Annotated in this window: 51 protein-coding genes; 26 read left to right on the top strand and 25 right to left on the bottom strand. The window is 60.9% G+C overall.

What is annotated here, in order from left to right; translation table 11 throughout:
- The first annotated feature begins 206 nt into the window (after positions 1–206).
- A complete protein-coding gene (malP, locus tag D781_RS20965; protein WP_015962224.1) occupies positions 207–2,612 on the top strand; it encodes a maltodextrin phosphorylase in 2,406 nt (801 codons plus the stop codon).
- Positions 2,613–2,622: 10 nt separating this feature from the next.
- Positions 2,623–4,710: a 4-alpha-glucanotransferase gene (malQ, locus tag D781_RS20960; protein ID WP_015962223.1), complete on the top strand. Its 2,088-nt coding sequence runs from the start codon at positions 2,623–2,625 to the stop codon at positions 4,708–4,710.
- 43 nt (positions 4,711–4,753) lie between these two features.
- Here the strand turns inward: malQ and nfuA are convergent, their stop codons facing one another.
- Both nfuA and gntX read right to left on the bottom strand, forming a co-directional pair.
- A complete protein-coding gene (gene nfuA / locus D781_RS20955) occupies positions 4,754–5,329 on the bottom strand; it encodes a Fe-S biogenesis protein NfuA (protein ID WP_015962222.1) in 576 nt (191 codons plus the stop codon).
- 58 nt (positions 5,330–5,387) lie between these two features.
- Positions 5,388–6,071 (bottom strand): DNA utilization protein GntX, encoded by a 684-nt coding sequence (gene gntX, locus D781_RS20950; protein ID WP_015962221.1) that lies wholly within the window; start codon positions 6,069–6,071, stop codon positions 5,388–5,390.
- A gap of 38 nt (positions 6,072–6,109) precedes the next feature.
- On the opposite strand from gntX, the gene bioH reads away from it, so the two are divergent.
- The gene (gene bioH / locus D781_RS20945) at positions 6,110–6,886 is read left to right on the top strand and encodes a pimeloyl-ACP methyl ester esterase BioH (protein ID WP_015962220.1); all 777 of its coding nucleotides are present in this window, start codon (positions 6,110–6,112) and stop codon (positions 6,884–6,886) included.
- Between the two features lie 256 nt (positions 6,887–7,142).
- A complete protein-coding gene (locus D781_RS20940) occupies positions 7,143–7,427 on the top strand; it encodes a YdgH/BhsA/McbA-like domain containing protein (RefSeq protein WP_015962219.1) in 285 nt (94 codons plus the stop codon).
- 38 nt (positions 7,428–7,465) lie between these two features.
- Here D781_RS20940 and D781_RS20935 read toward each other — a convergent pair whose 3' ends face one another.
- From D781_RS20935 to greB, 5 genes are all read right to left on the bottom strand, one after another.
- Positions 7,466–7,705 carry a FeoC-like transcriptional regulator gene (locus D781_RS20935; protein WP_015962218.1) on the bottom strand — a complete coding sequence of 80 codons (240 nt, stop codon included), beginning with the start codon at positions 7,703–7,705 and terminating at the stop codon, positions 7,466–7,468.
- On the bottom strand, positions 7,705–10,023 hold the full coding sequence (feoB, locus tag D781_RS20930) for a Fe(2+) transporter permease subunit FeoB (RefSeq protein WP_015962217.1): 2,319 nt from the start codon (positions 10,021–10,023) through the stop codon (positions 7,705–7,707). Before feoB ends, D781_RS20935 begins: the two co-directional genes overlap by 1 nt.
- Positions 10,024–10,068: 45 nt before the next feature.
- Positions 10,069–10,293 (bottom strand): ferrous iron transporter A, encoded by a 225-nt coding sequence (feoA, locus tag D781_RS20925; protein ID WP_015962216.1) that lies wholly within the window; start codon positions 10,291–10,293, stop codon positions 10,069–10,071.
- Positions 10,294–10,879: 586 nt separating this feature from the next.
- A complete protein-coding gene (locus D781_RS20920; protein WP_015962215.1) occupies positions 10,880–13,204 on the bottom strand; it encodes a Tex family protein in 2,325 nt (774 codons plus the stop codon).
- 155 nt (positions 13,205–13,359) lie between these two features.
- Entirely contained in the window at positions 13,360–13,833 is a 474-nt protein-coding gene (greB, locus tag D781_RS20915) for a transcription elongation factor GreB (protein WP_015962214.1), read from the bottom strand.
- A 290-nt stretch (positions 13,834–14,123) separates the two neighbouring features.
- Here greB and ompR point away from each other — a divergent pair, with 290 nt between their 5' ends.
- On the top strand, positions 14,124–14,843 hold the full coding sequence (gene ompR, locus D781_RS20910) for a two-component system response regulator OmpR (protein ID WP_004709363.1): 720 nt from the start codon (positions 14,124–14,126) through the stop codon (positions 14,841–14,843).
- On the top strand, positions 14,840–16,213 hold the full coding sequence (envZ, locus tag D781_RS20905) for a two-component system sensor histidine kinase EnvZ (protein ID WP_015962213.1): 1,374 nt from the start codon (positions 14,840–14,842) through the stop codon (positions 16,211–16,213). The genes ompR and envZ overlap by 4 nt, the downstream gene beginning before the upstream one ends.
- Before the next feature lie 33 nt (positions 16,214–16,246).
- On the opposite strand, the gene D781_RS20900 is transcribed toward envZ, so the two are convergent.
- The 7 genes from D781_RS20900 to D781_RS20870 all read right to left on the bottom strand — a co-directional run bounded on the left by D781_RS20900 (position 16,247) and on the right by D781_RS20870 (position 23,349).
- Complete coding sequence (locus tag D781_RS20900; protein WP_015962212.1) at positions 16,247–16,726, bottom strand: type II toxin-antitoxin system VapC family toxin; 480 nt, start codon at positions 16,724–16,726, stop codon at positions 16,247–16,249.
- Entirely contained in the window at positions 16,723–16,986 is a 264-nt protein-coding gene (locus D781_RS20895; protein ID WP_015962211.1) for a plasmid stability protein, read from the bottom strand. Before D781_RS20895 ends, D781_RS20900 begins: the two co-directional genes overlap by 4 nt.
- Positions 16,987–17,259: 273 nt before the next feature.
- Positions 17,260–18,879, bottom strand: a complete 1,620-nt coding sequence (gene pckA / locus D781_RS20890; protein ID WP_015962210.1) for a phosphoenolpyruvate carboxykinase (ATP) — start codon at positions 18,877–18,879, stop codon at positions 17,260–17,262.
- A gap of 196 nt (positions 18,880–19,075) precedes the next feature.
- Positions 19,076–19,957: an Hsp33 family molecular chaperone HslO gene (gene hslO / locus D781_RS20885; RefSeq protein WP_015962209.1), complete on the bottom strand. Its 882-nt coding sequence runs from the start codon at positions 19,955–19,957 to the stop codon at positions 19,076–19,078.
- A 25-nt stretch (positions 19,958–19,982) separates the two neighbouring features.
- Positions 19,983–20,390, bottom strand: coding sequence for a ribosome-associated heat shock protein Hsp15 (hslR, locus tag D781_RS20880; protein WP_015962208.1), 408 nt, complete (start codon positions 20,388–20,390; stop codon positions 19,983–19,985).
- Positions 20,387–21,067, bottom strand: coding sequence for a GMP/IMP nucleotidase (gene yrfG, locus D781_RS20875; RefSeq protein ID WP_015962207.1), 681 nt, complete (start codon positions 21,065–21,067; stop codon positions 20,387–20,389). The genes hslR and yrfG overlap by 4 nt, the downstream gene beginning before the upstream one ends.
- A gap of 146 nt (positions 21,068–21,213) precedes the next feature.
- A complete protein-coding gene (locus D781_RS20870) occupies positions 21,214–23,349 on the bottom strand; it encodes an intracellular growth attenuator family protein (protein WP_015962206.1) in 2,136 nt (711 codons plus the stop codon).
- Positions 23,350–23,776: 427 nt separating this feature from the next.
- On the opposite strand from D781_RS20870, the gene nudE reads away from it, so the two are divergent.
- Positions 23,777–24,331: an ADP compounds hydrolase NudE gene (gene nudE / locus D781_RS20865; protein ID WP_015962205.1), complete on the top strand. Its 555-nt coding sequence runs from the start codon at positions 23,777–23,779 to the stop codon at positions 24,329–24,331.
- Between the two features lie 68 nt (positions 24,332–24,399).
- Here nudE and mrcA read toward each other — a convergent pair whose 3' ends face one another.
- Positions 24,400–26,961: a peptidoglycan glycosyltransferase/peptidoglycan DD-transpeptidase MrcA gene (gene mrcA / locus D781_RS20860; RefSeq protein ID WP_015962204.1), complete on the bottom strand. Its 2,562-nt coding sequence runs from the start codon at positions 26,959–26,961 to the stop codon at positions 24,400–24,402.
- A 122-nt stretch (positions 26,962–27,083) separates the two neighbouring features.
- Between mrcA and pilM the strand changes: the two genes are divergently transcribed.
- From pilM to trpS, 12 genes are all read left to right on the top strand, one after another.
- Positions 27,084–27,920: a pilus assembly protein PilM gene (gene pilM, locus D781_RS20855; protein WP_015962203.1), complete on the top strand. Its 837-nt coding sequence runs from the start codon at positions 27,084–27,086 to the stop codon at positions 27,918–27,920.
- Positions 27,920–28,456 carry a PilN domain-containing protein gene (locus tag D781_RS20850; protein WP_015962202.1) on the top strand — a complete coding sequence of 179 codons (537 nt, stop codon included), beginning with the start codon at positions 27,920–27,922 and terminating at the stop codon, positions 28,454–28,456. Before pilM ends, D781_RS20850 begins: the two co-directional genes overlap by 1 nt.
- A gap of 4 nt (positions 28,457–28,460) precedes the next feature.
- Positions 28,461–28,931 carry a hypothetical protein gene (locus tag D781_RS23925; protein WP_051032612.1) on the top strand — a complete coding sequence of 157 codons (471 nt, stop codon included), beginning with the start codon at positions 28,461–28,463 and terminating at the stop codon, positions 28,929–28,931.
- Positions 28,916–29,281 (top strand): HofP DNA utilization family protein, encoded by a 366-nt coding sequence (locus D781_RS20840; protein ID WP_015962200.1) that lies wholly within the window; start codon positions 28,916–28,918, stop codon positions 29,279–29,281. Before D781_RS23925 ends, D781_RS20840 begins: the two co-directional genes overlap by 16 nt.
- Positions 29,282–29,290: 9 nt before the next feature.
- Positions 29,291–30,502 carry a DNA uptake porin HofQ gene (gene hofQ / locus D781_RS20835; RefSeq protein ID WP_015962199.1) on the top strand — a complete coding sequence of 404 codons (1,212 nt, stop codon included), beginning with the start codon at positions 29,291–29,293 and terminating at the stop codon, positions 30,500–30,502.
- Between the two features lie 349 nt (positions 30,503–30,851).
- Positions 30,852–31,373 carry a shikimate kinase AroK gene (gene aroK / locus D781_RS20830; protein WP_015962198.1) on the top strand — a complete coding sequence of 174 codons (522 nt, stop codon included), beginning with the start codon at positions 30,852–30,854 and terminating at the stop codon, positions 31,371–31,373.
- A gap of 56 nt (positions 31,374–31,429) precedes the next feature.
- Positions 31,430–32,518, top strand: a complete 1,089-nt coding sequence (gene aroB, locus D781_RS20825) for a 3-dehydroquinate synthase (protein WP_015962197.1) — start codon at positions 31,430–31,432, stop codon at positions 32,516–32,518.
- Positions 32,519–32,764: 246 nt separating this feature from the next.
- Positions 32,765–33,760: an SPOR domain-containing protein gene (locus D781_RS20820; RefSeq protein WP_015962196.1), complete on the top strand. Its 996-nt coding sequence runs from the start codon at positions 32,765–32,767 to the stop codon at positions 33,758–33,760.
- A 175-nt stretch (positions 33,761–33,935) separates the two neighbouring features.
- Positions 33,936–34,748: an adenine-specific DNA-methyltransferase gene (gene dam, locus D781_RS20815; RefSeq protein WP_015962195.1), complete on the top strand. Its 813-nt coding sequence runs from the start codon at positions 33,936–33,938 to the stop codon at positions 34,746–34,748.
- A 57-nt stretch (positions 34,749–34,805) separates the two neighbouring features.
- Positions 34,806–35,483 (top strand): ribulose-phosphate 3-epimerase, encoded by a 678-nt coding sequence (gene rpe / locus D781_RS20810; protein ID WP_015962194.1) that lies wholly within the window; start codon positions 34,806–34,808, stop codon positions 35,481–35,483.
- Positions 35,476–36,174 carry a phosphoglycolate phosphatase gene (locus D781_RS20805; protein ID WP_015962193.1) on the top strand — a complete coding sequence of 233 codons (699 nt, stop codon included), beginning with the start codon at positions 35,476–35,478 and terminating at the stop codon, positions 36,172–36,174. Before rpe ends, D781_RS20805 begins: the two co-directional genes overlap by 8 nt.
- A gap of 2 nt (positions 36,175–36,176) precedes the next feature.
- Positions 36,177–37,181, top strand: a complete 1,005-nt coding sequence (gene trpS / locus D781_RS20800) for a tryptophan--tRNA ligase (protein WP_015962192.1) — start codon at positions 36,177–36,179, stop codon at positions 37,179–37,181.
- Positions 37,182–37,247: 66 nt separating this feature from the next.
- On the opposite strand, the gene cysG is transcribed toward trpS, so the two are convergent.
- From cysG to nirB, 4 genes are read right to left on the bottom strand one after another with little or no spacing between them, the layout of a single operon-like run.
- Positions 37,248–38,651 (bottom strand): siroheme synthase CysG, encoded by a 1,404-nt coding sequence (cysG, locus tag D781_RS20795; protein WP_015962191.1) that lies wholly within the window; start codon positions 38,649–38,651, stop codon positions 37,248–37,250.
- Between the two features lie 60 nt (positions 38,652–38,711).
- Positions 38,712–39,512, bottom strand: a complete 801-nt coding sequence (nirC, locus tag D781_RS20790) for a nitrite transporter NirC (RefSeq protein ID WP_015962190.1) — start codon at positions 39,510–39,512, stop codon at positions 38,712–38,714.
- A 27-nt stretch (positions 39,513–39,539) separates the two neighbouring features.
- On the bottom strand, positions 39,540–39,869 hold the full coding sequence (nirD, locus tag D781_RS20785) for a nitrite reductase small subunit NirD (RefSeq protein WP_015962189.1): 330 nt from the start codon (positions 39,867–39,869) through the stop codon (positions 39,540–39,542).
- Positions 39,866–42,415, bottom strand: a complete 2,550-nt coding sequence (gene nirB, locus D781_RS20780) for a nitrite reductase large subunit NirB (protein ID WP_015962188.1) — start codon at positions 42,413–42,415, stop codon at positions 39,866–39,868. The genes nirD and nirB overlap by 4 nt, the downstream gene beginning before the upstream one ends.
- A gap of 303 nt (positions 42,416–42,718) precedes the next feature.
- Between nirB and D781_RS20775 the strand changes: the two genes are divergently transcribed.
- A complete protein-coding gene (locus tag D781_RS20775) occupies positions 42,719–43,987 on the top strand; it encodes a cytosine deaminase (protein ID WP_275450142.1) in 1,269 nt (422 codons plus the stop codon).
- Between the two features lie 66 nt (positions 43,988–44,053).
- Here the strand turns inward: D781_RS20775 and tsgA are convergent, their stop codons facing one another.
- From tsgA to D781_RS20745, 6 genes are all read right to left on the bottom strand, one after another.
- Positions 44,054–45,238 (bottom strand): MFS transporter TsgA, encoded by a 1,185-nt coding sequence (tsgA, locus tag D781_RS20770; RefSeq protein ID WP_015962186.1) that lies wholly within the window; start codon positions 45,236–45,238, stop codon positions 44,054–44,056.
- 175 nt (positions 45,239–45,413) lie between these two features.
- On the bottom strand, positions 45,414–46,400 hold the full coding sequence (locus tag D781_RS20765; RefSeq protein ID WP_015962185.1) for a LacI family DNA-binding transcriptional regulator: 987 nt from the start codon (positions 46,398–46,400) through the stop codon (positions 45,414–45,416).
- A 40-nt stretch (positions 46,401–46,440) separates the two neighbouring features.
- Positions 46,441–47,754, bottom strand: a complete 1,314-nt coding sequence (locus D781_RS20760; protein ID WP_015962184.1) for a 6-phospho-beta-glucosidase — start codon at positions 47,752–47,754, stop codon at positions 46,441–46,443.
- Positions 47,751–48,053 (bottom strand): PTS lactose/cellobiose transporter subunit IIA, encoded by a 303-nt coding sequence (locus D781_RS20755; RefSeq protein ID WP_041412258.1) that lies wholly within the window; start codon positions 48,051–48,053, stop codon positions 47,751–47,753. The genes D781_RS20760 and D781_RS20755 overlap by 4 nt, the downstream gene beginning before the upstream one ends.
- A 50-nt stretch (positions 48,054–48,103) precedes the next feature.
- Positions 48,104–49,426: a PTS sugar transporter subunit IIC gene (locus tag D781_RS20750; protein ID WP_015962182.1), complete on the bottom strand. Its 1,323-nt coding sequence runs from the start codon at positions 49,424–49,426 to the stop codon at positions 48,104–48,106.
- 16 nt (positions 49,427–49,442) lie between these two features.
- A complete protein-coding gene (locus tag D781_RS20745; protein ID WP_015962181.1) occupies positions 49,443–49,748 on the bottom strand; it encodes a PTS sugar transporter subunit IIB in 306 nt (101 codons plus the stop codon).
- Between the two features lie 392 nt (positions 49,749–50,140).
- Between D781_RS20745 and ppiA the strand changes: the two genes are divergently transcribed.
- The 6 genes from ppiA to D781_RS20715 all read left to right on the top strand — a co-directional run bounded on the left by ppiA (position 50,141) and on the right by D781_RS20715 (position 56,955).
- The gene (gene ppiA, locus D781_RS20740) at positions 50,141–50,710 is read left to right on the top strand and encodes a peptidylprolyl isomerase A (protein ID WP_015962180.1); all 570 of its coding nucleotides are present in this window, start codon (positions 50,141–50,143) and stop codon (positions 50,708–50,710) included.
- Positions 50,711–50,872: 162 nt separating this feature from the next.
- Positions 50,873–52,558, top strand: a complete 1,686-nt coding sequence (locus D781_RS20735) for a sensor histidine kinase (protein WP_015962178.1) — start codon at positions 50,873–50,875, stop codon at positions 52,556–52,558.
- Positions 52,558–53,283: a two-component system response regulator BtsR gene (btsR, locus tag D781_RS20730; protein WP_015962177.1), complete on the top strand. Its 726-nt coding sequence runs from the start codon at positions 52,558–52,560 to the stop codon at positions 53,281–53,283. The genes D781_RS20735 and btsR overlap by 1 nt, the downstream gene beginning before the upstream one ends.
- Positions 53,284–53,368: 85 nt before the next feature.
- Positions 53,369–54,895, top strand: coding sequence for a helicase HerA-like domain-containing protein (locus tag D781_RS20725; RefSeq protein WP_015962176.1), 1,527 nt, complete (start codon positions 53,369–53,371; stop codon positions 54,893–54,895).
- 131 nt (positions 54,896–55,026) lie between these two features.
- Complete coding sequence (locus D781_RS20720; RefSeq protein WP_015962175.1) at positions 55,027–55,602, top strand: aminodeoxychorismate synthase component II; 576 nt, start codon at positions 55,027–55,029, stop codon at positions 55,600–55,602.
- Between the two features lie 132 nt (positions 55,603–55,734).
- Positions 55,735–56,955, top strand: a complete 1,221-nt coding sequence (locus D781_RS20715) for an aspartate aminotransferase family protein (RefSeq protein ID WP_015962174.1) — start codon at positions 55,735–55,737, stop codon at positions 56,953–56,955.
- Positions 56,956–56,975 lie beyond the last annotated feature (20 nt).

The raw sequence follows: 56,975 nt of genomic DNA, 5'->3' as shown, positions 1-56,975 counted from the left end.
TAAGTTGCAGTCGATCACACTTTTTTACATCTCGGCGTCAGCGTTTTTCATCCTCTTTGACGTCAGGCAGAGTGCCGCAGATCACATTTTCAGCTACGCCCCAATCCTCCTCCCCAGCTAATCCCCGGGCGGGAGGATGTTCCGATTTTCTCCGCCCGGCAGGATAGCCGACATTGACTTACTTATCGGATAGAGAAGAGCCTCCTATGTCACAGCCTACGCTTAAAAAGGACGTTTTTCTGGCGGCACTGACCCGCCAGTGGCAGCACTTCGGACTGAGTTCCGCCCAGCAGATGACGCCGCACCAGTGGTGGCAGGCGGTCAGCGGCGCGCTGGCGGAACAGCTGGCGGCGCAGCCCGCCCCCGTGCGGCAGGACAGCGCACAGCGTCATGTGAACTACATTTCGATGGAATTTCTGATTGGCCGGCTGACGGCCAATAACCTGATCAACCTGGGCTGGTATGACGAAGTAGCGGCGGCGCTGGCGGAGCAGGGCGTCCAGCTGGCGGACGTGCTGGAGCAGGAAACCGATCCGGCGCTGGGCAACGGCGGGCTGGGGCGGCTGGCCGCCTGCTTCCTCGATTCGATGGCGACGGTGGGCCAGCCGGCGACCGGGTACGGGCTGAACTATCAGTACGGGCTGTTCCGCCAGTCGTTCCGCGACGGGCAGCAGCAGGAAGCGCCGGACGACTGGCAGCGCGAGAGCTATCCGTGGTTCCGTCACAATGCCGCGCTGGCGGTGGAGGTCGGCATCGGCGGTGAGCTGGAAACCCTGGCGGACGGCCGCGAACTGTGGCGACCGGCGCAGGTGCTGCGCGGCGAAGCTTGGGATCTGCCGGTGGTGGGCTACCGCAACGGCGTCAGCCAGCCGCTGCGCCTGTGGCAGGCCACGCATGCGCAGCCGTTCGATCTGGACGCCTTTAACGACGGCGACTTCCTGCTGGCGGAGCAGCAGGGGGTAGATGCCGCCAGCCTGACCAAGGTGCTGTACCCGAATGATAACCATCAGGCGGGCAAACGCCTGCGCCTGATGCAGCAGTACTTCCAGTGCGCCTGCTCGGTGGCGGATATTCTGCGGAAACACCATCTGGCCGGCCGCCGTATTGAGGAGCTGGCGGACTATGAGGTGATTCAGCTCAATGATACTCACCCGACCATCGCCATCCCGGAAATGCTGCGCATTCTGCTGGACGAACACCAGCTGGAGTGGGATGACGCCTGGCGCATCACCAGCAATACCTTCGCCTATACCAACCATACGCTGATGCCGGAGGCGCTGGAGTGCTGGGATGAAGAGCTGGTGCGCAGCCTGCTGCCGCGCCACTTCTCGATCATCACGCGGATCAACGCCAACTTCCGCCAGTTGGTGGAGCTGCACTGGCCGCAGAACGAGGCGGTGTGGGCCAAGCTGGCGGTGCACTACGACCGGCAGGTGCGTATGGCCAACCTGTGCGTGGTCAGCGGCTTTGCGGTCAACGGCGTGGCGCAGCTGCACTCGGATTTGGTGGTTAAGGATCTGTTCCCGGAATATCACCGCCTGTGGCCGCAAAAATTCCATAACGTCACCAACGGCATTACGCCGCGCCGCTGGCTGAAGCAGTGTAATCCGGCGCTGTCGGCGCTGATTGACAGCCGGCTGCAGGTGGAGTGGGCAAATGACCTCGACGCGCTGCAGGGGCTGGAGCAATACGCCGACGATGCGTCGTTCCGCCAGCAGTACCGGCAGATCAAACGCGATAACAAAGTCGCGCTGGCCAACTATGTGCACGGCGTGATGGGGCTGAAACTGGACCCGGACGCGATTTTCGACGTGCAGATCAAACGGCTGCACGAATATAAACGTCAGCATCTGAACCTGCTGCATATTCTGTCGCTGTATCGTCAGCTGCGCGATAACCCGAATCTGGATATCGCGCCGCGCGTGTTCCTGTTCGGCGCCAAGGCCGCGCCGGGCTACTACCTGGCGAAAAACATCATCTATGCGATCAATCAGGCGGCGGAGAAGATCAACAACGATCCGCGGGTGAAAGATCGTCTGAAGGTGGTATTTATCCCGGACTATCGCGTCTCCGTGGCGGAGCGGATGATCCCGGCGGCGGATCTTTCCGAGCAGATCTCCACCGCGGGCAAAGAGGCCTCCGGCACCGGCAATATGAAGCTGGCGCTGAACGGCGCGCTGACCATTGGCACGCTGGACGGCGCCAACGTGGAGATTGCCGAACAGGTCGGCGCGGACAACATCTTTATCTTCGGCAACACGGTCGAACAGGTGAAGGGGCTGCAGGCCGGCGGTTACGATCCGCTGCGTTACCGGCAGCAGGATGCGCAGCTGGATGCGGTGCTCGCCGAGCTGGAAAGCGGCGCGCTGAGCCACGGCGATCCGCAGGCGTTTGACATGATGCTGCACAGCCTGCAGGCCGGCGGCGACCCTTATCTGGTGCTGGCGGACTTCGCCGACTATTGCCAGGCGCAGCAGCGCGCCGACCGGCTGTATCGCGATGCGGAAGCGTGGACGCGCAGCGCCATTCTCAATACGGCGCGCGTCGGCATGTTCAGCTCGGATCGTTCGATCCGCGATTATCAGCAGCGTATTTGGCAAACCCGGCGTTAAAGGAGAGCGAATGGATCGTAACAGCATCGACCAGGCGGCGGCTCAGGCGGGCATTATGGCCGACTATGTCAATGCCCATGGCCAGCAGCAGGCCATCACGCCGGAGATCAAGCGCGCCTTGCTGGCGGCGATGAACAGCAAGGCGGCGTCGGCCGACGCCGCGCCGCTGCCGCCGGTAAAAGTGTTTTTCCAGCGTCAGCCGATTGTCCTGCCGCTGGCGGGCAGCGGCGAGTATGGCTGGGAATTGATCCGCGAAGACGGCGGCCGGCTGCAGGGGCGCGCCGGCGCCGGCAAGACGTTCACCTTACCCGCCGGCGAACTGCCGCTCGGCTATCACCAGCTGCGCCTGACGCAGCAGCAGCAGAGTTGGCAGTGCCGGCTGATTATTGCCCCCCGACGCTGTTATGAGCCGGACGCGCTGCTGACCGGCAAAAAGCTGTGGGGCGCCTGCGTGCAGCTGTATACGCTGCGCTCCGACAGCAACTGGGGCATCGGCGATTTCGGCGACCTGCGGCGGATGGTGGCGGAGGTGGGCGAACGCGGCGGCGCGTTCGTCGGGCTTAACCCGATTCATGCGCTCTATCCGGCGGACCCGGACAGCGCCAGCCCGTACAGCCCGTCGTCGCGACGCTGGCTGAACGTGCTGTATATCGACGTCAACGCCGTGGAGGATTTCCAGCGTAGCGCCGCGGCGCAGCGCTGGTGGCGTCAGGCGACGACCCGCAAGCGGCTGGCGGCGGCGCGCGACAGCGAATGGGTCGACTATGCGGCGGTGACCGGGCTAAAGCTGCAGGGGCTGCGGCTGGCCTTCAGCCAGTTCCAGACGCGGGCGGCCGATGATCCGCAGCGTCAGGCGCTGCGCCTGTTTGTCGCCGAGAGCGGCGACAGCCTTTATCAGCAGGCGGTGTTTGACGCGCTGCACGCCCACCTGTGCGAACAGGATCCGGCGCTGTGGGGCTGGCCGGTCTGGCCGTCGGCGTACCGCCAGAGCGACGGCGAGGCGACGGCGGCGTTCTGCCGCGATCATCAGGAGGAGGTGGAATTCTATCTGTGGCTGCAGTGGCTGGCCGCGGTGCAGTTTGCCGACTGTTTTGCCTGCTGCCGTCAGCAGCAGATGCCGATCGGCCTGTATCGCGATCTGGCGGTCGGCGTGGCGCAGGGCGGGGCGGAAACCTGGTGCGACCGCGAGCTGTATTGTCTGCAGGCGTCGGTTGGCGCGCCGCCGGATATCCTCGGCCCGCTGGGGCAGAACTGGGGGCTGCCGCCGATGGATCCGCACGTGATGGCGGCGCGCGGCTATCAGCCGTTTATCGACCTGCTGCGCGCCAATATGGCCGACTGCGGCGCGCTGCGCATCGACCACGTGATGGCGTTGCTGCGTCTGTGGTGGATACCCGCCGGCGCGACTGCCGACCGCGGCGCCTATGTCAAATACCCGGTGGACGATCTGCTGGCGGTGCTGGCGCTGGAGAGCCAGCGTCAGCGCTGCATGGTGATCGGCGAAGATTTGGGGACGGTGCCGCTGGAGATCGTCAGCAAGCTGCGCGACAGCGGCGTGTACTCTTACAAGGTGCTGTATTTCGAACGGGATGATGAGAACCGTTTCCGCGCGCCGCAGGCCTACCCGGTGCAGGCGATGGCGACCATCACCACCCATGATTTGCCGACGCTGCGCGGCTACTGGCAGGGGGATGATTTACGGCTGGGCGCCTCGCTCGGCCTGTATCCGGACGCCGAGGTGCTGGCGGAGCTGTACGCCGATCGCGAGCGGGCCAAGCAGGGGCTGCTGGACGGGTTGCACCACTACGGCTGCGTGCCGCAGAAGGTGGGCGGCAAGGCGGCGCGTCTGGCGATGAGCCCGCTGCTGAACCGGGGATTGCAGCGCTATGTGGCGGACAGTGCCAGCGCGTTGCTCGGCCTGCAGCCGGAAGACTGGCTGGATATGGCGACGCCGGTGAATGTGCCGGGCACCAGCACGGAATACCCGAACTGGCGACGTAAGCTGCCGCAGACGCTGGAGGAGATGTTTGCCGATCGGCGGGTGACGCTGTTGCTAAAAGATCTGGACCGTCGGCGGCGCAACGGTTCGGTGGGGTAGGCGCTTATCACCATGCCGCGGCGGCGGCATGGTGTCGGCAGGCTTAGTAGTAAGAGTGCTCGCCGCGCTGGTGTTCGGTCAGATCGCGCACGCCCTTCAGTTCCGGGAACTTCTGCAGCAGCTCTTTTTCGATCCCTTCCTTCAGCGTTACGTCGACCATGGAGCAGCCGTTGCAACCGCCGCCGAACTGCAGGATGGCGAAGCCTTCGTCGGTGATCTCCATCAGCGTCACGCGGCCGCCGTGGCCGGCCAGCTGCGGGTTGATTTGCGATTGCAGGACGTACTCGACGCGCTCCAGCAGCGGCGCATCGTCGTCCACTTTACGCATTTTGGCGTTCGGCGCCTTCAGCGTTAGCTGCGAGCCCAGCTGGTCGGTGACGAAGTCGATTTCAGCGTCTTCCAGAAACGGCGCGCTGATCTCATCAACGTAGGCCGACAGTTTGTCGAACTTCAGTTCGGTGTCCGTCGCTTCTACCGCGTCAGGCGGGCAATAAGAAACGCCGCATTCGGCCGTCGGCGTACCCGGGTTGATCACGAATACGCGGATCTGGGTGCCTTCTTCTTGATTTGCCAGCAGTTTGGTAAAATGTTCCTGTGCTGCATCTGTTATACGAATCATAGCATTAGCTCAATAGTTGACTTCTATAGTAGGTTATAATACGCCCATTATTCCGGCACTACAATGTGCGGCAAATACACCATATCTGCAATGAAGCGACGCCCTGCGCCTGCAGCAGCGCGGCGATTTCCGCCGCCGTGCTGCCGGTGGTCACCACATCGTCCAACAGGGCGACGTGTCGCCCGGCCAGATCCTCATCACAGCGAAAGGCGCCGCGCAGGTTGCGCCTGCGCTGCCGTGCCGTCAGGCGCTGCTGTGCGGCGGTAGCGCGTATGCGCCGCAGCGCCCGCGGACGATACTCGCAGCCCAGCCAGCGGGCCAGCGGCGCCGCCAGCAGTTCGCTTTGATTATAGCCGCGTCGCCAGCGACGCATTTTCTGTAAGGGTACCGTTAAAATCAGCTCGGGTCTGTTCAGATATTGCTCTCGGCGCAGCTGTAGCCAGCGCAGCAGAAGCAGCCTGGCCAGCAGCAGCGCCAGCTCCGGACGTCGCTGAAACTTGAGGCGTTTGACCAGCTGGCTCAGCGGGCTGACATAGTCGGTGACGAACACCAGCCGTCGCCAGGGCGGCATTTTTTGCAGGCAGCGACCGCAGGGATAACGGCTGTCGCCGGCGGGCAGGCCGCAGCACGGGCAGCAGATCGGCGGCGCGGGCAGCCGGCGCAGGCAGTAGCTGCAGATGCCGTGCTGGGCCAGGCATAAAGGCTGCCGGCATAGCCAACAGCGGCTGCGGATTGTTAGCATAGCGTCCTCCGTGACGAGTCAAACAAGGACAATAACTGATGACAGCGTTGTACTGGCAAACAATGGGTGAAGGCGATCGCGATCTTGTGCTGCTGCACGGCTGGGGGCTGAACGCCGAGGTGTGGGGTTGCGCGCTGACGCGACTGGCGCCGCATTTCCGGCTGCATCTGGTGGATCTGCCCGGCTATGGCCGCAGCCAGGGCTTTGGCGCGCTGACGCTGGCGCAGATGGCGGAGATCCTGCTGGCGCAGGCGCCGCAGCAGGCCTGGTGGCTTGGCTGGTCGCTCGGCGGACTGGTTGCCAGCCAGATCGCCCTGACGCAGCCGCAGCGGGTCGACGGCCTGATTACCGTCGCGTCGTCGCCGTGTTTCTCCGCCCGTGACGATTGGCCGGGGATTCGTCCCGAAATATTAAGCGGCTTCCAGCATCAGCTGAGCGAGGATTTTCAGCGTACCGTGGAGCGTTTTCTGGCGCTGCAGACGCTGGGCACCGAAAGCGCCCGTCAGGACGCCCGCACCCTGAAGTCGGTGGTGCTGAATCAGCCGATGCCGAGCGTGGAGGTGTTGAACGGCGGGCTGGATATTCTGCGCACCGCCGATTTGCGCCGCCGGCTGGCCGAGGTGCGCTGCCCGATGCTGCGCATCTACGGCTATCTGGACGGGCTGGTGCCGCGCAAGGTGGCGACGCTGGTGGATGAACTGGCGCCGGCCTCCCGCTCGGTGGTGGTCGCCAAGGCGGCGCATGCGCCGTTTATTTCGCATCCCGATGAGTTTGCCGAGCTGATCCTGCGCTTTGTCGGCGACGGCGCACTTTGATCCACCGCAATCGCCCGGTTAAAAAATTTGGCGATTACTGGCTAAAAAACCAAGCTGTCCGATACTGAATAAGTCAATGTGTTGGCTGCAAATGGAAGCGCTCTGTACCCGTTCTTTTACTGCGGCGCTCAGTCTCTGGGTGAGGGGGAACGTCAGGGAAATGGCGAACCCCGGGCGTCGCGGCAGCCTGTTGTCACAACGTATGTACTTTTGACGACCTGAATAACGTATAAATTATCCATTGAGAGGTAGAGTTATGAAATCATTGAAGATGATCGTTGCTGCTCTGGTTGTGGGTTCCGTGTCTTTCAGCACCATGGCGGCCACGCTGCTGACGCAAGAAGATCTGGATAAAAATCCGGGAAAATACGAGAAGATCGGTACGGTGAGCACCACGGCGGAAACCACCTCGCCGATGGACGCGAAAGAGAAGCTGTCCAAACTGGCTGATGAGAAGGGCGGACAGTATTACGTGGTGATCGCGGGCCGCGAGCACGGTAAATTCAGCGCCATCGCCGATGTGTATAAAGACAAACAGTAATCTCTGATTAACCAGGGGCGCAGGCTGCGCCCCTGACGTTACGCCTTCAGTTGATAGACCACCGTGGTACAGGCTTTCCCTTCCGGGCAGCTTTTACAGGCGCCGCTCAGGCAGCCGCTGCCATCCACAATGCGGCGTTCCGCTTTCCCCAATGCAATCAGACGATCCAGCATGGCCTGCACCAGCGGCAGCGGTGCGTTCAACTGTTGGCTGAGCTGCTGCGCCTGGGCGCTGCCGCAGAGCGCCAGCGCGTCGCGCACCTGCAGCAGGTTGGCCATCAGTGGCATGCCTTCTGTGAAGACTGGCAGCAGTCGCCTGCCGCAGCGCCGCTGCGCAGCCGTACGGTCACGCGGCTGCGGGCCTTGCGCAGGCCGATCAACACCAGCAGGTTGGCTACCACCACCGCCGCGATGCACAGCAGACTGTACTGCGGGTGCTGGCTGAAGGTGGCAAGCTGGTAAAACAGCGTCGCCAGCGAATAGGCGATGTTCAGCCCCCACAGAATGGAGAAGGTCATCCAGCCGCGGCTGGATTCACGGGCGATGGCCCCCATCACCGAGACGCACGGCACGTACAACAGCACAAAAATCAGATAGCTGTAGGCGGAAACCGGCGTGCCGAACTTGCTGCTCATGGTGCCCATTGAACTGACGCCCATTTCACCGTCGCCTTTGCTGGCCTCGATCGGGTTGGACAGCACGCTGAGGCTGAAGGTGTCTTTCAGCCCCTGCCAGGTTTCCTGCAGCGCCGCTTGCAGCTCATCCAGCAGGTTGAAGCTTTCGGCGTCAAATTCCTGGCTGGTAATGTGTTCGGCGGTGTACAGCGTGTTCAGCGTCCCTACCACCACCTCTTTGGCCATCGCGCCGGTCACCAGCCCGACGGTGGCCTGCCAGTTGTCGCTGTGTACGCCCATCGGCTGCAGCAGCGGCGTCAGCACTTTGGAGACCGAGGCCAGCGCGGAATCATTGATGCTGTCCACCGGCTTGCCGCTGAAGGAGAAGCTGTTCAGGCCGCCGATAAAAATGCTGGCGATGACGATCACCTTCCCGGCGCGCAGCACGAAGCCTTTCAGCCGCTGCCAGGTTTGCAGCAGCAGGCTTTTCAGGTGCGGCACGTGATACACCGGCAGCTCCATCACGAACGGCGAGGCTTCGCCGCGCATGATGGTGTATTTCAGCACCAGACCGGTGAGGATCGCCACCAGGATACCCAGCAGATACAGGGAGAACACCACGCCGGCGCCGTGCTGGCCGAAGAACGCCGCGGCGAACACGGCAAAGATCGCCAGCCGGGCGCCGCAGGACATAAACGGCGCCATCATGATGGTAATCAGCCTCTCGCGCTGCGCGTCCAGGGTGCGGGTGCCCATAATCGACGGTACGTTGCAGCCAAACCCGACGATCAGCGGCACAAAGGATTTGCCCGGCAGCCCCAACGCCTGCATCAGCCGGTCCATCACGAACGCGGCGCGCGCCATATAGCCTGAATCCTCAAGGAATGACAGGAACAGGTACATCATGCCGATCTGCGGCACCAGCGGCAGCACGGTGTTGATACCGCCGCCGACGCCCTGCGCCAGAAAGACCGTCAGCCACTCCGGGGCGTGCAGGGTATAGCCGAGCCATTGAATGCCCTGAATAAACAGGGCGGCCGAGCCGAGATCGAAAATCGGCTGCAGCGCGCCGCCGATATTGATGGCCAGCAGAAACATCAGGTACATCACCAGCAGAAAAATCGGTACGCCCAGCCAGCGGTTGAGGATCACCTTATCCAGCAGGTCGGTCAGCCGGTTTGGCCGCGCCTGCTGCGAATTGCTGACGCTGTCGCAGATGGCGGCGATGGACTGGTAGCGCGCATCGGCAATCACCAGCGCCGGGTCTTCCTGCTGTTGCCGCTCCAGCGACTGCCGGGCCGCCGGCAGCAGCGCGGCGGCGTCGCCCGCCAGCTGGTGGCTGTAAATATCGCCCTCCAGCATCTGCAGCGCCAGCCAGCGGCGCTGGCCGTCCGGCAGCGTCTCGGGCATCGCGGCACTGAGCGCGTCGACTTCCTGCAGCAGCAGCGGCGGATAGTTAACCAGCGCGGTGAGCTGGTTGCACTGGTGATTGTCGATCATCTGCTTCAGCACGCCGATGCCGTCGGCTTTGGTCGAGACCATCGGCACCACCGGGCAGCCGAGGCGCGCCGACAGGGCGGCGACGTCGATGGCGATCTGCTGGCTGCGGGCGATATCCAACATGTTCAGCGCCAGAATGCAGGGAATGCCCAGCTCAAGCAGCTGCAGCGTCAGGTAGAGGTTGCGTTCAAGGTTGGAGGCGTCGACCACGTTGATCAGCAGGTCGGCGTCGCCGCTGAGAATGTAATGGCAGGCGATCTGCTCATCCAGCGAGGTCTGTTCGGAGATGGTGGTCAGCGAGTAAGTACCGGGCAGATCGACCAGCGTTACCTGCGACTGCGGCGTGGTGAACTGGCCTTCCTTACGTTCCACCGTTACCCCCGCCCAGTTGCCGACCCGCTGACGGGCGCCGGTAAGCTGATTAAACAGCGTGGTTTTCCCTGAATTCGGATTGCCGATTAGGCCAATGGTGAGTTTTTTCATCGTTATTTTTTATGCCGCATATAGAGTGTCGACGACGGCCCGGCGTTACGGCTGCGCTTCAAGCGCCAGCAGGGCGAGATCTTTTTTGCGCAATACTAGGCTGACGCGCCGGGTTTTTATTTCTATCGGGTCGCCGAGCGGGGCCACGCGAATCACGTCGAACGACGAACCGGGCAACATGCCGAGCGATAGCAGTTTTTGTCGATAAGCCGGGCTGATTTCAGGAGAAAAACCGGCGATCTTATAAGAGCGTTTGGGCTGTAGATGCATATGACCTGCTTGATTTTTCTGGACGCGTGGGGCGTGACGCCAACGCGTCGTAATCGTATGCGGCGGCTGCCGATACCGCTTCAGGTCGCTGCCGACAAGGGATAAACACGTACAAGAATAATAGTGAGAATCATTCTCTAATTCAATTCGAATTGTGTGGATATTAGTAACGATTCGTTATCGGCGCGTCTGCGCGATGCCGTACTTGTATCACTCAGCCAACGGCGCGGCAAATGAGGAGAATTCGTTAAATTTATTAAATAGTGGCGTCTGTTTTTTCTTATTTGAGAACGGCGTGATCCTGGCCGGCAGATATTCCGCTGCTTTTGCTACATCGGTGAAATTATTATTAACACGGACCGACGTCACCCGCGCGGCTAACGCCTTGTACCAGGGCGAAAATAGGCATTATGAAAGAGAAATGTTAATAAAAGTGTGAATAAGAACGCGTTGCACTGCGTAAAGAAGCGAAAGAGAGCGGCCGGCAGCAAGCGGCGAAAAAATAGCGCCGGGGTTGCGGCAGGTCAAAAAAATGCGGATTTAAAGCAGGCGGAGCCGGGCGGCTCCGCCTGAGAGCTTGCGACGGTTAGCGTTTTTTGCCGAAGGCCGCCGCCAGCGCATCGCCCATGGCGCTATTGCCGGCCGGGGCGTTGTTGCGCGCTTTCGGACGCTGAGCCTGCTGGCGCGATGCGTTATCGCGCGCCGGCGCGGAACCGCCGCGGCGCGGCGAACCTTCCCCCGGCTGCTCGTCCAGACGCATGCTCAGCGCAATGCGCTTACGCTGCAGATCCACTTCCATCACCTTCACCTTGACGATATCGCCGGCTTTCACCACGGTATGCGGATCTTCGACGAACTTGTCGGCCAGTGAAGAGATGTGCACCAGACCATCCTGATGGACGCCGATATCGACGAAGGCGCCAAAGTTGGTCACGTTGGTCACCGAGCCTTCCAGGATCATCCCCGGCTGCAGGTCGTTCAGCGTTTCCACACCGTCGGCGAAGGTGGCGGTTTTGAACTCGGGACGCGGGTCGCGACCCGGTTTTTCCAACTCTTTCAGAATGTCGGTCACGGTCGGTACGCCGAACTGCTCGTCGGTAAAGTCGCTGGCCTTCAGGCCGCGCACCGCGCTCGGGTTGCCCATCAGATCCTGCAGCGCCTGCTGGGTGGCGGCCAGAATGCGCTCTACCACCGGATAGGTTTCCGGGTGTACGGTCGAGGCGTCCAGCGGGTTGTCGCCGTGGTTGATGCGCAGGAAGCCGGCGCACTGTTCAAAGGCTTTCGGCCCCAGGCGGCTGACTTTAAGCAGCTGTGCGCGGTTGTTGAAGCGGCCGTTTTCATCACGCCAGTTAACGATGTTCTGCGCCATGATGCGCGTCAGGCCGGCGACGCGGGTCAGCAGCGGCACCGAGGCGGTGTTCAGGTCGACGCCGACGGCGTTTACGCAGTCCTCAACCACCGAATCCAGCTTCTTCGCCAGCTGGCTTTGGCTGACGTCGTGCTGATACTGACCGACGCCAATGGATTTCGGTTCGATCTTCACCAGCTCCGCCAGCGGATCCTGCAGACGACGGGCGATGGACACCGCGCCGCGCAGCGACACGTCGAGGTTCGGGAACTCCAGCGCCGCCAGTTCGGACGCGGAGTAGACCGATGCGCCGGCTTCGCTGACGATCACCTTCTGCGCCTTGACCGCCGGGAACTGTTTTTGCAGTTCGGCGAAGAAGCGCTCGGTTTCACGGGAGGCGGTGCCGTTGCCGATCGCCACCAGTTCGACGTTATGTTTGGTGCACAGCGCGGCGACCGCGGCGGCGGCCTTGGCGGCCTGACCGGTGTGTGGGTAAACGGTATCGGTGGCCACCAGTTTGCCGGTGGCGTCGACCACTGCCACTTTCACCCCGGTGCGCAGGCCCGGATCGAGCCCCATGGTGGCGCGCATGCCGGCCGGCGCCGCCATCAGCAGATCGTGCAGGTTGCGGGCAAACACGTTGATGGCTTCATCTTCGGCGCGTTCGCGCACCGTGCCCATCAGTTCGGTTTCCAGGTGCAGCAGCACCTTGATGCGCCAGGTCCAGTTGACCACCGCTTTGCGCCAGGCGTCCGCCGGCGCGTTGTTCAGCCGCAGGTCCAGGTGGCTGATGATGATCTGTTCCGCCTGGCTTTCACGCGGCGCTTCGTCGAACTGCGGGTCGGCATTCAGCGACAGCTGCAGGATGCCTTCGTTGCGGCCGCGGAACATCGCCAGCGCGCGGTGCGATGGCACCTGGGCGATAGGTTCGTGATGGTCGAAGTAGTCGCGGAATTTTGCGCCTTCCTCTTCTTTACCTTCCACCACTTTGGCCACCAGATGGGCGTTCTTCCACAGGTAGTTACGCACTTTGGCCAGCAGCGCGGCGTCTTCGGCAAAGCGCTCCATCAGGATGTAGCGTGCGCCGTCCAGCGCCGCTTTTACGTCCGCCACGCCTTTATCGGCGTCGACAAAGCCTTCCGCCAGCTGTTCCGGCTGCTGTTGCGGATCCTGCCACAGCGTATCGGCCAGCGGCTCCAGACCGGCCTCAATGGCGATCTGGCCGCGGGTGCGGCGCTTCGGCTTGTAGGGCAGGTACAGGTCTTCGAGTTCGGTTTTGCTCAGCGTGGCGTTGATCGCGCCCGCCAGTTCGTCGCTCAGCTTGCCCTGTTCTTCAATGGATTTGAGGATGGTCTGGCGGCGGTCTTCCAGTTCACGCAGATAACCCAGGCGGGTTTCCAGCTGGCGCAGTTGGGTGTCGTCCAGGCCCCCGGTGACTTCCTTACGATAGCGTGCGATAAACGGCACGGTATTACCTTCATCCAGCAGGCGGATTGCGGAGTCAACTTGCTCCGGACGCGCCTGCAGCTCTGTTGCAATAATGCGGCTCAGTGGCTCATTCATAAGTCTGGTATCTGTTAGGAACGGTGAGTAAACAGGGGACAGTTATACGTACTGCCGGTGAAAAATGCCAGCGCGCCGGGCCTGTGCGGCACGGCCGCTGCGCCGGTAGCGCAGGGCGGCACTGGCGTGAGGCAAGGTTCGGAATAGGCTGAAATTTATTTAACGTATTCAATCTGATTGACGTACCACAGCGCTTCGCCGAGCGGCGTGTTGACGGTAACGGCGTCGCCGACCTCTTTTTTCAGCAGGGCGCGCGCCATCGGCGCGTCGATGGAGATATAGTCTTTACGGCCGAAAATCTCATCGTAGCCCACAATGCGGAAGCGCTTGGTGTCGCCGTCGTCGTTTTCCACCTCAACCCAGGCGCCGAAGAAGACTTTACCTTCCTGCTGTGGCGAGTAGTCGACGATTTTCAGCTGCTCCAGGCATTTGGTCAGGTAGCGCACCCGGCGGTCGATCTCCCGCAGCCGCTTCTTGTTGTACTGATAGTCGGCGTTTTCACTGCGATCGCCGAGGCTGGCCGCCCAGGTGACCTTCTTGGTCACCTCCGGCCGCTCTTCGCGCCACAGGTAATCCAGCTCTTGTTTAAGTTTGTTATAACCTTCGCGGGTTATTAATTGAGTTCTCATCGTTATCCACCTTAATGGATCGGTCATGGGATTTTATCACGTGGATTTTCGCATAACCCGGTGTATGACGGGCATTTTATCGCAATGTGATATGCTGCGCTGCCGTACGGATCGCGACGGAGAGCGGAGGCTTTTCTCACCGGCCGGGCGACGAAAACAGTTGATAAATGGGCAAAAGAATAAGCTTTGTAACAATTTCGGCTAGAATATATACCATTAATCGCTGTCCGAGATGACAGGGTTTTTTAACAATATTCGCATCAGGCAATACAGCCTTTGGGAGTAATACAATGCAAGAGAATCATAAGATTCTGGTCGTTGATGACGACATGCGTCTGCGTGCGCTATTGGAACGCTATTTAACCGAGCAGGGCTTTCAGGTGCGCAGCGTGGCGAACGCCGAACAGATGGATCGCCTGCTGACGCGGGAATCGTTCCACCTGATGGTGCTGGACCTGATGCTGCCGGGGGAAGACGGTCTGTCTATCTGCCGCCGCCTGCGCAGCCAGAGCAACCCGATGCCGATCATCATGGTGACCGCCAAGGGCGAAGAAGTGGACCGTATCGTCGGGCTGGAAATCGGCGCCGATGATTACATTCCAAAACCGTTCAACCCGCGTGAACTGCTGGCGCGCATCCGCGCGGTGCTGCGCCGTCAGGCCAATGAACTGCCGGGCGCGCCGTCGCAGGAAGAGGCGGTGATCGCCTTTGGCAAATTCAAGCTGAACCTCGGCACCCGCGAGATGTTCCGCGAAGACGAGCCGATGCCGCTGACCAGCGGTGAGTTTGCGGTGCTGAAGGCGCTGGTGAGCCACCCGCGTGAACCGCTGTCGCGCGATAAGCTGATGAATCTGGCGCGCGGCCGTGAATACAGCGCCATGGAGCGTTCCATCGACGTGCAGATCTCGCGCCTGCGTCGCATGGTGGAAGAAGATCCCGCCCATCCTCGCTATATCCAGACCGTTTGGGGCCTGGGCTATGTCTTTGTACCGGACGGCAGTAAGGCATGAGGCGATTGCGCTTTTCACCGCGTAGCTCGTTTGCCCGAACCCTGTTATTGATCGTCACCTTGCTGTTCGTCAGCCTGGTGACGACCTATCTGGTGGTGCTGAACTTCGCCATCCTGCCCAGTCTGCAGCAGTTTAATAAGGTCCTGGCGTACGAAGTGCGTATGCTGATGACCGATCGGCTGCAGCTGGAAGACGGCACGTTGCTGGAAGTGCCGCCGGCGTTCCGTCGGGAAATCTATCGTGAGCTGGGGATCTCGCTGTATACCAATGCCGCCGCGGAAGAGAGCGGGCTGCGTTGGGCGCAGCACTATGAGTTCCTCAGCCAGCAGATGGCGCGTCAGCTGGGCGGCCCGACCGACGTGCGCGTCGAGGTTAACAAGAATACGCCGGTGGTCTGGCTGAAGACCTGGCTGTCGCCGGATATCTGGGTGCGCGTGCCGCTGACCGAGATTCATCAGGGCGATTTCTCACCGCTGTTCCGCTATACGCTGGCGATCATGCTGCTGGCGATCGGCGGCGCCTGGCTGTTTATCCGTATTCAGAACCGGCCGCTGGTCGAGCTGGAGCACGCGGCGCTGCAGGTCGGCAAAGGCAATATTCCGCCGCCGCTGCGTGAATACGGCGCGTCGGAAGTGCGTTCGGTAACGCGCGCGTTTAATCAGATGACCTCGGGCGTCAAGCAACTGTCGGACGACCGCACCTTGCTGATGGCCGGCGTCAGCCACGATTTGCGTACGCCGCTGACGCGCATCCGTCTGGCGACGGAGATGATGGGCGCCGAGGACGGTTATCTGGCGGAGTCGATCAATAAAGATATCGAAGAATGTAACGATATTATCGAACAGTTTATCGATTACCTGCGTACCGGCCAGGAGATGCAGACGGAGCTGTGCGACCTTAACGCCATTTTGGGCGAGGTGATCGCGGCGGAAAGCGGCTATGAGCGGGAAATTGACGCCAGTCTGGCACCGGGCGAGCTGTTGATGAATGTGCATCCGCTGTCGATCAAGCGTGCGGTGGTCAATATGGTGGTCAACGCGGCGCGTTACGGCAATGGCTGGATAAAGGTCAGCAGCGGCAGTGAGCTGCAGCGCGGCTGGTTCCAGGTGGAAGATGACGGCCCGGGCATTAAACCGGAAGAGCTGAAGCATTTGCTGCAGCCGTTTGTGCGCGGCGACAGCGCGCGCAGCACCAGCGGCACCGGCCTGGGGCTGGCGATTGTGCAGCGCATTATTGACGGCCACGCCGGCGCGCTGGAGTTTGGCGTCAGCGAGCGCGGCGGTTTGCGCATGCGCGCCTACATTCCGCTGCCGATCGCCACCCGCGATGCATCCAACGGCAATGGCGGGCTGCCGAAAGAGAAGGCCTGACCCATCCTGTGCAAGGGCGCGTCATGGCGCCCTTCAGGATTTTCGGCTCATCACGTAGTATTCGGCCGCGTCTTCATGCAGGCGTTGCCCCGCGGGCACCTGCCAGGGGTCAATCAGTTCGATGCCGCAGTGGAGAAAATCTTTGGTATTGCGCGTGGCCAGCGTGGCACCGTACTGCAGACAGGTGGCGGCGATCTGCGCGTCCGGCGCGCTCATCGGCGTGCCCTGGCGCTGGTTCCTGCCGATCAGTTCCGCGTACTGCATGGCGCACAGGGCGTCAAACGGCAAAATCTGCTCATCAAAGTTAATCTGAATCGCCTCCGCCAGCCTGAGCCTTAGCGCCTGCTGGCGTTTGCCGTCCGGCATGCAGGCTACGCCGCTAAACAGTTCGGCGACGACGATGGCGCTGAGGTACAGCTCGCTATTGTCTTTTTCGTTCAGCCAACTGATGACGTTGTAATGCGGTGTAGGGCGCAGCGTTTCTGCGATCACGTTGGTATCGAGAATAATCATGCCTGGTCGTCATCATCGTCGAAGGTGACACGGCGCGGCGGCACGGCATCGCGTGGCGGGATCGCCAGTTCTACGCCGCCGAATTCGGCGAAGTGCTGATGCATCCAGCTGCCCAGCCCGTAGCGCGCCGGCTTTTTCATCAGCGCCTGTTTTAAGATCATGCGCGCCTCCTCTTCCATGGAATGGCCATTTTTAGCTGCCGAAATACGCAACAGCTCTTTGACTTCGTCGTCAAGATTTCTGACGGTAATGGTAGCCATTGAACCCTCCTTTGTTGTCAATGATTGCAATGATGTCATTGTCTCACTCGGTTGTTTATTAAACAACCGGCGCGCATAAAAAAGGCGCGGAAGCCGCGCCTGAGGTTGATGACAAAATCGCCTGATAGCCCGAGATACCCGGGCCTAGCGTAACGAGGGGCGCTCCGGCGGCTGGCGCCGCTACGACCCCATCGTCACGCTCTCCCTAATAACACGCTTTGTCAGCAGTCTGAGGCGCGGAAGCCGCGCCTTGAGTATGAGCTAAAGAGAGTCTTACAGTTTTGGACCGGCGCTGACCAGGGCTGCCCCGGCCGGCGTATCGGTGTATTTATCAAAGTTGGTGATAAAGCGCTGCGCCAGATCCTGCGCTTTCTCTTCCCACTGCGCTTCGTTCTGGTAGGTGGCGCGCGGGTCAAGGATGGCAGGGTCTACGCCAGGCAGCGCCGTTGGCACCGCCAGATCGAAGATCGGCAGGGTAATGGTTTCCGCCTGGTCGATTTCGCCGCTGAGAATGGCGTCGATAATGCCGCGCGTATCCTTGATGGAGATACGTTTGCCGCTGCCGTTCCAGCCGGTGTTCACCAGATAGGCCTGCGCGCCGGCGGCCTGCATGCGTTTCACCAGCACTTCGGCGTACTGCGTCGGGTGCAGCGACAGGAAGGCGGCGCCGAAGCAGGAAGAGAAGGTCGGCGTCGGTTCGGTGATACCACGCTCGGTACCGGCCAGTTTGGCGGTGAAGCCGGACAGGAAGTGGTACTGGGTCTGGTCGGCGGTCAGGCGCGACACCGGCGGCAGCACGCCAAAGGCGTCGGCGGTCAGGAAGATCACCTTGGTGGCGTGGCCCGCTTTGGATACCGGCTTGACGATGTTCTGGATATGGTAAATCGGGTAGGAAACGCGGGTGTTTTCGGTTTTCGAACCGTCATTGAAATCGATGCTGCCGTCGGCCAGTACGGTGACGTTTTCCAGCAGCGCATCGCGCTTGATGGCGTGGTAGATATCCGGTTCGGCTTCTTCGGACAGCTTGATGGTTTTGGCGTAGCAGCCGCCTTCGAAGTTGAACACGCCGTCGTCGTCCCAGCCGTGCTCGTCATCGCCGATCAGCTGGCGTTTCGGGTCGGTGGACAGCGTGGTCTTACCGGTGCCGGACAGGCCGAAGAAGACCGCCACGTCGCCTTTTTCGCCGACGTTGGCCGAGCAGTGCATGGAGGCGATGCCCTTCAGTGGCAGCAGGTAGTTCATGATGGAGAACATACCCTTTTTCATTTCGCCGCCGTACCAGGTGCCGCCGATCAGCTGCATGCGCTCCGTCAGGTTGAAGGCGACGAAGTTTTCCGAGTTCAGGCCCTGCTGCTGCCAGTTTGGATTGGTGCATTTGGCGCCGTTCATCACCACGAAGTCCGGCTCAAAGTCTGCCAGTTCTTCATTGCTCGGGCGGATAAACATGTTTTTTACGAAGTGTGCCTGCCAGGCGACTTCGGTGATAAAGCGCACTTTCAGGCGGGAGTCGGCGTTGGCGCCGCAAAAAGTATCAACCACGAACAGGCGTTTACCGGAGAGTTGCTGGGTCACCAGCTGTTTCAGCTCGCCCCAGACTTCCGGGCTGAGTGGTTTGTTGTCATTTTTGCCTTTCCCCTGATCGGCCCACCACACGGTATCGCGGGTAACGTCATCACGGACAATGTATTTGTCCTTCGGGGAACGGCCGGTAAAGATCCCGGTATCGACGGCTACCGCACCCAGGTTAGTCACCACGCCGCGCTCGTAGCCCGTTAAGGAAGGGTCGGTTTCTTCTTTAAACAGGAGGTCATAGCTTGGGTTGTAGACGATCTCGCCGGCGTCGTGGATCCCGTAGGCGGCCAGATCCTGAGGGGTTATACCTTTAGCACACATGTCACTACTCCTTGGTCACAGCATTTTTGCGGCCAATTGTAGGTATTTACTAGTGTGTAACCGCGACAGATATCAAATATTTAACGTTTTAAACTAATTTTAGTTACGAATTGAGAGATAGCACACGGAAAAAAGCAAACGTGCAAACGGGAAGGGCTGACGGGGCCGTTTTGGCCCCGTCAGGATAGGGTCATACTTAGTGTAACTGGTTGCTTTCGCCGGTATTACCGGCGTACAGCGCGGCGACGTCCATCGCGTCAAACACGTAGTGGCTGCCGCAATAATCGCAGTGCATGTCGATGTTGCCGTCCTGTTCCAGCATAGTGGCCACTTCGTCAGTGGCCAGCGTCAGCAGCGCGTCGGCGCAGCGCTGGCGCGAGCAGGTGCAGCGGAACACCACCGGCTGCGGTTCATACAGCGTCACCTCTTCCTGATGGTACAGGCGGTACAGCACCTCATTGGCCGGCAGGGTGAACAGCTCTTCGTTCTTGATGGTGGCGGTCAGCTGCACCAGATGATCGAAATCATCGGCGTTTTGCTCATCCTGCGCCGGCAGCACCTGCAGCAGCATACCGCCGGCGGCCGGCTGGCCGTCGGCCTCGCCGGTGCGGATAAACAGGCGGGTCGGCAGCTGTTCCGACTGGCGGAAGTAATTTTCCAGGCACTCGGCCAGCGTTTCGCCTTCCAGCGCCACGACGCCCTGATAGCGCTCGCCTTCGGCCGGGGTAATGGTGATAACCATCACGCCGTTGCCGATCATCTGCTGCAGCGTGCTGCCTTCGGCAATATCGCCCTGCAGACGCGCAACGCCGCGCATTTCCTGCTGGTTGTTGCCGTTGATCACCGCCAGCTTCAGCGGGCCGTCGCCCTGCAGCTGCACAGTAATGTCGCCGTTGAATTTCAGCGTGGCCGTCAGCAGGCTGGTGGCAACCAGCATTTCACCCAGCAGCGCCTGCACCGGGGCAGGGTAGTCGTGGTTGTCCAGGATGTGCCGGTAGGTGTCGCTGAGGGTAACCAGCTCACCGCGCACCGCGTAGTTCTCGAACAGGTAACGGTGTAATTGGTCATGATTAGACATAGTTTTCTCTCTGTGAGGCGAGGGGTTATTCCGACTCGCCAAATTTAAATTTAATCAGGGTACGCCGCTCTTTTTTGTCCGGACGGCGGTCCGGATGCGGCATGCTCAGGGCGTTCAGTTTGCGCGCCTGCGCCATCTGTTCCCGGTTGGCGACGCTGGCCGCCGTTTCCTCATACATCAGCTGCGCTTCGCTGGCGCCGCGCCGCTGGCCGCTAAGCGCCAGCACGACCACCGTGCGTTCCTCATTGCCCTGACGCAGCTTGATCTCCGCGTTCAGCTCGACGTTTTTACTGGGTTTACTGCGCTGGCCGTTATAGTGCACTTTACCGCCGTCGATCATCTCGCGCGCTAGCGCGCGGGTTTTATAAAACCGCGCGGCCCACAGCCACTTGTCCAGACGGACGGCTGCCTCGCTGGTCGTTTTTGCTTTCATCCTGGCTCCCGTGCCAGCGCCGGTATCAACTGACGGTAATCGCGCATGGACGGATGACGCTGGAAAGTTTTTTCCGCCATGCTGGAATCCGGATTTTGTACGCCGAGGCAATAGCGAATGCCGAACCGGCGCGCGGCGTCCAGAATCGGTTCGCCGTCATCCACGAACAGCGTACGCTGCGGGTCAAAGCCGATGCGTTGCTGCACCGCCTGCCACAGACGCTGATCTTCCTTCGGATATCCAAATGTGTGGGTGGAAAGTAATAAATCAAGGTGCTGGTCGAGCCCGGTATGCGCAATTTTTACCGCCAGACTGTGCGGATGCGCATTGGTCAGCAGGATGGCCTGGCGGCCGGAGTCGCGCAGCGCCTGCAGAAACGGAGCGGTATCATCGCGCAGACGGGCGCGGGAGCCGGCTTCGCTGGTCATGGCGTAAATATCCAGATCCAGCCGCGAGCTCCAGTAATCAAAGCAGTACCAGTTCATGGTGTGCTGTACCGCGGCATACTCGGCGTCAATGATTTGACGCGCCTGGTCGAACGAAATATCGCGCTGGGCACTCAGCGCCTGCGGCACCCGCTGCAGCCAAAAGTGGCTGTCGAACTCCAGATCGAGCAGGGTGCCGTCCATATCCAGCAAAACGGTATCTATATTGCGCCAATCAAATTCAGGAACCATAAATACTCCGGCAGCAGGCTGGTCACTCAGGGGGAAAACGGTGTTTCCGCCCGCCGCAACGGCGGGGAAGGGCGGAGATATAGGGTTAGGGTAGCATAAGCGGATGACAAGACGTGAGAACGGGCCGCTGATGCCGGCCCGCCCGGTTAGTCTTTGGAATGCAGCGGCACGGGCGTCAGCTGTGGGTTAAAGCAGCTTTCATAATAGCTCTGAATGTCGGCTAGCCGGCGACGGTTCATGCGCTGACGCTGGATCAGGCGGAACGTATTGTAACCCAGGCCGATCGTCACCCCGATCAGCAGCAGGCTGGTGCCGAGGTAGCGCCACAGCGTGATGATGTCCGGCTCGCTGTGCAGTGCGATATGGCGGGTGCCGTTGGCGTCGGTGCTGAGGCTGGTGATGACGCCCTGCGCTTCGAACGGCGTATGCAGCAAAACGCTGGTCATCCGCTTCAGCGTATTCCACTGCTCCAGCGCATTGTCTTCATTCGGCGATGCCGCCGGCTGCAGCGTATGGTTCACCAGCTGTTTACCCTCATCGCTGGAAATCAGGAAGCCGCCCGGCGGCGGGCTGTTCAGCGCTGCCGCCGCCTGGCGCGTTTCCTGATAGACGAAGGAGGAGGTGGCGGATTTGGTCAGCCGCTCAAGAGATTCGGCGCTGACCGGGCGCAGCAGGACGTTGACGCCGTCCAGCGAGCCGGAGCGCGCGCGTTTAACCAGGCTGTTCCAGTCTTTGCCGTTGCCGAGGTTCACCAGAGCGTTTTTCAGCCGTACGCAGTCGTTGCTCTCGCCGCACAGGTCGCGGGTCTTCAGCACGATGTCGGAAAAATCATCCAGCAGAATCATGCCGGACTTTTCAATGGCGCTGGCCAGCTGCGGGTTGATTTTCTGGTCGCTGCCGCTGGGGTGCAGCTGGCTGTTGACCGTGGCGAGCAGCGCCGAGGCCTTATCGATAATGTCCGATTCCGGCTGTGGCAGCGGCGCGGCGGTGTTCCAGTAAATGCCGGAGCAGTCGAACGGCATAAAGCCGGCCGCTGACGCATTGAGCGGCGTCGGCGGCACATAGCACATGCCGCTGCCCTGAATTTTCAGGCTGTCGCCAATATGCAGAGGAATACGTTCCAGCGCTTGTACGCTGCTGACTTCGGTGCGCTGTGCGCCCTGCAGCCAGGCGACGCTGAGTTTGAGCGGCAGGCCCAGCGGGATGTAGCTCAGCAGCATGATCAGCACCAGCAGCGAGCTGGCGATCAGCACGGCGTTTTTCCCCCAGTGCTGCAGCGGGAAGTGCTTCATTTCGTCGTGCAGCGACAGATAACGCCCCTGACGCACCACCTGGCGGTTAAGGTAGATATCGACGTCGGTGGGCTGCCCCAGGTCCGCGCTGACGAACGACTGCCAGTGCGCAGGGTAGGCCAGATCGACGGTGCCGAGCGAGATGTTGCTGATGTGCCCCTGGCCGGATTCGCCAAACAGCCCCCAGCGCTTTGGCGTGCCGCGCAGGCAATGAATCTCTTTCAGTTCATGATCGGCCGGGCGGCGGAACAGGTTCCAGCAGCCCCAAGCGATCATCAGCACCGCGACGAAAATCATCCACGGCACCACCAGCACGGGGCTGATCAGGCTGAAAAACAGCAGCAGCAGGGCGGCGGAAATGATGCCGGCTTCCTTCAGGCCGCTGGGCCGGTTGAGCATATGTTCTTCCGGCGTTTCCTTACGGATATTCAGCAGTTCGACGTGCTCGCTCTCCTCCTTGCGGATCGAGGCGTTACGCGCCGGTTCGGCGCCGACGACCGGCGGCAGCGGCCGATCGTTGATATGGTCGGTGAGCGAGTGGCCGTTGAGGGAGATCACCAGCGGCAGCGTTTGCGTCTTGATGATTTCCACATGGTTGTCGGCGCTGATGTACTGTTCCCAGAACGGCGGCAGGTGCACCTCTTCAGAGTCCAGGTAGTAGCGCCATTTATTGGGCTCATCGCTGGCAAGGCCGTAACGGGTAATGGCGTGGGTGACCGGGTAGACGTTGTCGCTTTGCGGGGTCAGGGTCAGCCTGGTGGCGGACAGGGGCGAACTGCCGGGCAGCAGTTTATTGCCCAGCCGGTTTTGCTGACCGAGGTAGTGCTCGACCGCCGCACGCTCTTCCGACGTCAGTTTGCGGTGCGTCGGCTTGAGAAAGGGCAGTGAACGGGCCAGTACCGGCCGGTTACGAGCTTTAAACCAAAAATACAGGCCAGCGATGATCAGACAGGCAAGCACTAAGGCCAATATCAACACTATTGTGCTCATGCTATCCCCATATTACGCCGTGACTCCCATCAACCTGATGATAAAGTTGCCTATTATATGCAGTAAATCAGAGTGAGGCATCCGCAGCGCCGGGTAAAACGAAAAAACGCGCGGTTAAACAAGCCCCAAGCTTGCACGATGATAGCAAGCTGTGGCTATTGCTAATATCGGCATTATCCTATTTTAACACGATTTATTTGCTGAATTAGCGTAGAAAAAAGGCATCCGCTGGCCGAGGTTGTTAAAAAAAAGTAAATTAACAACGGTGTGCGTTGCGGCCAAGGTTCCCATTAACGCACAATGTGATCAAGATCGACAATGGTCAGCGTTTAAGCATGTCGTCAGCGGCATGCCCGCCAATCATTATTCCGGTTACCCCGTGCTCGGCCGCATCTGGCGCGCAGGGGGAACGCATTTTGAGGCAATCATGGATAAACACCTGCAAAAACCTAAAATCCTGAAGGTAGAAACCATCGCACGTTCGCGCTTGTTTAACGTTGAATCTGTCGATCTGGAATTCAGCAACGGCGTGCGGCGGGTGTACGAGCGTATGCGCCCTTCCGATCGTGAGGCGGTGATGATTGTGCCGGTGATTGGCGACGACCTGCTGCTGATTCGCGAGTATGCGGTCGGGACGGAATCTTATGAGCTGGGGTTCCCTAAGGGGCTGATCGACCCGGGTGAAGAGGTGCTGGAAGCCGCCAACCGCGAGCTGATGGAGGAAGTGGGCTTCGGTGCGGAACGCTTTGATTTTCTCAGCAAGTTAACCATGGCGCCCTCCTATTTTTCCAGCAAGATGAATATCGTGCTGGCACACGATCTGTATCCGCAAAAGCTGGAAGGGGACGAGCCGGAGCCGCTGCCGCAGGTGCGCTGGCCCATTGCCAATATGATGGCGCTGTTGGCGGAACCGGATTTTCGCGAGGCGCGCAACGTCAGTGCGCTGTTCCTGGCCGAGGCCTTCCTGCGTGGTTCCCGCTAAACGGCGAGCGTGTGCCCCCGCAGCGGCGCAAATAAAAAGGGCCAGATTTCTCTGGCCCTTTTTGGTGGTTAGAACAGTTCGTGGCTTTCGCCGCCGGAATCCATCAGGGTGGTGCCGGCATCGTAGGTCGGGTACTCCGTCGGCTGGGTGCCTTCGATAAAGTACTCGGAACGGCTGCCTGAGCCGCCTTTCGACAGCTTGCCGGTGCTCTTGTCGATAATGACGCTGATAATGCCCTGCGGCGGCGTGGTTTTCTGCTCCGGAATGCCTTCCAGCGCAATCTTCATAAACTCATCCCACGCCGGCTGCGCGCTCTTCGCACCGCCTTCGCCGCCGGAAATCTGGTCCGGAATGGCGCCGGACGCCGTTGAGCGGCCCAGGGTGCGGCGATGGTCGTCAAAGCCGATCCAGACGGTAGTGACCGTATCCGGGCCGTAGCCGGAGAACCAGGCGTCCTTCGAGCTGTTGGTGGTGCCGGTTTTGCCGCCGATATCGCGACGCTTCAGATCGCGGCCGGCACGCCAGCCGGTGCCCATCCAGCCCGGTTCACCGTAGATGTTGGTGTTCAGCGCGTCGTGGATCAGGAATGACAGCGGCGTGTTGATCACGTGCGGCGCATACTGCTGGTCGCCGTCCTGCAGCACCTGGGCCGGGGTCACCTGCTCCAGCTTCGGCATCGGCACGCCGGAATTGTTATTGTTTTCCTGCGAGACCGCCACGTTTTCCACGTTATCGTCCGACAGTACCGCCGAACGGTGCGTGTCGCCGTAAATCACCGGCAGGTTACAGCTGTTGCAGACCACTTTCGGCTTGGCTTCAAAAATGGTGTTGCCGGTTTCATCTTCGATATGGGTGATGAAGTACGGATCCACCAGATAGCCGCCGTTCGCCAGCACGGCGTAGCCGCGCACCAGCTGCATCGGAGTAAAGGACGCCGAACCCAGCGCCAGCGATTCCGAGTGCACGATGTTCTGCGCCGGGAAGCCGAAACGCTGCAGGTATTCCGCCGCGTAGTCGACGCCCATCGCACGCATGGCGCGCACCATCACTACGTTCTTCGACTGCCCCAGCCCCTGACGCAGGCGGATTGGGCCGACGTAAGTCGGCGGCGAGTTCTTCGGCCGCCATTCGGTGCCGGAGCCGGCATCCCAGCGGGTGACCGGCAGGTCGTTCAGGATGGTGGCCAGCGTTAAGCCTTTATCCATTGCCGCGGTATACAGGAACGGCTTGATATTGGAGCCGACCTGACGCAGCGCCTGGGTGACGCGGTTGAACTTGCTCTGGTTGAAGTCGAAGCCGCCGACTAGCGCTTTCACGGCGCCGTCCTGCGGATTCAGCGAGATCAGCGCGGAGTTGACGTCCGGCACCTGCGACAGCCACCAGCTGTCGTTAACCTTACGTACCCACACCTGCTGGCCTACCTGCACCACGTCGGTTACGCGCTTCGGCGTCGGGCCTTGCAGCGTATCGGATTTGTAAGGGCGCGCCCAGCGCATGCCCGCCATCGGCAGGGCGATGCTGCTGCCGTCCGCCAGCATGGCGGTCGCCTGCTCGGCGTTGGCGGCGGTGATCACCGCCGGCGCCAGCGGGCCGTAGCTCGGCAGACCTTTGAGTGAGGTGACGATTTGCTTCTGGTCCCAGGCGGCTTCGCCGACTTTCCACAGCACGTTGGACGGGCCGCGGTAGCCGTGGCGCATATCGTACGCCAGCACGTTGTCGCGCACCGACTGCTGCGCCGCCAGCTGCAGCTTCTTGGTCACGGTGGTGTAGACCTTGTAACCGTCGGTGTAGGCGTTTTCACCGTAGCGCTTGATCATCTCCTGGCGCACCATCTCGGCGAGATACGGGGCGGAGAAGCTGATCTGCGGCGCGTGGTAATTGGCCACCAGCGGCTCGTTACGCGCTTCGTCGTATTGCGCCTGATTGATGTAGTGTTCGCCCAGCATACGGGCCAGCACCACGTTACGGCGCGCCACGGCACGATCGTGCGAATAGAGCGGGTTAAAGGTGGATGGCGCTTTCGGCAGGCCGGCGATGGTGGCGATTTCGCTCAGGGTCAGCTGGCTGACGTCCTTGCCGAAGTAGACCTGCGCCGCGGCGCCGACGCCGTAGGCGCGGTAACCCAGATAAATCTTGTTCAGATACAGCTCAAGAATTTCATCTTTGGTCAGCATCTGCTCAATGCGCACCGCCAAAAACGCTTCCTTAATCTTACGCATCAGCGTGCGTTCCGGACTCAGGAAGAAGTTTCTGGCGAGCTGTTGGGTGATGGTACTTGCCCCCTGGGACGCATGGCCGGAGACCATCGCCACCGACGCGGCGCGGAAGATACCGATAGGGTCAACGCCGTGGTGCTCATAGAACCGGCTGTCTTCGGTGGCGATAAAGGCGCGCACCATTACCGGCGGAATTTGATCCAGTTTGAGCGGAATACGGCGTTTCTCGCCGTATTGGGCGATCAGCTCGCCATCGGCGCTGTAAACCTGCATCGGGATTTGCAGTCGGACATCTTTCAGCGTTGCGACGTCGGGCAGCTGTGGCTCGACATATTTGTACAAGCCAAAAACCGAGGCTGCTCCCAGCACGATGCAACATACTGCAAGGATTAGAAAATACTTTACGAACTTCACCTGAGATTTCCCATTTTTATGTCATTTGGGCAGTTTATAAACAACCGCGCGGTAGTATAAAGGTAAGGCTTCGCCATGGATATGTTCTTTTATCATCTTACCTTAAGGAGGCGGGTCAAAATATGTTCCCGAACACATGGAATGTGGGGCTCGATATACAGAGCCATAGTCTGCGCGCCGTCGCGGCACAGCGGCGACGCGGCGGCTGGCAGCTGCGGCACTGGTGGCAAAAAGAGTTGCCGTATGCCGTCCTGCGCGACGGTTATCTGGATCAATCCGAAAGTTTGATTCCGCTGCTGCGGCAGTGGCGAACCCGCTTACCGCGACATATTTCCTTACGCATTGCCTTACCTGTGCAACGGGTTTTACAACATGTCATACCGGCGCCGGACGCGCGGCTGCAGGAGCCGGCGCGCGACCGCTATATCACCGCTCAGGGGGCGAAGCAGTTTCCGCTCGACAGCCAGACGCTGGCGCTGGACTACCGTCCGCCGCAGGAACGGGCGGCGCAGCTGTTGCTCACCGCCGCCCGGCAGCAGGAGCTACAGATGTGGCTGGGCTGCCTGCAGCAGGCCGATCTCTCGCCGCAGGTGGTCGATATCACGCCCTGCGCGCTGTTAACCATGGCCGAGGCCGCCGGGCTGCCGCCCGAGGCGGTCTTGCTGCATCGGCTGGACGATCACTGGCTGTGGGCGGCGCCGCGCAGCGGCGCCTTTGCCTGCGGCGTGCTGCGCGAGCCGGAGATCGGTGATGCCGCACGGGCATTGGCGGCCGTGCTGGCCGCCAATGCCGGCGCACAGACGCTGTATTACAGCAGCGTGCTGGATGAACCCGCGCCGGAAGGGGCGCTGCTGTGGTCGCCGCTTGAGGCTTTTCCTTACCGGCAGGCGCCGCTGCCCGCAAAGCCGGGGGCCTTTGTGCTGGCCGGCGGGTTGGCGCTGCGGCAGGAGGACTGCTGATGTACCAGGTGAATTTACTGCCCTGGCGCCAGCAGGCGCAGCGTCGCCGCGCACGCTTCTGGCTACGTTTGCTGACGCTGCAGCTGGCATTGGCGCTGACGATCGCCGCGCTGCTGCTGGCGGGCGTGCGCCACCGGCAGCAGCAACAGCGCAGCCTGCTGCAGCAATACACGCAGCAGAACGAGGCGTTGCAGCAGCAGTACCGGCTGATTCAAGCGGCGACGGGGGAACTGACGCGGCTGAGTGAACGTCAGGCGCAGCATCACCGTAATCAGGCGCATAACCTGCAGTATGCGCGTTTTTTGCCGCAGTTGGCGGCGGCATTGCCGGCCAGCGCGTGGCTGCTCTCGCTGGAGGCGCAGGCGCACCGGTTGCGGGTGCGCGGGCTGAGCCAGGGCTATCCGGCGTTGGTTCAGCTGACGGATCGCCTGACGGCGCAGGCGCTCTTGCCTGGGTATCAGTTAGAGGACGTCGTGCAGCGTCCGGACGGCCTATTTTCTTTTACTCTGACGGCTCCCTGGCGGCGTGATGAGTAGGCCGTTGCCCGATGAGCTCATCCTGTGGCTGCAGCGCCCGGGTTGGCAACTGCTGGTGTTTCAGTGGCTATTGCTCGGCATTCTGCTGGTGCTGCCCGGTCTGGGACTGATACGCGGGGAGTGGCGCCAGTCGGAACGGTTAAGCGATGAGGTTCGGCAGCAGGCGCAGCGTGTCGGCCAACTGCAGCGGCAATTGGCATTGCTGCCGCCGCTGGCGACGCTGGAGCAACAGATTGCGCAGCAGCGGGAGCATCAACCGAGCGAACCGGAACTGTCGGCGGTGCTGCAGCAGGCCGGTGTCAGACTGCTGCGTTGGCAGCGGCAGGAACAGCCTTCGCAGCAGCGGCTTCAGCTGCGCAGCGACTACTTCGCCGTGCTGCAACTGTTGGAGAGTTTGCCGGGCACGGTACGCATCAGCCAGCTGACCCTGGAAATGCGGCCGGAAGGGTTGAGTACGCAATGGCTGCTGCAATAACGCGCGGCGGCTGGCTGACGCTGGCGTTGATAGGGGCGTTGACGCCCGTACTGTGGGCGGCACAGCCGCGCGATCCTTTCCAACCGCCGGTGCTGTCCTGCCCCGACGTTGCCGCATCGCCCGAGCGCTGGCGGCTGGCGGGGATTATCGGCCAGCCGGAGCGTCGTCTGGGCTGGGTCATCACGCCGGAGAGGCGCTGGCTGCGGCTGCAGCTTCGCCAGACGGTGCTGCACGGGCGCTGGCAGGTGACGCATATCGACACCCGGACGCTGAAACTGCAGGCCGTGCCAGGCGATGCGCTCTGCCCGCCGGTCCCGGGCGATGTCACTTTGACGTTGGGAAATAAATAAGGAAGCAACATGAAGGGATGCAAAGGCTTGGCGGGCTGGCTGTGTGGTCTATCGTTCGCCGTCATGGCGGCGCCGCAGGATGACGCGCCGGTTTCTCTGGCATTTCATGACGCGCCGATTGCGCTGGTGCTGCAGGCGTTGGCGGATCATCAGCAGCTGAATCTGGTAACGGCGGAGGCGGTGAGCGGCACGCTGACGCTGCGGCTGGAGGCGGTGCCGTGGCGGCAGGCGCTGGCGGTGATCCTGCGCATGGGGAAGCTGAGCATGACGCTCGACGGCAAGGTGATGACGGTCTTTCCGGCCGAACAGCTGCCGCCACCGCTGCAGACGCTGACGCAGCGGCTGCATCACGCCGAAGCGGCGGCGGTTTTGCAGAGTTTACAGGCGCAGCGAGGCGCGTTGCTGAGCGAGCGCGGCAGCGTTATGGCGGATCCGCGCACCAACACGCTGATGATTCGCGACGAGGCGTCGGCGCTGAAGCTGCTGGCGGGCTGGCTGCAACAGATGGATCAGCCGCTGGAACAGGTGCAGCTGGCGGCGCATATCGTCACTATCGGCAGCGAGGATTTGCACGAGCTGGGCGTCAGCTGGGGGCTGGCGGAGGAGGCGTCGCCGGGCAAGGCGCTGCGGCTCGATAACTTCAGCGTCGGTCTGCCGCTGGAGCGCAGCGCGATAAGCGCGGGGTTTCATCTGGCGCGCATCAGCGGGCGCATTCTGGATCTGGAGTTGACGGCGCTGGAGCAGGAGAATGCGCTGGAGATTATCGCCAGCCCGCGTCTGGTGACCGCCAACCAGCAAACCGCCAGCATCAAACAGGGGACGGAAATTCCGTATGAGGTGTCCAGCGGCGCCAGCGGTGCGACATCGGTGGAGTTTAAAGAGGCGGTGCTGGGGATGGAGGTGACGCCGAAGATTTTGCCTGACGGCCGCATCGCGTTGAAGCTGCAGATCAGTCAGAACATGCCCGGCCGCGCGATTAAGCAGGGAGAGGGAGAAGCCCTGGCGATCGACAAGCAGGAGATAAAAACGCAGGTCACGGTAAAAAACGGCGAAACCATCGTTTTGGGCGGCATTTTCCAGCGGCAAAGCAGCCGCAGCGCCGATAAGGTGCCGGGGCTGGGCGACGTGCCGCTGCTGGGTTCGCTGTTCAGGCGCAGCGGCAAACAGTATAAAAAGCGGGAACTGGTGATTTTTATCACCCCAACGCTGGTTAAAGGCTGAGCACTCTGCGCTGCGGCGAACGAAAATCTGTTGAAGTTGATGAGCAGATGCACTTTTTTCTCGCCACAGAGACATCTGAGTTTGACGCTGCGGCCGATTTAGCTTACAAGGGTTACCGAATTGAGCTCCGAGGTTTTTTTGTTAACGCTCAGACGCCGTTAAAAACATATGGTTTCCCTCCCGCGGCGTGGATAGCGATTTATTCGGTTGCCAAACTACCAAGAGTGTTGAGATAATTTTTCGTCTGATCTCGCACTATCGCTCATGAGGTTTCAGTTTAGGTCCCGCCGCTGATTTGATTGGCGGGGCGGGTTATCATTAACGAATTGTCTTAGTAATACCGAAAAACATGGCAGAGAAACGCAATATCTTTCTGGTTGGGCCTATGGGTGCCGGCAAAAGCACTATTGGCCGTCAGTTAGCTCAGCAACTCAATATGGAGTTCTTCGACTCCGATCAAGAAATTGAGCGACGTACCGGAGCTGACGTGGGCTGGGTATTCGACGTGGAAGGCGAAGAAGGTTTCCGCGATCGTGAAGAAAAGGTCATTAATGAACTGACGGAAAAGCAAGGGATTGTGCTGGCGACCGGCGGTGGTTCGGTGAAATCGCGTGAGACGCGTAACCGTCTGTCGGCGCGAGGTGTCGTTGTTTATTTGGAAACCACCATCGAAAAACAGTTGGCGCGTACCCAGCGTGATAAAAAGCGTCCGCTGCTGCAGGTCGATGAGCCGCCGCGTGAGGTGTTGGAAGCGCTGGCAAAGGAACGCAATCCGTTGTACGAAGAAATTGCCGATGTCACTATCCGTACCGACGATCAAAGCGCTAAAGTAGTTGCCAACCAGATTATCAATATGCTGGAAAACAACTGATTGCGTTCCCCGCGCCGCGATGCGGGGATCAACCACATTGGGGAACTGGGCGCGATATGGAAAGAGTTACCGTAACGCTTGGGGAGCGTAGCTACCCAATTACCATTGCTGCCGGATTGTTTAACGATCCGGCTTCTTTTATGCCGCTGAAGGCCGGCGATCAGGTCATGCTGGTCACCAACCAGACGTTGGCGCCGCTGTATCTGGAGCAGGTGCGTAATGTGCTTGAACAGAGCGGTGTGGTGGTCGACCAGGTGATTCTGCCGGATGGCGAGCAGTACAAATCCCTTGCGGTGCTGGAACAGGTGTTCTCGGCGTTGCTGGCCAAGCCCCATGGCCGTGACACCACCTTGGTCGCTCTTGGCGGCGGCGTTATCGGCGACCTGACCGGGTTTGCTGCGGCGTGTTACCAGCGCGGCGTACGTTTTATTCAGGTGCCGACCACGCTGCTGTCGCAGGTGGACTCCTCCGTTGGCGGGAAAACCGCCGTCAATCATCCGCTCGGTAAAAACATGATCGGTGCGTTCTATCAACCGGCTTCGGTCGTGGTTGATCTGGATTGCCTGAAAACGTTGCCGGCGCGTGAACTCTCATCCGGACTGGCGGAAGTGATCAAGTATGGGATTATTCTTGATGCTGATTTCTTCCGTTGGTTGGAAAATAATATCGATGCTTTGGTCGCGCTGGATATGCAGGCGCTGGCATACTGCATTCGTCGCTGCTGCGAGCTGAAAGCGCAGGTGGTTGCCGCCGATGAGCGTGAAAGCGGCCTGCGCGCCCTGCTGAATCTGGGCCATACTTATGGCCACGCGATTGAGGCGGAGCTGGGCTACGGCGTCTGGCTGCACGGCGAAGCCGTGGCGGCCGGCATGATGATGGCCGCGCACACCGCCCATCGGCTGGGGCAGTTTTCCGCAGAGGATATCGCGCGCGTCAGCAACCTGCTGCAGCGTGCGGGGCTGCCGGTCACCGGTCCGCAGGAGATGGCACCGGCGGCGTATCTGCCGCATATGATGCGCGACAAGAAAGTGCTGGCGGGAGAACTGCGTCTGGTGCTGCCGACGGCGATTGGCGCCGCGGAAGTCCGCAGCGGCGTTGCGCATGATACGGTGCTGGCGTCGATTGAAGATTGTTTGCCGCGGTAAGCCGCTGCCTCCGAAAAACGGCCGCTCTCTGGCGGTGTGGTAAAAAGAAGAGGCAATAACAGTGGCTTAGCCGCGGTTTGCATCTATATTATTAATCATGCGAATGGGTTTTGCCCGATTATCATGAATTGGTTTAATCGGCCGTATCGCCGTCGCTTTACCGTGATACGCCCCAGGTGGCTGGTGCTACGCAAGGCGGCCAGCCTGTGGGGTAACAGCCTTTACCTCTCAGTTGGAGGGTTTTAGATGGATGAATTTAAACCGGAAGACGATCTCCGACCTGATAGCAGCGATCGTCCTTCCTCACGGTCGCGTAAAGCGGCCCCCGGCCCGCGTTTCGCCGTTTCACGTCAACATCTGATGATCGGCATCGGCATCCTGGTGCTGTTGCTGCTGATTATCGGCATCGGCTCTGCGCTGAAAGCGCCGACCAAACACGAATCCGCGCAGCAGCAGGGCAGCCAGTCCGGTTCGGCGCGCGATATCAATCTGTCCGGTTCCTCATCGCTGACCACGACCAACAATGGCGTGCCGGGCGGCACCACCGATGCCAATGACGCCAACGGCGTGAACACCACTCAGCCGCAGCAGCCGCAAGAGATCAGCGTACCGCCGATTTCCGGCACGCCGACCGAGGCGCAGCCGCTGCCACAGCAGGGCGGCGCGCAGCAGCGTGTGGATCTGCCCGGCAATATGAACGACGCGCTGTCTGCGCAGCAGGGGCAGGTCGATGCCGCTACGCAGGGCATGACGGGCAGCAGCTCGACGCTGCCGACGGCGCCGGCGACGGTGATGGGTGGTCCGCGTGAAACGACGCGCCCGGTGCAGAGCCATAGCGCGCAGCCGCATAAAGTGCCGGCGAAGAGTGTCAGCAAACCGGCCGCTGCAACGCACAAAGCAAGCAGCAGCAAGACGTCGGCGTCGGCCTCCTCCGGTAAATCCGGCGCGGTCAGCGGCAGCGGCGGCGCTATCCAGTCTGCTCCGGCCAGCCATTTCACGCTGCAGCTGAGCAGCGCGTCCCGCTCCGATACCCTGAACGCGTTTGCCAAACAGCAGAAGCTGTCGAACTACTCCGTGTATCAAACCACGCGTAACGGTAAAACGTGGTTCGTACTGGTGAGCGGCGTTTACGCCTCCTCCGGCGAAGCGAAGCGCGCCATTGCTTCATTGCCAGCGGACGTGCAGGCGAAAAAACCATGGGTTCGTTCCGTACGCCAGGTGCAACAGGACCAGAAAAAGTAATCTGACAGCTTTCGGGCTGCCGTCTTACGCCGCGTGACGACCTTAGGTCCGAGCGATGGTTGGGCGGCAGTCTGCAGGGTGAAGGGTATAAATCATTTTAATTTGTGCGCTGATGTGCTGTCTGAAACAGAGTACAATCCGCCGCTCTGAATTGTATAAGTAGCTAACTGACGGCATGAAGAAGAACCGCGCTTTTTTAAAATGGGCTGGTGGAAAATACCCGCTGGTAGATGAGATTCGTCGCCATCTGCCGGAAGGGGACTGCTTAATCGAGCCCTTCGTGGGTGCGGGGTCGGTGTTTTTGAATACCGATTACGATGCCTATATTCTCGCCGATATCAACAGCGATCTTATCAACCTGTATAACATCGTGAAGCTGCGTACGGATGACTTCGTGCGCGATGCCCGTATTCTGTTCGCCGATGAATTCAATAACTCGGATCAGTTTTACCTGCTGCGTGAAGAGTTTAATACTAGTCAGGACGCGTACCGTCGGGCGCTATTGTTCCTGTATCTGAACCGCCACTGTTACAACGGGCTGTGCCGCTATAACTTGCGCGGTGAGTTCAACGTGCCGTTTGGCCGTTACAAGAAGCCTTACTTCCCTGAGGAAGAGCTGTACTGGTTTGCAGAAAAATCGCGCAATGCCACCTTTGTCTGTGAGCATTACCGCGATACCATGTTGAAGGCGACCGCCGGTGCGGTAGTGTATTGCGATCCGCCGTATGCGCCGCTGTCGGCGACGGCGAATTTTACCGCCTATCACACCAACAGCTTCAGCCTGGACGATCAGCAGGGGCTGGCGCAGATTGCGCATCAGCTGTCGGTTGAACATCAGGTGCCGGTATTGATCTCAAACCACGATACCGAACTGACGCGTGACTGGTACCAGCATGCCGCGCTGTATGTGGTGAAAGCCCGCCGCACCATCAGCCGCAATATTCTGGGCCGCAGCAAGGTGAACGAGCTTTTGGCGCTGTATCGCTAAGCCGGAAAGCAGCAGGCGCCCGGCGTATAATGACTACCCCTACGTTTGGAGAAGCGGATGAAAAAGAGTTTGATTGCCCCGTCCATTCTGTCGGCAGATTTTGCCCGCCTGGGCGAGGACACGGCGAACGTATTGGCCGCCGGCGCCGATGTGGTGCATTTCGATGTGATGGATAACCATTACGTGCCGAACCTGACCATCGGTCCGATGGTGTGTCAGGCGCTGCGCAACTACGGCATCACCGCACCGATTGACGTTCACCTGATGGTAAAACCGGTCGATCGCATTATCCCGGACTTCGCCAAAGCCGGCGCCAGCTATATCACTTTCCATCCCGAAGCCTCCGAGCACGTCGACCGCACCATTCAACTGATCAAAGAACACGGCTGCAAGGCCGGGCTGGTGCTCAACCCGGCCACGCCGCTGAGCTATCTCGACTACGTAATGGATAAGCTTGACGTCATTTTGCTGATGTCGGTCAACCCGGGCTTCGGCGGCCAGTCATTTATCCACGGCACGCTGGATAAGCTGCGCCAGGTGCGCAAGCTGATTGATGACAGCGGCTACGATATCCGCCTGGAAGTGGACGGCGGGGTGAAGGTCGACAACATTGCTGAAATCGCCGCCGCAGGCGCCGATATGTTCGTCGCCGGCTCCGCCATCTTCGGCCAGCCGGACTACCGCACGGTGATCGACGCCATGCGCAGCGAACTGGCGAAAGTCACCCATGGCTGATTTCAGCGCCATCCGCGCTCTGGCGTTTGATCTGGACGGCACGCTGGTTGACAGTGCGCCGGGCCTGGCCGCGGCAATGGACCGGGCGCTGGCGGAGATGAACCTGCCGCAGCCGGGGATTGAACGGGTCAGCACCTGGATTGGCAACGGCGCCGACGTGCTGGTGCAGCGTGCGCTGCGCTGGGCTGAAGTCGACGAAACGCCGGCGCAGTGCCGGCTGCTGCGTGAACGGTTCGACCGCTGCTATGCCGACACGGTCGCCGACGGCAGCCGTTTGTTCCCGCAGGTGCGGCAGACGCTGGCGCAGCTGGCGGAGTCCGGCATGCCGATGGCGCTGGTGACCAATAAGCCGACGCCGTTTGTCGCGCCGCTGCTGCGTTCGCTGGGGATTGCCGACTACTTCTCGCTGATTATCGGCGGCGACGACGTGATTGAGAAAAAGCCGCATCCGGCGCCGCTGTATCTGGTGCTCGGCAAGCTGGGGCTGCGGGCCGGCGAACTGCTGTTCGTCGGCGATTCGCGCAATGATATCCAGGCGGCGCAGGCGGCAGGGTGCCCGAGCGTCGGCCTGACGTATGGTTATAACTACGGTGAAGCGATAGCCCTGAGCCATCCCGACCGCGTGTTGGAACGCTTCGCCGATCTGTTGCCCGTTCTTGGGCGGTCATCCTTAGAAAATCAGGAAATTTAAACATGAGTAAGCCCATCGTATTTAGCGGCGCGCAGCCGTCCGGCGAATTGACCATTGGCAACTACATGGGTGCGCTGCGTCAGTGGGTTCACATGCAGGATGATTACGACTGTATTTACTGCATCGTCGATCTGCATGCCATCACCGTGCGTCAGGACGCGGCAAAGCTGCGTGACGCGACGCTGAATACGCTGGCGCTGTACCTGGCCTGCGGTATCGACCCGGACAAAAGCACCATCTTCGTCCAGTCGCACGTGCCGGAGCATACGCAGCTGAGCTGGGCGCTGAACTGCTACACCTATTTCGGTGAACTGAGCCGTATGACCCAGTTCAAGGACAAGTCCAGCCGCTATGCGGAAAACATCAACGCCGGCCTGTTCGACTATCCGGTGCTGATGGCGGCGGATATTCTGCTGTATCAGACCAATCAGGTGCCGGTGGGCGAAGACCAGAAGCAGCACCTGGAGCTGAGCCGCGATGTGGCATCGCGCTTTAACGCGCTGTACGGCGATATCTTCAAGGTGCCGGAGCCGTTTATCCCGAAATCCGGCGCGCGCGTGATGTCGCTGCAGGAGCCGACCAAGAAGATGTCCAAGTCGGACGATAACCGCAACAACGTGATCGGTCTGCTGGAAGATCCGAAAGCGGTCGCCAAGAAAATCAAACGCGCGATGACCGACTCCGATGAGCCGCCGGTCATTCGTTATGACGTGGCCAACAAGGCCGGGGTTTCCAACCTGTTGGATATCCTGTCCGGCGTGACCGGTAAGCCGGTTGCCGAGCTGGAAGCCGAGTTTGAAGGCCAGATGTATGGCCACCTGAAAGGCGCGGTTGCCGATGCGGTGTCCGGTATGCTGAGCGAGCTGCAGGAGCGTTACCACCGCTTCCGCAACGACGAAGCCTACCTGCAGCAGGTGATGCGCGACGGCGCGGCCAAGGCGCGCGCTCGTGCGCAGGACACGCTGAGCAAGGTGTATGAAGCGATTGGTTTTGTAGCGCAGTCGTAACCTGCGGGTGCCAGACAGCAAAAAGGCCGGGCAATTGCCCGGCCTTTGTCGTTTCTGACGCGTGCGTCAGGCCATTTTCGCCAGTTCCGGCGCGGCTTCGCGGCTGGCGAACCAGTTCAGCTTACTGCGCAGGCTGACCACGCTGCCGACGATGATCAGGCTCGGGCTGGCCGCCTGCTGCGCCAACGCCGGCAGCTGCCGCAGCTCGCCTTCGAGCACCCGCTGGCGGCAGGAGGTGCCGTTTTCCACCAGCGCCACCGGCGTATCGGCGGCCATACCGTGCGCAATCAGCTGCCGCTGAATTTCTCCCGCCTGCGACAGGCCCATATAAAACACCAGCGTCTGCTGGCCTGCGGCCAGCGTGGCCCAGTCGAGATCGCCGTCGGTTTTGGCATGGCCGGTGACCAGCCGGACGCTTTGCGCATGGTCGCGGTGGGTCAGGGGAATGCCGCTGTACGCCGAGCAGCCGGAGGCGGCGGTGATGCCCGGCACGACGGAAAACGCAATGCCGCCTGCTGCCAGCGTCTCCAGTTCCTCGCCGCCGCGGCCGAAGATAAACGGATCGCCGCCTTTCAGACGCACCACGCGCTTACCGCGCTGCGCCTGTTCCAGCAGGATCTGGTTAATCTGCGCCTGCGGCACGCAGTGGTCGCCGGCGCGTTTGCCGACAAAAATGCGCTCGGCGTCGCGGCGCACCAGCGCCATGACCTCATCGGACACCAGACGGTCGTAAACCACCACGTCGGCCTGCTGGATCTGCTGCAGGCCCTTCAGGGTCAACAGCCCGGCGTCGCCCGGCCCGGCGCCCACCAGTACCACTTCCCCACCGATGTGGGGCTGGCTGGCGAACAGCGCTTCGGTCTGGCTGGTCGCCATGGCGTTATCGTTATTTGCCAGCGACTGCGCCAGCCGATCGTGGGCAAACAGCCGCTCCCAGAAGCGACGCCGCTCTTCAGGTCGCGTAAAGCGCTGTTTTACGCGTTGACGCAGCGCGCCGCCCCACTGCGCCAGGCGGCCAAGGTGCTGCGGCAGGGCGGCCTCCAGTTTTTCACGCAGCAGGCGTGCCAGCACCGGCGCTTTGCCGCCGGACGAGACGGCGACCATGATCGGCGAGCGGTCGATAATCGACGGCATGATAAAGCTGGCGCGTTTGGGATCGTCCACCACGTTGCAAAATACCCGCTGCTGATTGGCGCACTGATACACCAGCGCGTTGACCTCCACCCGATCGGTGGCGGCAATCACCAGCCACTGTTCCGCCAGCAGCTCGGCGCGGAAATCGCCGCTGACCAGCGTGACCCGTCCCTGTTCGGCCCAGCGCTGAAACTGTGCGTTGAACGCCGGGGCGTTAACCGTCAGCTGGGCGCCGGCATCCAGCAGCAGGCGCGCCTTGCGTTCGGCGACGTCGCCGCCGCCGACCAGCAGGCAGGCTTTATGTTGCAGTTGGCAGAAAATGGGTAAGTAATCCATCAGCAGTTCCTCAGGGCGGGGGCAGGGGCGCCGCGCACGGCGCCCGAGATAAGTCGGTAATCAGGCGGTCTGACGTGCGCCGTTGCGGCTCGCCTGCGGGCGCTGCGCGCGCGGGGTGGCGTACCAGTAGCCCAGCCCCATCAGCACCATGCCGGAGACCATATTGCCCAGCGTGACCCACAGCAGGTTATGGCCGATGCCGCCCAGCGTATAGGCTTCGCCGTGCTGGCCGAACCAGGAGAGCGCAAACAGCGTCATATTGGCGACCGAGTGCTCGTAGCCGGAGGCGATAAACGCCAGCAGGCACCACCAGATGGCGATAAATTTCGCCGCGCCCTCAACGCGCAGCGCCATCCAGATCGCCAGGCAGACCAGCCAGTTGCACAGGATGCCCTTAAAGAACAGCACTTCCGCCGGCGCGGTGGTTTTCGCCAGCGCCACGCTGTGCACCAGGCTGCTGTCTACCGGCAGCAGGCTGCCGCCGCCATAATAGTACATCAGGGCGACCAGCACCGAACCCAGCAGATTGCCGAGCCAGGTCTGCGGCAGCACCGTCCACATCTGTCCTTGTGAAATCGTGCCGGCCTTGACGCCGAGCGTCAGGAACATGGTGTGGCCGGTAAACAGTTCGGAGCCGGCGATAATCACCAGCGTCAGCGCGATGCCGAAGGTGGCGCCCATCACCAGCGGGCGTACGGACGGATCCACCAGATTGCCGAGGGTGAAAATCAGGATGATGCCAAGGCCCACATAGGCGCCGGCCATGGCGGAGGCGATCCAGAAGCCGAGCGGGCTCTCTTTCGCCAGTTTGGCGATGCGCGCCGCGTTGGCGGCGCATTTGTTGAGGGTGTCGGTAAACATAGATTTTTCCCAGAAGGTTAGAATTCGTTATGCCGCCGCCACCTGCACCACGCCGTCGACCACCCGGCTGGCGAAGTGCGCCACTGAATGGGCCTCATCCTCCATGCACAAACCGTCATGCAGGCGGAAACGCTGTTTTTTCAGCGGGCTGGCGACCCACAGCTCGCCCTGATGTTCGGCGATCAGGCCGCGCGACAGCACGCTGGCCTGGGCAAAGGGGTCGATATTGCTGATGGCGAACACCTGTTCATCGGCGTAGGGGCGGAAAACCGCCACCTGCTGTTCGCCAATCAGGGCGCAGACGCCGGTGCCGGGCAGGATGTCGGCGACGGGACAGACGGTGATCCACTGGCTCATGCGTTGTTCTCCTCAGTGTCCAGGACGGTGACGGGGATGCGTTCGTCCGGACGGGCCGGGCGGTGCTGGTCGCGCTCGGCGACCATCTGCACGTTCGGGTCGCGCAGGCTGCTGTTGATAAAGTGGGCGAAGCGGACCTGCAGCTCCGGATGCTCAACGGTTTCGGTCCATTCGCAGACCACTGCGTCGCGCAGGCGCAGGATCTCCGCCTCCAGCTGGTCATTGATGCCCAGTTTGTCGTCGATAACTACCTGGCGCAGATAGTCGATGCCGCCTTCCAGACTTTCCAGCCACAGCGAGGTGCGCTGCAGTTTGTCGGCGGTGCGGATGTAGAACATCATAAAGCGGTCCAGATAGCGCACCAGCGTGTCGTGGTCGAGGTCGGCCGCCAGCAGGTCGGCGTGGCGCGGCTTCATGCCGCCGTTGCCGCAGACATACAGGTTCCAGCCGTTTTCGGTGGCGATAATGCCGACGTCCTTACCCTGCGCCTCGGCGCATTCGCGGGTGCAGCCGGAGACGCCGAACTTCATTTTGTGCGGCGTGCGGATGCCCTTGTAGCGGTTTTCCAGCTCAACGCCGAAGCCGACGCTGTCGCCGACGCCGTAGCGGCACCAGGTGCTGCCGACGCAGGTTTTCGCCATGCGCAGGGCCTTGGCGTAGGCGTGGCCGGTTTCAAAGCCGGCGGCGATCAGCTTCGCCCAGATGGCCGGCAGATCGTTTTTCTGCGCGCCGAACATGCCGATACGCTGCGAGCCGGTGATCTTGGTATAGAGGTTGTACTCGGCGGCGATCTCGCCGATGGCCCGCAGGCCTTCCGGCGTAATCTCGCCGCCGGCGGAGCGCGGGATCACCGAGTAGGTGCCGTCTTTCTGGATATTGCCGAGGAAGTTGTCGTTGGTATCCTGCAGCGGGGTGTGTTGCGGTTTGAGGACGTACTCATTCCAGCAGGAGGCCAGCAGCGAGCCGACGGTCGGCTTGCACACTTCGCAGCCGTAGCCTTTGCCGTATTTTTCCAGCAGCTCATCAAAGGATTTGATGCCTTCAACGCGGATCAGATGGTACAGCTCCTGACGCGAGTAAGCGAAGTGTTCGCACAGGTGGTGGTTAACCTCGATGCCCTGTTTGCTGAGCTCGGCGTTCAGCACCTGGGTAATCAGCGGAATACAGCCGCCGCAGCCGGTGCCGGCCTTGGTTTCCGCCTTGATGGCGGCGACGGTATGGCAGCCCATGCTCACCGCTTTGATGATATCGCCTTTGCTGACGTCGAAGCAGGAGCAGATCTGTGCGCTTTCCGGCAGGGCGTCCACGCCGATCGCCGGTTTGCTGCCGGCGTGCGCCGGCAGGATCAGGCTGTCCGGGTTTTCCGGCAGTTCGATGCCGTTCAGCGCCAGCTGCAGCAGGTTGCCGTAATCGCTGGTGTCGCCGACCAGCACCGCGCCCAGCAGGGTTTTATTGTCGGCGCTGACCACGAGGCGTTTGTACACCTCTTTGCTTTCGTCCAGATACACGTAGCTGCGGGCGCCTGCGGTGCGGGCGTGCGCATCGCCGATGCCGCCTACGTCGACGCCCAGCAGCTTCAGCTTGGCGCTCATATCCGCGCCGAGGAAGGTATTGTCGCGCCCCAGCAGATGGTCGGCGGTCACCTGCGCCATTTTGTAGCCCGGCGCCACCAGGCCAAAGGTGCGCTCCTGCCAGGAGGCGCATTCGCCGATGGCGTAGACGTCCGGGTCGGAGGTCTGGCATTGATCGTTGATCACGATGCCGCCGCGGCGTGCGGTGGCCAGCCCGCACTGGTGCGCCAGCTTGTCCTGCGCGCGGATGCCGGTGGAGAAGACGATAAAGTCGACTTCCAGCTCGCTGCCGTCGGCAAACTGCATGGTTTTACGCGCCTGCTGTCCGCTGTGGACGATCTCGCGGGTGTTTTTACCGGTGTGCACCTGTACGCCCATGCGTTCGATCTTGCGACGCAGCTGATCGCCGCCCATCGGGTCGAGCTGTTCGGCCATCAGCACCGGCGCGAATTCGATCACGTGGGTTTCGATGCCGAGGCTTTTCAGCGCGCCGGCGGCTTCCAGCCCCAGCAGGCCGCCGCCGACCACCGCGCCGCGTTTGCTGCGGCGGGCGCAGGCTTCAATGGCGTTGAGGTCTTCAATGGTGCGGTAGACGAAGCAGTCCTGACCCTCCGCGCCTTTAATCGGCGGGATCCACGGGTAGGAGCCGGTGGCCATAATCAGTTTGTCGTAAAACACCGTGCGGCCGGTGTTGGAGTGAATCACCTTCTCGCTGCGGTTGATGGTAATGGCGCGTTCGCCGACCAGCACCTTGACGCCGGACTTCTCGTAAAAGCCTTCGCGCACCAGCGACAGCTCTTCCGCGGTATGGTGGGAGAAGTAAGAAGAAAGGTGTACGCGGTCGTACGCGATGCGTGGTTCTTCGCAAAAAACGGTGATGTCGAATTGGCCGGGGTCTGCCTTTTCCAGCAGATCTTCGATAAAGCGGTGGCCGACCATGCCGTTACCGATGACAGCGAGTTTGACTCTGCTCATGATTGCCTCAAAAATTCTGGTTTCCTGCGCTTACCTTATGCCTCCCGCCATACGGCTTCTTGATGTAAATCAAGTCTACCCCTATATACCTCTAAAGTGGTATCTGCATGATTTTTATCGTTATTTGATAAGTTGCGGTTTTAATTCAACTTTAGCTGAATCGAGACAGTTTGATAGGTGTTGCACTATTTTTCGCCATTTACCCCATTTTTGCTGATGACCGTTTTTTGTCAGCCTGCGCAGGTGCCAGTATGATGAAAAAATCAGCCGTTCAACGGGAGAGGAAGTGTGGCAAAGCAAAGGTTGAAGTTTATCGACAATCTGCGTCTCAGCGGGCATGAAGGATTGTGGCAGTTGAGTATCGAACAGGGGCGTATCGGCCATCTGATCCCGCAGCCGACAGGGCAGGCGTGGCGCAGCGACGCGCTGGACGCCGAGGGCGGCCTGGCGCTGCCGGCGTTTGTCGAACCGCATATTCATCTGGATACCACCCAGACCGCCGGCCAGCCGGCCTGGAATCAGTCCGGCACGCTGTTTGAGGGCATTGAACGCTGGGCGGAGCGTAAGGCGCTGCTGAGCCACGAAGATGTTAAGCAGCGCGCCTGGCAGACGCTGAAGTGGCAGATCGCCAACGGTATCCAGTACGTGCGCACCCACGTGGACGTCTCGGATCCGTCGCTGACCGCGCTGCGCGCCATGCTGGAGGTGAAGCAGGAGGTTGCGCCCTGGGTAACGCTGCAGATCGTCGCGTTTCCGCAGGAGGGCATTCTCTCCTATCCCAACGGTGAAGCCCTGCTGGAAGAGGCGCTGCGCCTGGGGGCCGACGTGGTGGGCGCCATTCCGCACTTTGAGTTTACCCGCGAGTACGGCGTGGAGTCGCTGCACAAGGCCTTCGCACTGGCGCAGAAATATGACCGGCTGGTGGATGTGCACTGCGATGAGATTGACGACGAGCAGTCGCGTTTTGTCGAAACCGTGGCGGCGCTGGCGCTCAAGCTGGACATGGGCGAGCGGGTGACCGCCAGCCATACCACGGCGATGCACTCCTACAACGGTGCCTATACCTCACGGCTGTTCCGCCTGCTGACGCTGTCCGGCATCAACTTTGTCGCCAACCCGCTGGTGAATATTCATCTGCAGGGGCGTTTTGACGACTATCCGAAGCGGCGCGGCGTCACGCGGGTGAAAGAGATGCTGGCGGCGGATCTTAACGTCTGCTTCGGCCACGACGACGTGTTTGATCCCTGGTACCCGCTCGGCACCGCCAATATGCTGCAGGTGCTGCATATGGGGCTGCACGTCTGCCAGCTGATGGGCTACGGCCAGATTAACGACGGCCTGGCATTGATCACCACGCGCAGCGCCCGCACGCTGCAGCTGCAGGATTACGGGCTGGCGGCGGGCAACAGCGCCAATCTGGTGATTCTGCCGGCGGAAAACGGCTTTGACGCGGTGCGCCGTCAGACGCCGGTGCGTTACTCGATTCGCCAAGGGGCGGTGATCGCCACCACCCGGCCGGCGGAGACGACGATTTATCTGGACGATGAAGAGCGGGTTGATTTTCGCCGCTAGCGCGCAGGGATAAAAAAAGCACCGTCGCCGGCGGCGAGCGGTGCTTTTTATTCAGGGCAGCGACGGTTAGCGGGTCTCGTGGCCGTGGCTGCGGTGCTTGGTGACGAAGCCCAGCAGCAGGCACATCACGAACACCGCCAGATACAGGCCGTTGGCGGTGGTCAGCGCCGCGTGTGCGCCCCCTTTGGCGACGATCGGGCCGGTGACCACAAAGGTCAGCATGGTGCCGATGGTGCCGCAGGTCAGAATAAAGTTCACCAGCTTCGGCGAAGAGACCTTGGTCTGCAGCGAGCCGAGGGTGATCAGCGTGGTGTAGATGGCGCTGGAAACGAAGCCCAGGGCCATAATGTAGTAGCCCAGCATCTGCGGCTCGTCACTGCTGACGAACATATACATCGCGCCGGTCGCCAGCGCCGCCAGCACGGTGACGATGCGCTGCAGGTCGAAGAAGCGCAGCACAAAGCTGAACACCCACATCCCCACCATGTAAGACGTCCAGAAATCGCTGACCAGCTTGCCGGCCTGGCTGATATTCATCCCTAATGATTTGGTGGCGTACTCCGGCACCCACTGGATAAAGCCCAGCTGGCCGAGGATGTAGCACAGCGCGGCAATCGACAGGAACAGCACGCCGATGCCCCACTTTTCTTTGGCGACCGCTTCACCGGCGGCATCGCCTTTATTGCCCAGCACCGGGAACTCGGAGCACAGGGTCAGCACGAAAATCGCCAGATACAGCACGCCGATGCAGGCGTAAACCCAGTACCAGCCGATATGGCGCGCCAGCAGGGTGGCGGCGACGATCGGGAAGATCATGCCGGCCATGCTGAAGAACGAGTCGGTAAACAGCAGGCGTGAACCGCGCTGACGGCCGGAATACATATGGGTAATCAGGAAGGTGCCGATCGACATGGTAATGCCGCTCACTACCCCGAGGATAAACATGCAGATGGAGAACAGCGTCAGGGTTTTGCCGACCATCAGGCCAACCACCGCCAGCACCATCAGCAGGAAACCGAACACCAGTTGGCGTTTCAGCGGGATGATTTCCATCAGCCAGGCATTGAGGAAGATCGAAATCAGAATGCCGGCGTTCAGGAAGGTAAAGGTGTTGCTCATGCTGGAAACCGGCAGATTAAAGTACTCTGCAATGTTCCCCATCACCATCCCTGTGACGATCACTAAGGCACCGGTCAGCGCATAGGAAAAGAAGCTGATCCATGTAAGCCGGATGCGGTTGTTGTTATTCATTGAATAAGCCCGATTGGTCTGTTGGATTGGTAAATACCGGTGGCGGGCTCTGACGTCGCTTGCCAAAAAAGAGAGTCCGCCGATCACCTGGTGCAGCGGATCCTAGCATAGCTATTGATATATTTTATGATTACTGGCTAATTTTTGATGTAATCAATGAAAGAAAATTAATCAATTAGTGATCTGCATCTACTTTCACCAGCGAATCGCGGCTGATGACTCGCGGTGCGAAGGTGATGTGTGGCGTTGCCGGATCGATCAACAGGCGCGCGGCCTGCTGCGCCATCTCGACGATCGGGAAGTGGACGCTGGTCAGGGCCGGGCGGACAAACGGCGCCCGTTCGCCGCTGTCGTAGCAGATCAGCGAAATGTCTTGCGGGACGCACAGGCGGTGTTCATTGATCGCCAGCAGGGCGCCGATCGCCATCTCTTCGTTGCAGCAGTAGACGGCGCTGGGCAGCACCGCGCGCCGCAGCAGGCGTTCGGCGCACTGATAACCGCTCTCCAGGTCGTACGCCCCTTCGAGGCAGTCCAGCGGCGTCAGCCGCGCCGCGCGCATGGCCTCCGCAAAGCCCTGAATACGCAGCCGGCTGGAGGCGCGCTGGCGCGGCCCGCTGATGCAGGCGATGCGGCGGTGGCCGGCGTCGATCAGCTGCTGCGTCGCCATGCGGCTGGCCAGCGGATGATCGAACGTGACGCAGCGATCTTCCAGCCCCGGCACCTGACGATCGAGCAACACAAAACGGCGCTGCTCCGCCGCCAGCTGGCGCAATTGTTCGTCGCTCAGGTAGCGGACGTGCAGGATCACGCCGTCGCAGCGCAGGTTGAACAGCCGCTGGATCGCCGCCAGCTCATTGTCGGCGCTGTTGCGCCCCTGGGTGACCAGCAGCTGTTTACCGTGTGATTCCGCCTCGGTCTGCACAAAGTCCATCAGCGCGCCAAAGAAACCGCCGCGGTACGAGGTGGTCACTAGGCCCAGCGTGTTGCTCTGGCTGGAGGCCAGCGCGCGCGCCGCCGGATTGGGGGTATAGCCCAATTGGGCGATGGCCCGCTCCACTTTCTCGCGGGTGGGCGCTTTGACATTGCTGTCGCCGTTGACCACCCGCGACACCGTGGCGCGCGATACGCCCGCCGCCGCGGCTACATCTTCCAGTGTCACCATAGATTCCTTGCGATCCTGTGTCTTTGCACCGCCTTGCCGGCTAGCGGGCGGTAAACTGCGGCAGGTAGGCGTGATTGACCTGCAGCACCTCTTCCAGCAGCGGTTCGGCAATGTTGGCGCTGGCGACCAGCGGGTTGGTGACCAGCGCCAGCAGCGCGCTGCGGCGATCGCCGTGTACGGCGGCCTCAATGGTCAGACGCTCATAGGCCTTCACCTGCTGGGTCAGCGCATGCATGGAGTCCGGCAGGCGGCCGAAGGCCAGCGGACGGGCGCCCTGCGCATCGACGATACAGTTGGTTTCTATCACAGCATCGTCGGCGAGGCCATGAATAGCGCCGCGGTTTGCGGTGTTTACCACTAATTGCGTGCCGAGATTGTTGTGAATCGCCCGGATCAGCTCCAGCGCCACCTGCGAGTAGAAGGAGCCGCCGCGGAAGCTGAGCTGCTGCGGCTTGCTGTCCAGATGCGGATCGGCATACAGCGCGAACAGCTCTTTTTCCACCTGCATCACCTGCTCGGCGCGCGTACCGCGTTCGGCGGCGGCGGCCACCTCTTCCGCCAGCATCTCCTGCGTCTGGTAGAAGTAGCGGTGGTAAGGGCAGGGGATGGCGCCGGTGGCGCGCAGGAATGCCGGCGGCCACGGCTCTTCCTTGATGTTGTTCATGGTCAGCGTCGCGCCGTTGCACAGCTTGTCGATGACTTCGGCGGTGACGTCCCGGCCGTTGTGCAGCACCTGATGCACCCAGACCATATGGTTGAGCCCGGCAAAGCGCAGTTGAATAGCGTCAAACGGCGCTTCCAGCATGTTGGCGATCATATGGTGCATGCTGATCGGCACGTTGCACAGGCCGATAATTTTCGCCTTGGTATAGCGGGAGACCGCTTCGGTCACGATGCCGGCCGGGTTGGTGAAGTTGATGATCCAGGCCTCCGGCGCCAGCCGTTCGACCCGGCGCGCGATATCCAGCATCACCGGAATGGTGCGCAGCGCCTTGGCAAAGCCGCCGACGCCGGTAGTCTCCTGGCCGATCAGGCGATACTTCAGCCCCAGGCGCTCGTCGGCGGCGCGGGCCGGCAGCTGTCCGACGCGCAGCTGCGTCAGCACGAACTGCGCGCCGCGGATGGCGTCGTCCAGTGCAAAGTGGACGCTGACCGCGACCCGCTCCAGCCCGTGCCGCGCCAGCATGCGTTTGGTCAGTGCGGCGATAATTTCCACTTTCTCGCGGCCGGCCTCGACGTCGACCAGCGCCAGTTCGCTGACCGGCAGTTCCTCAATGCGTTCAATCAGGCCTTCGACCAGTTCCGGCGTATAGCTGCTGCCGCCGCCGATAATGGCGATTTTCAGGGTATTCATCCGCGCGCCTCCGCTTGCGCCTGTCGGCGATAAAGTTCGATCATGTCGTCTGCCAGATCCTGAATCACCATGGCGTTCATCAGGTGGTCCTGGGCGTGCACGGTGATCAGGTTGATGGTCAGCTTGCCGCTGCCTTCGTCCAGGCCGATCAGCCGGGTCTGAATCTGGTGCGCCTGCGTCACCGCCCGTTTGGATTCGGCCATCTGCGCGGCGGAGGCGTTAAAGTCGCCCGCCCGCGCCTGCTGCAGGGCCATCAACGCGCTGCTGCGGGCGCTGCCGGCGAACACCAGCAATTCCATAATGGTGCTTTCGAAGTCCTGACTGACGTCGGGGGTTAATTCACTCACGGTTAGGCTCCTGTTGCCGCAGATGCAGCGCGTTCGGCTTCGGCCTGCTGCATTTCCTGCGCGATTAACTGTTTTTCATACACTTTGAAGAACGGCAGCCAGATGGCGAAGTCGAGCGCCATCAGCAGCAATACCAGTACGGCGGCGCGGATATCCCACGAGGCGGAGATCAGCGCGCCGAGCGGGGCCGGCGCGGTCCACGGCGCCATGGCGACCATCTTTTCCACCAGTTCCCAGTGCAGGGCGAAGTAGGCCAGGACGGCATTGACCATCGGCACCAGCAGCAGCGGAATAAACAGCGTCGGGTTCATCACCACCGGCGAGCCGAACAGCAATGGCTCGTTGATGTTGAACACCGAGGGCACCACGCTCAGCCTGCCGATGGTGCGCAGATGCACCGAGCGGCTGCGCAGGTACAGCAGCGCCAGCACCAGCGTGGAGCCGGAGCCGCCGATGCAGACATAGAACGACCAGAACGGCGCGGTCAGCGTCTGGGTGGTGGCCGCGCCCTGCGCCACCAGCGCGGCGTTGGCCGCCAGGTTGGTCATAAAGATCGGGTTAAGCAGGCCGGTAACGATGTTGTCGCCGTGGATACCGGCAAACCACAGCAGGTTGGCGATCAGCACCATCAGCAGAATGGCGGGCAGGGTGTCGCCGACGCCGATCAGCGGCTGGAACAGCTGCATAATGGCGGCCGGCAGCAGCAGGTGAAACTCGCTCTGCAGCAGAATGCTGAGCGGGTAGACCGTCAGCAAAATGCCGATCACTGGATACAGCAGCTCAAACGAGCGGGCGATGGCCGGCGGCACCTGTTCGGGCAGGCGCAGCGTGATGTGGTACTTTTTCAGCAGGCGGATCAGCTCTACCGACCAGATGGCGCAGATCAGCGCGGTGAACACCCCCTGACCGCCGAGAAAGTCGAGCGACATTTTGTTGTCGGCCTGCGGCGCGGCCGCCAGCAGGAACGCCATCAGCGACAGCAGCCCGGCGGTCAGCGCGTCCAGGCCGTAGTGCCTGGCCAGGCTGTAGGCGGTGCCGATCGCCACGAACACGCTCATCAGGCCCATGGTCATAAAGAACGGCATGGTGATGGTGTTCCAGTGCGTCTTGGCGAAGCCCAGCCAGGCGCGGCCGAAGCCGGAGGTGGTGTCGGCGTCGAACGGCGGGTTGGCGACGATCAGCATGATGCTGCCGACGATAAGAAACGGCATGGCGCAGATAAAGCCGTCGCGGATGGCGATAATGTGGCGCTGGCTGCCGATGCGGCCGGCCAGCGGCGCGATGTGATTTTCCACGACGCGCATCAGTGAAGCGTACAGGCTCATGGGCATCTCCGCCGGTTCAGGCCATCAGGGCGAGGGCGTGGTCCAGCACTTTATCGCCGCGCAGCGTGCCGTAATCCATCATGTCGATCACCGCGACGGGCTTGCCGAACGGGGCTGCAAGCTGGCTAAAGCGCGCCAGTTCATATTTCACCTGCGGCCCCAGCAGCACGACGTCGGCATCGGCCAGCGCGCTTTCAAATTCGGCGGCGGGCACGGCGACGATCTCCAGCGTCAGCGCCCGTTTTTCCGTTTCGGCCTGCATCCGCTTGACCAGCATGCTGGTGGACATACCGGCGGCGCAGCACAGCACTATCTTTTTCATCATTGCTCTCCTGTTATTCCCGTGTTCGGCGCGCCGCAGCGTGAGCCGCCATCGGTTCTTTTTATGTTTTCGCTCGAATGAGAGCGCTCTCATTTTTAGCCTAGCGGCAACGCAGAAACAAAACGGGACACAGGTCGCAAAAAATGCCGAACAGTCGATTGGTGCAAATAATGCGTGATCGGCTTTGCAAAAATCTGCCTAGCGATCATACTCTTGTCAGGAAAATTCGGGCGTTAACTCGCAAAAATATGGGGCTGCCCGGGCAGTGCGGCGCGGCTTTGAGAAATTTCCCGCAATTGCGTAAATATAAGTAAATGGCTGGCGCTCATCAGAATGGCTCTTTAGAATCAGGGCGCTCTCCGTTGTTTGTCTCCCAGAGAAAGGACCCGCTCATGTTCAAACGTACCTTAACCACCCTTGTCGCCCTGTGTTCTCTGACGGCGATGGCGCCGGCCGCATTGGCCGCAGGCGAAACCCACGTCATGCTGACCACCTCCGCCGGGAATATCGAGCTGGCGCTGGATGGCCAGAAAGCGCCGGTATCAACGAAAAACTTCGTTGACTACGTGAACAGCGGCTTCTATGACAACACCGTTTTCCACCGTGTGATCCCCGGCTTTATGATTCAGGGCGGCGGCTTCACGGCGGATATGCAGCAAAAGAGCACCAAAGCGCCGATCAAGAACGAGGCGGATAACGGCCTGCGCAACCTGCGCGGCACCATTTCCATGGCGCGCACCGCCGACAAGGACAGCGCCACCAGCCAGTTCTTCCTCAACGTGGCGGACAACGCCTTCCTCGACCACGGCCAGCGCGATTTCGGCTATGCAGTGTTCGGTAAGGTGGTGAAGGGCATGGACGTGGTTGACAAGATTTCTCAGGTGCCGACCGGCAACGTCGGCCCTTATCAAAATGTACCGAGCAAGCCGATTGTTATTCTGTCGGCGAAGGTCATGCCGTAATCGCTCAGACCGGCCCCCGCGCGGGGCCGGTTTCTGTTTTCCCCTCCCTGAAGCTTCGCCTGCATCACTGTTTTCTCCTCCTGCTCATGGTGTAATCAACGCAGATAATCAACCGGATAGCCGGCGTTTTGTTGTTCCTCTCGTTCAGGATGCGTTGTTGTGATGTATGAATTTGACCAGGTGCTGCTGCTGTTGCAGCAGATGTGCGTCTATCTGGTGATCGCCTATCTGTTGAGTAAAACCCCGCTGTTTATTCCGCTGATGCAGGTCACCATCCGTTTGCCGCACAAGCTGCTGTGCTACGTGATTTTCTCGGTGTTCTGCATTATGGGCACCTATTTCGGCCTGCATATTCAGGACTCGATCGCCAACACGCGCGCCATCGGCGCGGTGCTGGGCGGCCTGCTGGGCGGGCCGTCGGTCGGATTTCTGGTCGGGCTGACCGGGGGGCTGCATCGCTATACCCTCGGCGGCATGACCGACGTCGCCTGTGCGGTGTCCACCGTGGCCGAAGGGCTGGTCGGCGGGCTGGTGCACAGCCTGGCGCTGCGGCGTGGCCGGCTCGATCTGCTGTTTAATCCGCTGTTTGTCGCCGGCGTCACTCTGGTGGCCGAAATCCTGCAGATGGGCATTATCCTCGCCATCGCCCGTCCGTTCGACGAGGCGCAGCGTCTGGTGGGCTATATCGTGCTGCCGATGCTGGTTGCCAACACCGTGGGGGCGGCGATGTTTATGCAGATTCTGCGCGACCGGCGGGCGATGTTTGAAAAGTACACCAGCGCGTTCTCCTCCAAAGCCCTCAAACTGGCCGAACGCACCGAGGGGATTTTGCGGCAGGGCTTTGACCGGGAAAACAGCATGAAGGCGGCGCGGGTGATCTATCAGGAACTGGGCATCGGCGCGGTGGCGATCACCGACCGTGAAAAGCTGCTGGCGTTTATCGGCATCGGCGACGATCACCACCTGCCGGGCACGCCGATCTCTTCGGCGCATACCCGCTGCGCCATTGACAATAACGAAGTGGTGTATGCCGATGGCAATGCGCTCTCCTACAGCTGTTCGATCAGCGGCAGCTGCAAGCTGGGGTCGACGCTGGTGATCCCGCTGCGCGGTGAGAACCAGCGGGTGATCGGCACCATCAAGCTGTATGAGCCGAAAAGCAAGCTGTTCAGCACCATCAACCGCACCTTGGGCGAGGGCATCGCCAGCCTGCTGTCGGCGCAGATTATGGCCGGCCAGTATGAACGGCATAAACAGCTGCTGGCGCAGTCGGAAATCAAGCTGCTGCACGCGCAGGTAAACCCGCATTTCCTGTTTAACGCGTTAAATACGCTGGTGGCGGTGATTCGCCGCGACGGCGACCGCGCCTGTGAACTGGTGCAGTATCTGTCGACCTTCTTCCGCAAGAACCTTAAGCGTTCGGATGACGAAGTCAGCCTGGCGGACGAGATTGAGCACGTTAACGCCTATCTGCAAATTGAGCAGGCGCGCTTTGCCGACCGACTGGAAATCGTGGTATCGCTGCCGGAGCGCCTGTTGGCGGTGCGCCTGCCGGCGTTTTCCCTGCAGCCGATTGTGGAAAACGCCATCAAACACGGCACCTCGCAGCTGCTGGGCACCGGGCGCATCACCATCGACGCCCGCAGCGAGAGCGGGCGCCTGCTGCTGCAGGTCACGGATAACGCCGGCCTGTATCAGGAAAAAACGCCGGGCGACGGGCTGGGTATGAGCCTGGTTGACCGGCGCATCCGCGTACGCTACGGCGAAGAGTACGGCGTACGGGTCAGCTGTGAGCCGGAGGCGTTCACCCGCATCACATTACACGTTCCACTGGAGGGAGCCGCCTGATGCTGAACATATTGATCGTCGATGATGAGCCTTCGGCGCGCGACAACCTGCGCCATCTGCTGTCTGCCGAGCCGGAGGTGTGCATTATCGGCGAATGCGCGAATGCGATTGAGGCCATCAGCCAGATCCATCGGCTGCAGCCGGACGTGGTGTTTTTGGATATCCAGATGCCGCGCATCAGCGGCCTGGAGATGGTGGGTATGCTCGATCCCAACCGGATGCCGCATATCGTGTTCCTCACCGCGTATGATGAATACGCGCTGCAGGCGTTTGAGGAACACGCCTTTGACTATCTGCTGAAGCCGGCGGAACCGCAGCGGCTGAAGAAAACCCTGCAGCGCCTGCAGCAGCGCCATACGGCGCAGGATGTCGCCGCACTGCCGGAAAGCGCGGGCTATTTGAAATATATCCCCTGCGCCGGCCACAGCCGGATTTACCTGCTGCGCTTTGACGAGGTGATCGCCATCCGCTCGCGCGCCAGCGGCGTTTACGTGGTGCGCAACGACGGCATGGAGTGCTTTACCGAACTGACGCTGCGCACGCTGGAGAGCCGTACGCCGCTGGTGCGCTGCCATCGACAGTATCTGGTGAATCTGGAACAGGTGCGGGAAATTCGCTTTGAAGAGGGCGGCGCGGCGGAAATGATTATGTCGGTCGGCGAGGCGGTGCCGGTCAGCCGCCGCTACCTGAAATCGTTGAAAGAACAGCTGGGGCTGCGCGGCTAGCGCTTGACGGGGTTCCGCCGCGCTTATAGCTTTATGACATCACAGGCGCATTTGCGCCGCGTCAGCGTCATCAAAGGAACAGCAAATGAGTGAAGCACGGATTATCGCCAAGGCGATGAAAGACGGAAAACCCGTTCAGGATTTGGCGATTCTGCCCGCCTTGGCTAACCGCCACGGCCTGATTACCGGCGCGACCGGTACCGGTAAAACCGTGACGTTGCAAAAAATGGCCGAACAGTTTTCACGCATCGGCGTGCCGGTGTTCCTGTCGGACGTGAAGGGCGACCTGTCGGGGATCGGCACCGAGGCGGTGCCGAATGAAAAACTGCAGGCGCGCCTGACGGCGATTGGCGTCGCCGACTGGCAGCCGCAGGCCTGCACCATTATTCCGTGGGATATCTACGGCGAGAAAGGCCACCCGATCCGCGCCACGGTTTCCGATCTCGGCCCGCTGCTGCTGGCGCGTCTGCTGGACCTGAATGAGGTGCAAAGCGGCGTGCTGCAGCTGGTGTTTAAAATCGCTGACGATAACGCGCTGCTGCTGTTGGATATGAAAGACCTGCGCGCGATGGTGCAGTACGTCGGCGACAATGCCAAACAGTTCAAAACCCAGTATGGCAATATTTCCACCGCCTCAGTCGGCGCGATCCAGCGCGGCCTGCTGACGCTGGAGGAGCAGGGCGCCAACCTGTTCTTCGGCGAGCCGATGCTCGATATCAACGATCTGATGAAAACCGACGCCAATGGCCATGGCGTGATCAATCTGCTGGCGGCCGACAAGCTGATTAACCAGCCGAAGCTCTATTCGGTATTTCTGCTGTGGCTGCTGGCTGAGCTGTTTGAACATCTGCCGGAAGTGGGCGACCCGGAGCAGCCGAAGCTGGTGTTCTTCTTTGATGAGGCGCACCTGCTGTTCAAAGACGCGCCGGCGGCGCTGCTGACCAAGATTGAGCAGGTGGTGCGCCTGATCCGCTCCAAAGGCGTCGGCGTTTACTTTGTGACGCAAAACCCGCTGGATATTCCGGACAGCGTGCTCGGCCAGCTGGGCAACCGCGTGCAGCACGCGCTGCGCGCCTTTACGCCGCGCGACCAGAAGGCGGTGAAGGCGGCGGCGCAGACCATGCGCGCCAACCCGGACTTTGATGCGGAAACGGTGATTGGCGAGCTGGGCGTCGGGGAGGCGCTGGTGTCGTTTCTCGATGAGAAGGGGCGTCCCCATGTGGTGGAGCGTGCGATGGTGATCGCGCCAGAGTCAAAAATGGGCATGCTGGGGGCGGAAGGGCTGAACAGCGCCATCAATAAGTCGCCGCTGTACGGCCGCTATGAAGAGATGGTGGACCGTGAGTCGGCCTATGAGAAGCTGTCGTCCGAGGGCTTTGCCACCGTCGGCCAGGATGCGGAAGCGGTGGATAAAGCGACGCCGCAGGCCGGCCAGCAAAGCGGCGGCGGCCTGATGGGCAGCCTGAATGAGCTGCTGTTCGGCTCCACCGGCCCGCGCGGCGGCAAACGCGACGGCATTGTGCAGACCGCCGCCAAAAGCATGGCGCGCGATCTGAGCAAGCAAATCCTGCGCGGCGTGCTGGGTTCGATCATGGGCGGCCGTAAAAAGTAATCTTTTCTTCGCGTAATGCATCGGCAGCCGTCTTCACCCTGGCGGCTTACTGCGGTAAGCTCCCGGACTGAGGCGGTTGCCGTCTTGTTGTACCCGAAAAATCTCTCCCAATCATAGGCTGTTGAACCGCCATGCTGCTGCTGATCGATAACTACGACTCCTTTACCTACAACCTTTATCAATACTTCTGCGAGCTGGGCGCCGAGGTGGTGGTAAAGCGCAATGATGAACTGCAGCTGGCCGATATTGACCGGCTGGCGCCGCAGCATCTGGTGATCTCCCCCGGCCCCTGCACACCGAACGAGGCCGGCATTTCGCTGGCGGCGATTGCGCACTTTGCCGGCCGGCTGCCGATTCTGGGCGTCTGCCTGGGGCATCAGGCGCTGGGGCAGGCATTTGGCGCCGATGTGGTGCGCGCGCGTGAGGTGATGCACGGCAAAACGTCGGCGATTCGCCATACGGACAGCGGCGTTTTTCGCGGGCTGAATAATCCGCTGACGGTAACGCGCTATCATTCGCTGGTGTTGGACGCCAAAACGTTGCCGGACTGTTTTGAGGTGACCGCCTGGAGCGAGCGCGACGGCATGCGCGATGAGATCATGGGCATTCGCCATCGCACGCTGGCGCTGGAAGGGGTGCAGTTCCATCCGGAGAGCATCCTTAGCGAGCAGGGGCACGCGCTGCTGAGTAATTTCCTTAAAAGTTAATCGGTTATAAGTTTTTCGCCATTATCGATGATTTTGGTTTGCCCTTGATTGGTTTTTTATGCATATTTTATGACTATATTGTCACTTTAGTGGCGGCGCTAAAAAACCAATCTCTTGAGGTGGAACCCAATAATGACGGAAAAACATGCGGTCAATCGCAGCACGTTCGATCAGGTGATTTTGCCGGTTTATGCACCGGCGCAGTTTGTGCCGGTAAAGGGCCAAGGCAGCCGCGTGTGGGACAGCGAGGGGAAAGAGTATATCGATTTCTCCGGCGGCATCGCCGTTACCGCATTGGGCCACTGCCACCCGGCGCTGGTGGCGGCGCTGCAGCAGCAAAGTGAAACCCTGTGGCATACCAGCAATGTGTTCACCAATGAGCCGGCGCTGCGGCTGGCCAGCAAACTGATTGACGCCACCTTTGCCGACCGGGTCTTTTTCGTCAACTCCGGCTCGGAAGCCAATGAGGCGGCCTTTAAACTGGCGCGCCACTATGCCATTACCCGCCACAGTCCGTATAAAACCAAAATTATCGCCTTCTATAACGCCTTCCACGGCCGGACGCTGTTTACCGTCTCGGTGGGCGGGCAGGCGAAATATTCCGACGGCTTCGGGCCAAAGCCGGCCGATATCGTGCACGTGCCGTACAACGATTTGGCGGCGGTCAAGGCAGTGATGGACGACAGCACCTGCGCGGTGGTGATGGAGCCGATTCAGGGCGAAGGCGGCATTACGCCGGTGGACGCCGAGTTCCTACAGGGTGTGCGCGCGCTGTGTGACCAGCATCAGGCGCTGCTGGTGTTTGATGAGGTGCAGAGCGGTATGGGACGTACCGGCAAACTGTTTGCCTATATGCACTACGGCGTGACGCCGGATATTCTCACCACCGCCAAAGCGCTGGGCGGCGGCTTCCCGATCAGCGCGATGCTGACCACCGAGGAGATTGCCTCTGCCATGCAGGTCGGCACGCACGGCAGTACCTACGGCGGCAACCCGCTGGCCTGCGCGGTGGCCGAGGCGGCGCTGGATGTGATCAATACGCCGCAGGTACTGGACGGCATTGCGCAGCGCCATGCGCTGTACGTGGCTAAACTGCAGCAGCTGACCGAGAAATACGGCGTGTTCAGCGATATTCGCGGCATGGGGCTGCTGATCGGCGCTGAACTTAGCGCGGCCTATCAGAATAAGGCGCGGGATTTCCTGGCGGCTGCGGCCGCGCATGGCGTGATGATCCTGAACGCCGGACCTAACGTTATCCGTTTTGCGCCGTCATTGGTGATTGAACCGCAGGATATTGAAGAAGGGATGGCGCGTTTTGAGCGTGCGGTGCAGGATGTGGTGAATGCGGCATAAGCTACCCTTGCCGTCAGCAT

This window comes from Serratia sp. FGI94 (assembly GCF_000330865.1).
GTDB classification, from domain to species: Bacteria; Pseudomonadota; Gammaproteobacteria; order Enterobacterales; family Enterobacteriaceae; genus Serratia_B; species Serratia_B rubidaea.
The sequence above is the reverse complement of the archived record's forward strand: the minus strand, read 5'-3'. Positions and strand labels throughout refer to the sequence as shown.

What these genes read in the sequence shown, in the direction of transcription:
- envZ (WP_015962213.1), top strand. Translation starts at nt 14,840, where the DNA reads ATGAGGCGATTGCGCTTTTCACCGCGTAGCTCGTTTGCCCGAACCCTG.
- feoA (WP_015962216.1), bottom strand. Translation starts at nt 10,293, where the DNA reads ATGCATCTACAGCCCAAACGCTCTTATAAGATCGCCGGTTTTTCTCCT.
- hslR (WP_015962208.1), bottom strand. Translation starts at nt 20,390, where the DNA reads ATGAAAGCAAAAACGACCAGCGAGGCAGCCGTCCGTCTGGACAAGTGG.
- D781_RS20750 (WP_015962182.1), bottom strand. Translation starts at nt 49,426, where the DNA reads ATGAGCCTGTACGCTTCACTGATGCGCGTCGTGGAAAATCACATCGCG.
- D781_RS20870 (WP_015962206.1), bottom strand. Translation starts at nt 23,349, where the DNA reads ATGAGCACAATAGTGTTGATATTGGCCTTAGTGCTTGCCTGTCTGATC.
- ompR (WP_004709363.1), top strand. Translation starts at nt 14,124, where the DNA reads ATGCAAGAGAATCATAAGATTCTGGTCGTTGATGACGACATGCGTCTG.
- D781_RS20850 (WP_015962202.1), top strand. Translation starts at nt 27,920, where the DNA reads ATGTACCAGGTGAATTTACTGCCCTGGCGCCAGCAGGCGCAGCGTCGC.
- D781_RS20760 (WP_015962184.1), bottom strand. Translation starts at nt 47,754, where the DNA reads ATGAATACCCTGAAAATCGCCATTATCGGCGGCGGCAGCAGCTATACG.
- cysG (WP_015962191.1), bottom strand. Translation starts at nt 38,651, where the DNA reads ATGGATTACTTACCCATTTTCTGCCAACTGCAACATAAAGCCTGCCTG.
- D781_RS20895 (WP_015962211.1), bottom strand. Translation starts at nt 16,986, where the DNA reads ATGGCTACCATTACCGTCAGAAATCTTGACGACGAAGTCAAAGAGCTG.
- D781_RS20820 (WP_015962196.1), top strand. Translation starts at nt 32,765, where the DNA reads ATGGATGAATTTAAACCGGAAGACGATCTCCGACCTGATAGCAGCGAT.
- D781_RS20920 (WP_015962215.1), bottom strand. Translation starts at nt 13,204, where the DNA reads ATGAATGAGCCACTGAGCCGCATTATTGCAACAGAGCTGCAGGCGCGT.
- aroB (WP_015962197.1), top strand. Translation starts at nt 31,430, where the DNA reads ATGGAAAGAGTTACCGTAACGCTTGGGGAGCGTAGCTACCCAATTACC.
- pckA (WP_015962210.1), bottom strand. Translation starts at nt 18,879, where the DNA reads ATGTGTGCTAAAGGTATAACCCCTCAGGATCTGGCCGCCTACGGGATC.
- D781_RS20900 (WP_015962212.1), bottom strand. Translation starts at nt 16,726, where the DNA reads ATGATTATTCTCGATACCAACGTGATCGCAGAAACGCTGCGCCCTACA.
- D781_RS20755 (WP_041412258.1), bottom strand. Translation starts at nt 48,053, where the DNA reads ATGGAATTGCTGGTGTTCGCCGGCAGCGCCCGCAGCAGCGCGTTGATG.
- btsR (WP_015962177.1), top strand. Translation starts at nt 52,558, where the DNA reads ATGCTGAACATATTGATCGTCGATGATGAGCCTTCGGCGCGCGACAAC.
- nirB (WP_015962188.1), bottom strand. Translation starts at nt 42,415, where the DNA reads ATGAGCAGAGTCAAACTCGCTGTCATCGGTAACGGCATGGTCGGCCAC.
- yrfG (WP_015962207.1), bottom strand. Translation starts at nt 21,067, where the DNA reads ATGGTTCCTGAATTTGATTGGCGCAATATAGATACCGTTTTGCTGGAT.
- D781_RS20840 (WP_015962200.1), top strand. Translation starts at nt 28,916, where the DNA reads ATGGCTGCTGCAATAACGCGCGGCGGCTGGCTGACGCTGGCGTTGATA.
- hofQ (WP_015962199.1), top strand. Translation starts at nt 29,291, where the DNA reads ATGAAGGGATGCAAAGGCTTGGCGGGCTGGCTGTGTGGTCTATCGTTC.
- trpS (WP_015962192.1), top strand. Translation starts at nt 36,177, where the DNA reads ATGAGTAAGCCCATCGTATTTAGCGGCGCGCAGCCGTCCGGCGAATTG.
- nirC (WP_015962190.1), bottom strand. Translation starts at nt 39,512, where the DNA reads ATGTTTACCGACACCCTCAACAAATGCGCCGCCAACGCGGCGCGCATC.
- hslO (WP_015962209.1), bottom strand. Translation starts at nt 19,957, where the DNA reads ATGTCTAATCATGACCAATTACACCGTTACCTGTTCGAGAACTACGCG.
- greB (WP_015962214.1), bottom strand. Translation starts at nt 13,833, where the DNA reads ATGAGAACTCAATTAATAACCCGCGAAGGTTATAACAAACTTAAACAA.
- D781_RS20765 (WP_015962185.1), bottom strand. Translation starts at nt 46,400, where the DNA reads ATGGTGACACTGGAAGATGTAGCCGCGGCGGCGGGCGTATCGCGCGCC.
- nfuA (WP_015962222.1), bottom strand. Translation starts at nt 5,329, where the DNA reads ATGATTCGTATAACAGATGCAGCACAGGAACATTTTACCAAACTGCTG.
- pilM (WP_015962203.1), top strand. Translation starts at nt 27,084, where the DNA reads ATGTTCCCGAACACATGGAATGTGGGGCTCGATATACAGAGCCATAGT.
- D781_RS20940 (WP_015962219.1), top strand. Translation starts at nt 7,143, where the DNA reads ATGAAATCATTGAAGATGATCGTTGCTGCTCTGGTTGTGGGTTCCGTG.
- ppiA (WP_015962180.1), top strand. Translation starts at nt 50,141, where the DNA reads ATGTTCAAACGTACCTTAACCACCCTTGTCGCCCTGTGTTCTCTGACG.
- D781_RS20935 (WP_015962218.1), bottom strand. Translation starts at nt 7,705, where the DNA reads ATGGCCAACCTGCTGCAGGTGCGCGACGCGCTGGCGCTCTGCGGCAGC.
- bioH (WP_015962220.1), top strand. Translation starts at nt 6,110, where the DNA reads ATGACAGCGTTGTACTGGCAAACAATGGGTGAAGGCGATCGCGATCTT.
- D781_RS20720 (WP_015962175.1), top strand. Translation starts at nt 55,027, where the DNA reads ATGCTGCTGCTGATCGATAACTACGACTCCTTTACCTACAACCTTTAT.
- nirD (WP_015962189.1), bottom strand. Translation starts at nt 39,869, where the DNA reads ATGAGCCAGTGGATCACCGTCTGTCCCGTCGCCGACATCCTGCCCGGC.
- dam (WP_015962195.1), top strand. Translation starts at nt 33,936, where the DNA reads ATGAAGAAGAACCGCGCTTTTTTAAAATGGGCTGGTGGAAAATACCCG.
- rpe (WP_015962194.1), top strand. Translation starts at nt 34,806, where the DNA reads ATGAAAAAGAGTTTGATTGCCCCGTCCATTCTGTCGGCAGATTTTGCC.
- D781_RS20745 (WP_015962181.1), bottom strand. Translation starts at nt 49,748, where the DNA reads ATGAAAAAGATAGTGCTGTGCTGCGCCGCCGGTATGTCCACCAGCATG.
- D781_RS20725 (WP_015962176.1), top strand. Translation starts at nt 53,369, where the DNA reads ATGAGTGAAGCACGGATTATCGCCAAGGCGATGAAAGACGGAAAACCC.
- tsgA (WP_015962186.1), bottom strand. Translation starts at nt 45,238, where the DNA reads ATGAATAACAACAACCGCATCCGGCTTACATGGATCAGCTTCTTTTCC.
- malP (WP_015962224.1), top strand. Translation starts at nt 207, where the DNA reads ATGTCACAGCCTACGCTTAAAAAGGACGTTTTTCTGGCGGCACTGACC.
- D781_RS20805 (WP_015962193.1), top strand. Translation starts at nt 35,476, where the DNA reads ATGGCTGATTTCAGCGCCATCCGCGCTCTGGCGTTTGATCTGGACGGC.
- D781_RS20735 (WP_015962178.1), top strand. Translation starts at nt 50,873, where the DNA reads ATGTATGAATTTGACCAGGTGCTGCTGCTGTTGCAGCAGATGTGCGTC.
- aroK (WP_015962198.1), top strand. Translation starts at nt 30,852, where the DNA reads ATGGCAGAGAAACGCAATATCTTTCTGGTTGGGCCTATGGGTGCCGGC.
- malQ (WP_015962223.1), top strand. Translation starts at nt 2,623, where the DNA reads ATGGATCGTAACAGCATCGACCAGGCGGCGGCTCAGGCGGGCATTATG.
- gntX (WP_015962221.1), bottom strand. Translation starts at nt 6,071, where the DNA reads ATGCTAACAATCCGCAGCCGCTGTTGGCTATGCCGGCAGCCTTTATGC.
- nudE (WP_015962205.1), top strand. Translation starts at nt 23,777, where the DNA reads ATGGATAAACACCTGCAAAAACCTAAAATCCTGAAGGTAGAAACCATC.
- D781_RS20715 (WP_015962174.1), top strand. Translation starts at nt 55,735, where the DNA reads ATGACGGAAAAACATGCGGTCAATCGCAGCACGTTCGATCAGGTGATT.
- feoB (WP_015962217.1), bottom strand. Translation starts at nt 10,023, where the DNA reads ATGAAAAAACTCACCATTGGCCTAATCGGCAATCCGAATTCAGGGAAA.